The following is a 56,518-nucleotide window of genomic DNA, read 5'->3' on the forward strand; positions in this document are numbered from 1 at the left end:
CGTTGAGCCGGGCGTGATGGGCTCTTACATCGTGATGCGGGCTGCCCGCGGCTCGACTCGGGGCGACTCATGCTCGGGGGCCTTCGGCCGCCTCGCAGGAGTCGCCTTCGTCGTGCCTGCCGGGGGGAGTCCCCCCGACCCCCCCGAGGTGACCCCCTGGGGCGGGGGTCGCGGGGATCGTTGAGCCGGGCGTGATGGGCTCTTACATCGTGATGCGGGCTGCCCGCGGCTCGACTCGGGGCGACTCATGCTCGGGGGCCTTCGGCCGCCTCGCAGGAGTCGCCTTCGTCGTGCCTGCCGGGGGGAGACCCCCCGAACCCCCCGAGGTGACCCCCTGGGGCGGGGGTCGCGGGGATCGTTGAGCCGGGCGTGATGGGCTCTTACATCGTGATGCGGGCTGCGCCCGCGGGTTGGTCCGGTGGCCGCGTTGCTGGAACCCTTGTCGGGCGACTCCTGCGGAGTCGCCTTTTTTCATGGGGGTGGTGCGGGCCGTGCCGCTGGAATCCCGGGCGTTGTGTTCATCGGCTGCGCTGTTGGTTTTTCAGGGCGACTCCTGATGGAGCCGCCCTTCGGGTTTTTGTTATGGGTGGACCCCGTCTTACGGCGGGGTCTTTTTGTGGCTTGGTCGGCGAGGGTGAGGAGGAGACCGACGTGGGCGTCGGTGTCGGCTAAGGCTGGTGCCCTCCGGTGTCCGTTGGGCATGATGGGGGTTCGCGCCCTGGCCCTGCGTTCGGCTAGGGGGAAAGGGCGTGGGGATGCGGACTCGGCGGGGGTTTCTGGTCGGGGGTGCCGTCGCGGCTGTGGCCGTGGGGGGTGGGGCCGTGGTGTGGCGGGGGTCGAGGAGTCCGCGGGAGCGGCTGGCGGCGCTGGTGCCGGAGGGGCCCGAGGTCAGCGTGGTGGCGGCGGACGGCGGTGAGCCGCTGGTGGCCGTGGGGATGGACACCGTGCGGGACGTGGGCTCGGTGAGCAAGCAGTTCACCGCGGCCGGGGTGCTGCGGCTGGAGATGGACGGGGAGCTGTCCGTCGAGGACCGGGTGGGGGATTTCCTGCCCGGGGCGGTCGGGCGGCTGGGGGACGTCAGCCTGCACCGGCTGTTGACGCACACGGGTGGGCTGGTCGAGTCGGTGGGGGACGACTACGAGCCGCTGGGGCGGGAGGAGCTCATCGCGGCGGCGGTGGCCGCGGAGCCGGTGGAGGGCTACCTGTACTCGAACGTCGGCTACGCGCTGCTGGCCGCCGTCATCGAGGTGGTGGCCGGGGCCTACGAGGGGTTCCTGGCGGAGACGCTGTTCGGGCCCGCCGGGATGACGCGGACCGGGTACGTGCTGCCGGAGTGGGACGACGCCGAGGTCGCGGTGGAGTACGACGCTCAGGGCGTCTCGGTGGGGCGGCCGTACGAGCATCCGTGGGCGGACGACGGGCCGTACTGGAACCTGCGGGGCAACGGCGGGATCCTGTCGACCGCGCGGGACATGCTGGCCTGGCACCGGGCCCTGGACGGGGGAGAGGTGCTGTCGGAGCGGGCCCTGGAACAGATGTTCACGCCGCACGTGGCCGAGGACGCCGAGGGGTCGTCGCACTACGGGTACGGGTGGGTGGTCCTGGAGGTGGAGGGCCGGACGGTGGCCTGGCACAACGGGGGGAACGGCACGGCGTACGCGGAGATGCTGCACGTGCCGGGCGGGCCGATGGTGTTCTGGGCGACCGGGGCGGTGGTCCGGGACGGGGAGTGGGACCTGGAGGAGTCCGACGTGGCGTCGCGTATGGGGGAGATCCTGCTGAGGATGTGAGTCGGTTCGGCGACCTAGGTTGTATTCCTAACTAGGTAGGGCTATCGTCTAGATAGTCCGACCTAGGAGGTTGTCGTGTTCTCCGTGTGGGGTCTGGGGCTCGTCGCCCTGATCGTCCTGTACCTGGTGGCCGTGGAGCCGTGGTGGGGCAAGCGCGCCTACGCGGAGCTGGAGCGGGTGCGGGACGAGGATCCGCGGGCGCTCACGCGGATGTTCGGGCAGGGCATCGCCGCCTGGTGGGCCCTCACCGGGGTCGCCCTGCTGGCGGTGCTGGTCTCGCCCGGGGTAGGCCTGGCCGAGCTGGGGCTGGTCCCGATGAACGGGGAGTGGGACACGCTTGCCGGGGCCGTCGTGGGGATGGCCGTCGCGATGGTCGCGGTCACCCTGGTCGGCCGGAAGGCCCCCGGGTTCCTGATGCCCGGGCAGAAGGCGGTCGCCGCGCTGCTGCCGCGCACCGCGCGGGAGCGGTGGTGGGGCGCGGGCGCCTCGGTCACCGCCGGAATCTGCGAGGAGCTGGTCTTCCGCGGCCTGCTGATCGCCGTCGGGGTGGGGCTGGGCCTGGACCCCGTGGTCGCCGCCGGGATCAGCCTGGGGATCTTCGTCCTGGGGCACCTGTACCAGGGGCCGGTGGGACTGGTCTTCGTCACCTTGGTCGGCTTCGTGCTGACCAACGTCTACTTGAGTACCGGGAGCCTGTTCGTGCCGATCGTGCTGCACATCTTGTTGGACCTGCGCTCCCTGGCGTTCGCTCCCCGGCATGGGGAGGTGGCCGCCCGATGAGGGCCGATCGCCGGTCGAGCTGGCTCAAAGGCGTGCTGGACCTGCTGGTGCTGGCCGGCCTGACCGAGGGCGAGAGCTACGGGTACGCGATCGCCAAGCGGCTCGACGAGGCCGGGCTGGGGACCATCAAGGGCGGCACGCTCTACCCGGTGCTCAACCGGCTGGAGGAGGCCGGGCTGGTCGAGGCCGAGTTCCGGGCCGCCGACAGGGGGCCGGGCCGGCGGTACTACCGGCTGACCGAGGCCGGGCGCACCGTCCTGGCCGAACAGACCGCGGCCTGGCGTGAGTTCGAGACCGCCGTCCGCACCGTGCTGGAGGACCGATGACCTACTTCGAAGAGCTGGCCGAGCGGCTCGCCGCGCGCGGCGTCGACGCCGAGAGGTCGCGGGCGCTGCTGGAGGAGCTGTCCGCGCACGTGGCGGACGGGGGCGCCGACCCGGAGGAGGAGTTCGGGCCGGTGGGGGAGTTCGCCGACTCGCTCGTCCCCGAGGAGGAGGGGGAGGTCGGCGAGGAGGAGCTGTTGTGGACCGCCGACTCCTTCGAGGCGCCCGCGCGGCTCAACGGGTTCGGCGCCCAGGGCTGGGAGGTGGAGCGGATCGACCGGCTGGGCCGGTTCGTCGGCCGCCGGGACCTGGAGGACCCGCAGACCTGGGAGTACCGCCAGGAGGTCTGCACCGGCCGCGCCGACCGGGAGCGGTTGGCCGAGCGGCTGGCCCCCGACGGCTGGGAGCCGTGCGGGCACTGGTCGGTGATCGCCTACTTCAAGCGCCCCGGGGCGGCCACCGCCGGGCCGGAGGCCGAACTCGACGACCTGCCCGCGCCCGGTCCCCGGCGGGCCTTCTTCGGGGCCAGGGGGATCGCGGTCATCGCGGCGTCGCTGGTGGTCGTGGCGGTCTCGCTGGGCTCGATCGTGTACCGGGCGGCCACCGGGCGGCTGGCCGCCGAGGGGCCCGAGGAGCTGGCCGGACTCGTGGTGGGGGCGCTCGTCGGCGCGGGACTGGTCGTGGGCGTGATGTGGGCCGGGGCGCGGGTGATCCGGCTGGTCCGCGACCGGCACTGAGGCGAGATCGGAAACGGACACCCCCTGTCGTTCGCACGGGAGGGTGGGTAGCCTCTCACCCTCCATCCCCGTTCGATGGGAGACCACGATGTCCTCCGCCCCCCTGAACCGCAACCGGGCCTCCCTCCTGCACAAGGTCCGCTACGCCCTGCGCAACCCGGGGAAGGTCGGGCCCTACCTGCGCCGTTCCGCCCGGGACCTGGGGCTGCGGCTGCGCCACCGCGACCATGTCTCCTACTACCGGGCGGTGATGGCCGCCGATACGGCCCGCGACCCCAGGGCCGCGGTGGGCAGCCGCAACGAGGAACGCTGGCTGGAGCTCGGCCGGATGCAGTTCGACTACCTGGTCGGCCACGGGCTGCTGCCCGGGCACCGGCTGCTGGAGATCGGCTGCGGCAACCTGCGCGCCGGGTGGCGGTTCATCGACCACCTGGACATCGGCGGGTACTACGGGATCGACATCTCCCCGGACATCCTCATCTCCGCCAAGGAGACGCTGGCCGCGCGGGGGCTCCAGGACAAGCTGCCGCACCTGACACTGGTCCGGGACCTGACCTTCGACTTCCTGCCCGACGGGTACTTCGACGTGGTGCACGCGCACAGCGTGTTCTCCCACTCGCCGCCGGAGGTCATCGACGAGTGCCTGGCGAACGTGGGGCGGGTGCTCGCCCCGGGCGGGTTCTTCGACTTCACCTTCGACCGCACCGAGGGGGCCGAGCACCACGTGCTGCGGGAGGACTTCTACTACCGCACCGAGACGCTCGTCGCCCTGGCGGAGAAGCACGGGCTGCGCGCCCGGTTCATGAAGGACTGGGAGGAGCTGCCGCACGGGCAGTCCAAGATCCGCGTCACCGCCGCAGAGCCGGGCTGAGCCGCTTCCCCGGTGCGCAAACGGATCAGAACCTTGATGCCAGGACCTCTGCGCCATGACCACCTTACTAGGGACAAGTCTCTCTGGTACGGTAAAGCCGTACGAGTCAAGAGGAGGATCATGTCGATCAGCGCGAACGAGGCCAGAGCGAACCTCTACCCCTTGATCAAGAAGGTCCATGAGGATCACGACGTCATCCACATCACTTCTCGCCAGCACGGTAACGCGGTCCTGATGAGCGAGGAGGACTGGAACGGCTGGATGGAGACCGTTTACCTGTTGCGTTCCCCTGCCAACGCCTCACGCTTGCTGGCGGCGATCGCCCGCGACCAGGCCGGCGGCGAAGAGGTCGACGTCACTCTGGACGAACTTTCCGACATGGCGGAGGACCGGTGAGGGAGGTCCGGTTCGATCCGGTGGCTTGGGAGGACTTCCGCTACTGGCTGGAGGCGGGCAAGAAGATCGCTCGCAGGATCGTCGGACTGATCGAGGAGATACGACGGATGCCGTTCGAGGGCATCGGCAAGCCGGAGCCCCTCAAAGGAGACCTGTCCGGTTACTGGTCGCGCCGCATCACGGATGAACACCGCATCATCTACCGGGTGACCCAGGACGAAGTGAGGATCGTTCAGGCGCGCTACCACTACGGGTGACGGTTCGCGCACCCGGTCCGGCAGGGGGACCGGGTGTCCCAGGTCGTCGAACGGGGTGCCCATCACCCGATCATGTCCCCGCCGTACGACGTCTCGGGGATGATGTCCCCCATGGACGAGTCGGAATCGGACGGCCGGCGGGAGACCGCCTACCTGCTGCGTTCTCCCGCCAATGCCTCCCGGCTGCCGGCGGCGGTCGCCCGAGACCGGGCCGGAGGCGAAACGGTCGACGCCACCCCGGACGGGTCGTCCGAGGCGGCGGAACCGTGAGGGCCCTCAGTGGCCGGCGATGGGGCGGGGGGTGTAGTGGCGCTCCAGGGCGGCGGCCTCGTCGTCGGTGAGCTCCAGGGAGAGGGCGGCGATCGCGTCCTCCAGGTGGTGGGGCTTGGTGGCGCCGACGATCGGCGAGGTCACCGCGGGGTTGCGCAGCAGCCAGGCCAGGGCGACCTGGGCCCGGGACACGCCGCGTTCCTTGGCGATCGCGCCGACGGCGTCCACGATCTCCCGGTCGCCGTCGCGGTAGAGGGTGCCGCCGAAGGCGTCGCCCCTGGTGCGCTCGGTCTCGGTGCCCCACTCCCGGGTGAGCAGGCCGCGCGCCAGCGGGCTCCACGGCAGGACGGCGATGCCCTCGTCCGCGCACAGCGGCAGCATCTCCCGCTCCTCCTCGCGGTAGAGCAGGTTGTAGTGGTTCTGCATGCTCGCGAACCGGGTCCAGCCGTTGAGCTCGGCGACCTTGAGGGCCTTGGCGAACTGCCAGGCGTACATGGACGAGGCGCCCACGTAGCGGGCCTTGCCGGCCTTGACGACGTCGTGCAGGGCCTCGACGGTCTCCTCGATCGGCGTGTTCGGGTCCCAGCGGTGGATCTGGTAGAGGTCGACGTAGTCGGTGCCCAGGCGGCGCAGGCTGTGGTCGATCTCGGTCATGATCGCCTTGCGGGAGAGCCCGCCCCCGTTGGGGCCGGGCCGCATCCGGCCGAACACCTTGGTGGCCAGGACGATCTCGTCCCGGTCGGCGTGCTCGTCGAGGAGGCGGCCGACGATCTCCTCGCTGGTGCCGTCGGAGTACACGTTGGCGGTGTCGAAGAAGTTGATCCCCGCCTCCAGGGCCCGGCGGATGAACGGCCGGGAGGCCTCCTCGTCCAGGCTCCAGGGGTGGGTGCCCCGGTCGGGCTCCCCGTAGCTCATGCACCCCAGGGTGATGGGGGAGACCTGTAGTCCGGTGCGGCCGAACGCGACGTGTTCCATGGGGCGCTCCCTCTCCTCGGCGTGGTGTCCGTGCGGAACCCTAGACCCCCGGCCGGGTACGGGAAAAGGGCCAATCAGGTGACCATTGGTGTCGAGTCGGGCATAGGGCGCAAAACGGAATCTACGTCGTAAGGGGCGGCCGGGGGCCAACCCCGCACGACGGCGGGGCGGTGCCGACCCGGCACCGCCCCGCCGTCGAGTGGTCAGGCCTTCGTCGCTCCCACCAGCCAGGCGACCTTGTGCGCCGTGACCCCGAGGCTGCCGCTGCTGCCCAGGTAGACGCCGAAGGAGGCGATGAAGGCGTAGTCGTACTCCCGGCGCTCACAGATCACGTCCTCGACCGCGTAGGTGGACGCCGGGTTGCTCACCCGCAGACAGGGGCCGTGGTCGTCCACCACGTCCGCGCGGACGTCGTAGCGGGACAGCTCATCGGCGAGTTTGTCCAGGTGCCCGTGCTCCTCCGAGGGTGCGCAGGTCCCCTCTTCCTGTCTGGATCGGGTCATGGCGGTGGATCCTTTCGCATCGTTGAACCGGGTCGGTGGTCCACCGCCATTGTTACTCAGCGTCGAATAACGACTACGAAACGTTGTGACGACACGCCGTCACTCCACCGGCTCGCCCCGATAGAGCACCTCGGCCACCGAGAGGTCGTCGGCCAGCACCAGCAGGTCGGCCGGCGCCCCGACCTCGATCCGGCCCGCGCCCGACAGCCCCAGCGCCGCCGCCGGGACCGAGGAGGCCGAGCGCACGGCGTCGGGGACGTCCACGCCCAGGCCCTCCACCGCGTTGCGCACCGCCTGGGGCAGCACGATCGTGCTGGAGGCGATCGCCCCGGTCTCCACCAGGCGCGCCTCGCCGTCGCTCACCCGCACCCGCAGGTCGCCCAGCGTGTACTCGCCGTCGCCCAGCCCGGTCGCCGACATCGCGTCGGTCACCAGCGCCACCCGCCCGGCGCCCGCCGCCGCGAACACCAGCCCGGCCGCACCCGGGTGGACGTGGACGTTGTCCATGATCAGCTCCACGGTCACCCGCTCGTCGCCCAGCAGCGCCGCGATCGGCCCCGGGTCGCGGTGGCCCAGCGGCCGCATCGCGTTGTAGATGTGGGTGGCCATCGTCGCCCCCGCGTCCACCGCCGCCAGCGTCGTCTCGTAGGACGCCTCGGTGTGCCCCACCGCGGCCACCACGCCGGAGGAGGCGGCCGCCCGGACGAGGTCCAGGGCGCCGGGCAGCTCCGGAGCCACCGTGATCATGCGGACGTGGCCGCGGCCCGCCTTCAGCCAGGCGTCGAACTCGGTGGTGTCCGGGTCGCGCAGCAGGTCCGGGTCGTGCGCGCCGCACTTGGACCGGGCGATGAACGGGCCCTCCAGGTAGATCCCCGCCAGCTCGCCCGCGTCGCACAGCTCGGCCAGCGCCGCCACCTGGCGGACCGTGTCCTCCGGGGTCGCCGCCACCAGGCCGCCCACCATCGAGGTCACCCCGCGGGAGCGGTTGAACCGGACCGTGGCCAGGGCGCCCTCGGGGTCGGCGTCGGGGAACGCGTGCCCCGCCCCGCCGTGGACGTGGACGTCGACCAGGCCCGGGGCCACCCAGGCCCCGCCCAGGTCGCGGACCCGCCCGGCGGGGGCGTCCGCGGAGTCGGGCTCCAGGGCGGCGATCCGGCCCCCCTCGATCCGGACGCGGCCCCGGTGGACACCGTCGGGGGTGACCACTCGCGCGCCGGTGAGCGTGACGGGGTCGTGCACCATGTTCGTGACTCTCTCTCGCGTCGAACCCCGTGCGCAGGGCATGTGTGTCGCACATTACATTTGTGTGACCGAACCTTCGGGAAGCGGGGCGTGCACCCCCGCCGCCGACCCGTACACCCCCTGCGGAGCTGGGAAATCCCGCTCTTCGGGACGCCTGTCCGAAAGGTGGACCGTCCGATCCGGGGCGGAACGGGTTCCAGGAGGGTCGCCGGTACGCATTGACGATAGCGGCCGCGTCGCCCCATGATGGAGGCATGTCCGCCGGTGAGCTGCTTGTCCAGCGCCTGCACGTCGATCTCAGACAGCAGGCGAGCGCGCTCTGTCGTAGCTAGCGCCCAGCGGGGCCCCGCGCCCCGCGCCACGGGTGTACCCCGTGGTCCGACCTTCGCAGACACCGGACGCTCATCTTCTCCCAGTTCTGGGTCCCAGGCCGTACACCGGCCTGAGGGAGCAGCCCCGCCAGACCCGACACACCACGTCCAGGACGACGAGGTCCGCGCACCGTGTCGGTAAGAGGAACGACGGTCCTCTCCGGTGTCACCGAACCGCAATCCCCACTGTCGGGGAATCAGGTCCCGATCACCGCCCCCGACGGTTCCTCCGGTCGATCCCGGCTCGCTCTGACCGAACCCAGGAGTTCTCGCATGACCCGCTTCACCGTGCTCGTCGCCGCCCCCCGTTCCCGCGCCTCCATCCGCTCCACCGCCCTGGCCGCCGCCGCCGAGATCGCCGCCCGCGCCGGCGTCACCGGGGCCCCCGAGGTCATCGACCTCGGCGACCTGGGCCCGGAGCTGCTCGCCGAATCCTCCGCCGCCGTCGACGGCGCCCTGGCCAGGGTGCGCGAGAGCGATGTCCTGCTGGTCGCCTCCCCGCAGGCGCACGGCACCTACACCGGACTGCTCAAGGTGTTCCTCGACCGCCTGCCCGAGCTGGGGCTGGGCCACACCGTCGCGGTGCCGCTGGCGGTCGTGGACGACCTGCGCAACAGCCACGGCATCGAGGAGGACCTGCGCATCCTCCTGGCCGACCTGGGCGCCTGGGTCGCCGAGCCCGGCCTGATCCTGGCCGAGGACGAGACCGAGCGCCCCGAGAACGTGCTGCGTGCCTGGGCCGACGTCGCGGCCCCCGGGCTGCGCCAGGCCGTTTCGGTCGCCGCCTGACATCAGCCGAGCGCCGGGGCCCCGACGGGGGTCCCGGCGGTGCCGTGTCAGCGCTGTGGTGTCGGTGTCGTGTCAGCTCCGTGTCAGTGCCGTCGGCGCCACGTCGGTGCCGTGTCAGTGTCGGTAGCGCGTCAGCGCCGTGTCAGCGCCCTGTCAGCTCTCGACCAGGGAGGCGGCGCGCTTGCGGCTGGTGTCGGCCTCGGCCCGGGCCACGTTGCCGCGGACCAGCACCACCACGACCAGGGTCAGGGCGAAGCCGCCAACCCGCAGGCCCAGCAGCACCGGGTCCTCGGGCAGGCTCTCGCCGAAGAGCAGGGTGCCCGCCACGACCATGAACACGTTCCCGACCACGTTCGACACCGGTGCGGTGATCGAGGCGCGGGCGCGCTGCATGGAGGTCTGGAACAGCACGATCCCCACCGCCCAGCCCAGGGCGTACAGGTAGGGGAACGGGGACAGGAGCGCGGGGACGATCGCGTTCCACAGGCCGTGGTCGCTGAGCAGCCCGCCCAGGCCCTTGCCCTGGAGTCCGGCGCTGCCCTGGGCGAGCCCGGCGGCGGCGCCCATGGCGGCGGCCGAGACGTACCGGCCGCGGCCGCCGACGAACGCCATCACGGCGACGCAGGCGATGACGGTGGTGACGCTGACGGCGACCAGCAGGGGGGTGTGCGCGGTGGTGCCGGTCTCGCCGCCGTCGGCGGTGGACAGGCCCAGCAGGCCCAGCGCCACGGGCATCAGGCCCAGGGCGACGTACTCGCCGCGGGTGATGCGCTCGCCCAGGACGAGGGTCATGACGAGCAGGCCGCAGGCCACCCCGGCGGCGAAGGCCGGCTGGACGATCGACACCGGGGCCAGGCCCAGGGAGACGATGAGGCCGACGCTGCCCAGCGCCGCGAACACGCAGCCGAGCACCCAGCGCGGGTTGCCCAGCAGGACGCGGGCCAGGTGCAGGGGGCGGTTGATGGAGATCGACTCCGAACCGTGCAGGGCCCGCTGCTCCACGGTGAGGCCTACGGTGTAGACCACGGCGGCCAGCAGGGCGACCACGAGTCCGATCACGTCGGGCGCCTTTCGGATCGGGGACGGCGGCGGGGTTCGGGAGGGGGTGTGTCGCGCCGGGTACGCGGTGCCGCTAACGTCATGCTCTGCGGCCCTGTCCCCTGCTCTCCCGGTGGCCCCGTTTCCTCGGGGTTCCCCGGAGAGAGGGCGTACTCGGGTTGACGGCTTCCATATAACCAGTTCTAGTCTGGTGTGGCCAGCTTTGTGCTGTGGCCGCCAGGCCTTGTCAGTTCTACCAGTGGCTTGGTAGTGCGACGGCGGCTGATCTAGAACACGTTCCGATGCCGCTGCGGCGGTCGGATTGGGGAACGGTGCGGGACCCGGGTGAGCCCGAGGAGGACGCCTCCGCATCCTCTGCGGCAGAGGACGGAGCCGAGCCGAGTGCTGTCCGGGCCCCGCTGCGGGAGGCTTTCACCCACGGGCGCGACGCCCTGCGCGCCGGGATCGGCGAACGCGTCGCGTACTGGCGCACCCTCACCTGGCAGGACGTCAGCTGGCGCACCCTCACCTGGCGCGGCCTGGCCGCCTGGCGCCACCGAGGCTCCGGCACCTCCCGTTTCGAACCCGGGCCCCTGGGCCTGCTCGGCATCATGCTGGCGGCGATGGCCGTCACCCTGCTCTTCATCCAGGCCGGGTCCTCCGGCCTGACCGGGGAGGGCGACCCGGCCGCCGACGGCCCGGTCCCCGTGCCCGGGCCGCCCCCGGGCGAGCTCAAGGTGATGGTGGTCGGCGGCTCCCTCACCCAGGGCAGCAGCGGCGACCGCACCTGGCGCTACCACCTGTGGCGGCACCTGACCGGGAACGGGGTCGAGGTCGACTTCGTCGGCCCCTACGACGACCTCTACGACCTGGACGGCGAGGAGTTCGGCGACGACTCCTACGCCGAGCCCGGGTTCGACCGCGACCACGCCGCCCGCTGGGGGTACTCGGCCGGCGAGCTCTCCGACGAGGTGTCCCGGCAGGCCGCCGAGTACGAGCCGCAGTACCTGCTGCTGCTCGCCGGGCTGGACGACATCCTGTCCGGCGGCAACGCCGACCACGCCCTGGAGGGGGTCGGCGAGACCATCTCGACCGTGCGCGTGGTCCAGGGGGAGACCCGGTTCGTCGTGGGCGAGCTGCCGCCGGTGGAGGGGACCGCGGACGACGCCCGGGCCAACTCCGAGATCACCCGCTTCAACATGGGCGTGGTCGCCCTGGCCGAACAGCTGACCTCCGCCGAGTCGCCGGTCGTCATCGCCCGGGTCGCCGACGGGTACTCGCCCGTCCGGGACAACTGGGACGAGGCGCACCCCAACGCGCGGGGGGAGCTGCGCATCGCCGCGGCGTTCGCCGACGCGCTCGCCGAGCCCCTGGGCGTGGGCCCGGCCTACACGCGGCCGCTGCCCGAGGTGGCGGTCGGGCCGTCGACCGCGCCCGAGCCCCGGCCCGAGGAGGGCGACGACGGGCTGGTGCTCAGCTGGGCGGCGGTGCCGGGGGCGACCGACTACCGGGTGACCCAGCGCCGGGTGAGCCCCGACCCCGACGACGAGACCGTGCTGCCGCTGGAGATCGACGAGGACGGCGGGGAGCGCTCGGCGCTGGTGGAGGGGCTGTTCAGCGGGGCCCGGTACGAGTTCACCGTGATCCCGTTCAAGGGGCGCGACGCCGGTGAGGCCTCCGAGCCCATTCAGCTGGTGTGGCGCAAGGACCCGCCGCCGGGCCCGGCCTGGATCCGCCTCCAGGACGGCGGTGCCACCCTGGTGTGGGAGCGGGTGGAGGACGCCACCCACTACGAGGTGTGGGTGCGGCCGCTGAGCTGCACCTTCGCCGACGACCGGCGGGCACCGGCCGACCCCGACGGCGGGGCGCGCGGGCCCGACGACGGGCCGGACGAGCCGCCGCCGGGCGGCGGCGACCCCAGCCCCGCACCGCCCGACCCGCAGCCGACCCCGACGCCCCGGCCCGACCCCCGGCCGGACCCGGAACCGCCGGTGGCGCCGCCCCCGCCCGGGGAGCCCCGCTGCGAGCGGCGCGACGACCTGGGCCCCGACCACGGCGAGGGGTGGCGCACCCTGGGGTCGACGGGCCGGGACCCGCGGTGGGCGGTGACGGTGTCGGGCGACTACGAGATCGTCGTGCGAACCTACCGTGATTACGTCGAGGGACGGTTCTCCGACTCGATCCTGACGGCCCGGTCCTAGCGGTGAAGGGGGCGCGCATGTCCCGCTGGCTGTCCTGGGCGGTGGGTCTGGTCTCGGCGGTGCTCGCGCTGGGCCCGGCGCTGGGACGCGGCTACGTGCTGCGCTACGACATGGTGTTCGTGCCCGACCTGTCGCTGCCGACGGTGCTGCGCGGGGCCGACGGGTTCCCCCGGGCGATCCCCAGCGACGCCGTGGTGGCGGCGCTGTCCCGGGCGCTGCCGGGGGACGTGGTGCAGTCGCTGGCGCTGGCGGCGGTCTTCGTCGTGGGCGCGGCGGGCGCTGCCCGGCTGATGTCGGACGCCCTGGGGCCGCCGCGGGCCGGAACGCTGATCGCCGCCTCCGCCGCGGGCCTGGCGTACGTGTGGAACCCGTTCGTGGCCGAACGCCTGCTGCTGGGCCAGTGGGCGGTGCTGCTGGGCTACGCGGGGCTGCCCTGGGCGGTGGGGGCCGCGCGCGGGCCACTGCCGGGCGTGGTGCGCGCGCTGATCCCGGCGGCGGTGGGCGGGTTCTCCTCGGTCGTCCTGACCGCGCTCACCGCCGGGCCGGTGGCCCTGTGGGGCCGCGGCGGCCCGCGCCGCGGCGCGCTGCTGGCCGCGGCGCTGGCCGTGGTCTCGCTGCCCTGGCTGGTCCCCGCGCTGGCGGCGGGCGCCTCTGGCGCGACGACCGACCCGGCCGGTGTGGAGGCCTTCGCACCGCGGGCCGACACCCCGCTGGGAACGGTGGGGTCGCTGTTCCTGCTGGGCGGGATATGGAACGCGAACGCCGTGCCGGTGCACCACGGCGACCCGGGCCTGACCGCTCTGCGGCTGGCCCTGTGCCTGGCCGCCGTGGCGGGCTGGGCCTGGTGGCTGTACCGCGAACGCCCGGCCTTCGGCCCGGGGCTGACCGCCGCGGCACTACTGGGGTTCGGGATCGCCCTGCTGGGCGTCACCGCCCCGGGCCGGGAGTTCACGGCGGCGCTCATCGACCTGTGGCCGGGCTTCGGCCCGCTGCGCGACGGCCAGCTCTACGTCGCCCCCCTCGCCCTCCTCCAGGCCCTCGGCCTGGGCGCCGTCGCCCACTGGCTCACCCTGCCCCCCACCGCCGATGGGACACCCGGTGCGCCGGTGGCCTCCGGTACCGGTGACACCGCCGCCGGGCCCGCGGTCGGTCCGGGCGCCGCTGGGCCCGCCGGGACGGCCGAGCACACCGGGACGCCTGATACGCCGGTGGCCACTGGGATCGGCGGGACCCCTGGCGCGCCGGGCGCCTGCGGGGCCGATGGGACGGTCGAGGGCGGCATGACGCCCGGTGTGCCGGTGGCCTCCGGTACCGGTGGCACCGCCGCCGGGCCCGCGCTCCCTTCGGGGGCCTCCGGAGCTGAAGGGGCGGTCGAGGGCGGCGAGGCGTCTGGTGCGCCGGGAGCCTCTGAGGCGGGCGGTGCCGCGGGGGAGCGGGGAGCGGCCGGGCGGATCGTGGGGCTGGGCGCGGGGGCGGCGCTGGCGGGGTTGCCGGTGGTGCTGTCGTTCGGGCTGTGGTGGGGGGCGCAGGGGGCGCTGACGCCCGTGGAGTATCCCCAGGAGTGGCGGGAGGCGCAGGCGGCGGTGGCCGCCGACGGGCGGCCCGGGGCGGTGCTGGTGCTGCCCTGGAGCGCCTACCGGGGAATCGGCTGGTCGGGGGAGCCCGTGGTGGTGCTGGACCCGGCGACCAGGCTGTTCGACCGCCGCACGGTCTGGAACGACGACCTGGTGGTGGGCACCCCCGACGGCGGGACCGTGGTGGTGCGGGGGGAGGACGCCCGGGCGCGGGAGGCGGCCCGGGTGCTGGGCATCGACCCCGGGACCGGGCTGCCCGAGTCCCTGGACGCGGCGGCGCTGGCCGGGCTGGGTGTTCGGTACGTGGCGGTGTCCGCCCCGGTCGATAACCGGTTCTGGTCTGAGGCGGACGGGTTCTCGGTGGTGGTCGAGGGGTCCGGTTTCACCCTGCTTGAGGTGCTCGAAGGGCCGATCAAGGCGGAAGAAGCCGACATTTCGGGGTTGGAAGTTACCTGCGGGTTAGTTACAGTTGGGGCAATCATCTGGTCTGTAGCTAGATCAGGTTCTAGTCTCGGGTTCCAGCGCACCGGCGTCGAACGGCGTCCGGGCGCGCGGAAGGAGATCCCCTAGTGATCAAGGTAATCGCCGCCTGCGTGATCGGTGCGGCTCTGGCTGGCGGGTCGGCCTACGTGGTCACCAACGTCGCCACCGAGTCCACCGCCACCGCGGAACCGGTGAACGAAACCCTCTACAACTACGGCGACCGCTAGTCCGCCCGAGTTCAACGAGGTCCTTCGGGCGCCTCGCCCCCAGCGGGGCGCCCATCCGTTCCCTCGTCCCTGCGGTCGCCCGTCCCGACCGCCCCCGTCCCCACAGACGTCCGGCCGATGGGCCTGTTCGGCGTGCGCACCGTTCTTCCCGTGCGCCATCGCTCTCCGTGTTCATTTGAATGCGAAGAGTGTCGAACGCGCCGCCTCCCGGACACCCCGCGGAAGGAGAGCGCGTGGTCTTCTCGAAGGTCCACCACCGAGGCCTGCCCACGGTCACCGCGAACCCCGCCCCGGTCCCGGCGGTCGCCGAGGAGGCACCCATCGACCTCGGCCCCCGGCTCGACGGTGTCCGCCTGGTCATGGTCAACTGGCGCGACCCCTGGCAGAGCGCCGCCGGCGGCGCCGAGGAGTACGCCTGGCGGATCAGCCGCCACCTGGCCGAACGCGGCGCCATCGTCACCTTCCTCACCAGCCGCGAGCCCCACCAGGCCCGCGTGGAGACCAAGGACGGGATCGTCATCCGCCGTATGGGCGGCCGCTTCACCGTCTACCCGCGCGTGATGGCCTGGCTCGCCCTGTGGCGCCGCGAGTACCAGCTCGCCTTCGACTGCATGAACGGCATCCCCTTCCTGTCCCGCCTGGTGCTGCGCCGCCGCACCAGGGTGGTCAGCGTCGTCCACCACGTCCACGACCTCCAGTTCAACGCCTACTTCTCGGCGCCGCTGGCGTGGTTCGGCCGGTTCATCGAGTCCACCGTCGCCTCGTGGGTCTACCGCGACTGCACCACCGTCACCGTCTCGGAGTCCTCCCGCCGCGCCCTGCGCGAGAAGCTGGGCTGGCGCGCCCCCATCGAGATCATCCACAACGGCGGCGTGCAGGGCCCCCTCAAACCGCTGGACGACGCCCCCGACGACATGGGCGACCCGGCGATCGTCAGCCTGGGCCGCCTCGTGGTGCAGAAGCGCGTCTCCGAGGTCGCCGACCTGGCCCGCACCCTGGAGGGCGAGCACCCCCGGCTGCGTGTCCACATCGTCGGCCGCGGCCCCGAGGGCGAGCACCTGGCCGAGCAGATCTCCCGGGACGGCACCGCCGACCGGGTCCGCCTCCACGGGTTCCTGCCGGAGGAGGACAAGAACAGCGTCCTGACCTCCAGCCACCTGCACGTCACCGCCTCCGAGTTCGAGGGGTGGGGCCTGACCGTCATCGAGGCGGCCCGCCTGGGCGTGCCCACCGTGGCCTACGATGTGGACGGATTGCGCGATTCGGTCCGGGACGGAGAAACCGGATGGCTGGTGCGCGAAGGTGAGGAACTGGCCGACGTCGTCTCCCGGGCGCTGAAGGAGCTCTCCGACCCCCACCGCAGAGCCGCCGTCCGCCGGGCCTGCCGGGCCTGGGCCGACCGCTTCACCTGGGAGGCCAGCGGCGCGGAGATGACCCGCCTGGTCGCCCGCGAACTCGATCTCCCCGGTGGCGCGGACGCCCCCGACACCACGTCAGGCAGGAAAGCAGAGAAGTGACTTCGACGGAATCCACCGCCAGGCGCGAACCGGAGGATTCCAGGACACCGCCCCCCGTCCCCGGGGGAGTGGACGAGAGGCTGCTGCGGCGGCTCAAGGTCCTCGCGGTGTGCCTTCTCCTGGGCGCGCTGGCGGCCAGCATCGACCCCGGTCGGATCGTCAGCGACACCAAGCTCGACCTGACGGCCAACCCCCTGGGGTTCATGGAGCGCGCCCTGCACCTGTGGGACGCCTCCTACTTCGGGCAGATCCAGAACCAGGCCTACGGGTACTTCTTCCCGAACGCCCCCTTCCACCTGGCGCTGGAGTGGCTCGGCATGCCCGAGTGGCTGGTCCAGCGCTCGTGGATGGCGGTGCTGCTGATCGCCGCGTTCCTGGGCGTGTACAAGGTCGCCGAGGCGCTGGACATCGGCACCGTCAACACCCGCATCCTGGCCGGCGTCGCCTACGCGCTGGCCCCCCGGGTGCTGACGCTGCTGTCGTACAACTCCGCCGAGCTCCAGCCGATGCTGCTCATGCCGTGGGTGCTGCTGCCGCTCATCCTGGGCGCCCGGCACGGGTACCCGCCGGCCCGGATGGCGCTGCTGTCGGGGGCGGCGTTCCTGCTGTGCGGCGGCACCAACGCCGCCTCGGAGCTGGCCGTCCTCATCGTCCCGGGCCTGTACCTGCTCACCCGCGCCCGCGGCCCGCGCAAGCGGCGGATGATCCTCTGGTGGTCGGTGGCGCTGGTCCTGGCCACGTTCTGGTACATCGCGCCGCTGCTGCTCATGTCGCGGTTCGTGTACTCGTTCATGCCCTACACCGAGGACGCCGCCGTCACCACCGGCATCACCTCGCTGCTCAACGCCCTGCGCGGCACCTCCAACTGGATGGGCTTCCTGCCCGACCAGGGCAACACGGCGCTGCCCTCGGGCGCGGCCCTGTCCCTCACCCCCTGGCTGATCGCGGTGACCGCGCTGGTCGCCGGGCTGGGCCTGGCCGGGCTCATCAACCGGCGCACCCCCGAACGCCTCTTCCTGGTCACCACCCTGCTCACCGGCACGGCGATCGTCGTCGCGGGCTTCACCGGCGACCTCACCGGCCCGTTCGCGGGGACCATGCGCGAGCTCCTCGACGGCGTCCTCGCCCCGTTCCGCAACGTCCACAAGTTCGACGCGCTCATCCGGCTGCCGCTGGTGCTGGGCCTGGCCCACCTGCCCGTGGTGGTCGCCCGCGACCGGGCCGACCGGCGCGGCGAACCCGTCTCCGGGCGGGTGCGGCGCACCGTGGCCGCCGTGTGCGCGACCGCGTTCCTGGTCACCCTCATCCCCATCGCCACCGTCGGCGTGGCCCCGGCGGGCGGGTTCGTCGCCATCCCCGGGTACTGGCGCGAGGCCGTGGACTGGCTCAACGACCGCTCCGACGAACGCGGCATGACCATGGCGCTGCCCGGCTCCGGCCGCGGCGAGTACGAGTGGGGCCGCCCCCTGGACGAGCCGCTGCAACCCCTCCTCGACGGCGCCTGGACCAACCACCAGATCATCCCGTGGGGTTCGGCGGGCGTCTCCCGGCTCACCCACGAGATCGACCAGCGGGTGTCCTCCGGGCGCGGCTCGGAGGGGCTCTCCGCCACCCTGGCCCGCATGGGCGTCACCCACCTGCTGGTCCGCAACGACATCCAGCGCGTGGACAACCACGGCGGCTGGCCGGCCCGCGTCCACCAGGCGCTGAACTCCTCGCCCGGCATCAGGCCGGTCGCCGAGTTCGGGTCGCTCATCGGCTCCCTGGACCACCAGTCCGCCTCGCAGTGGTTCGACCAGCCCTACCCGGCGCTGACGATCTACGAGGTGGAGGACGCCGCCCCGACGGTGGGCGTGGTGCCCGCCGACGAGGCCGTCCGCGTCACCGGCGGCCCCGAATCGCTGCTGTACCTGGCCGAGCAAGGGCTGATCACCGACGACCGGCCGGTGCTGCTGGGCGACGACCCCGGCACCGAGCAGGTGTCCGCGGAGAACACCATCGTCACCGACACCGCCCGCCGCCGCGAGGTCGTCTACCCCGACGTGCGCCGCAACGTGTCGGCCACCCTCACCGAGGACGAGGAACTCGAACGCGACGTGCCCGCCCCCGACATCGTCGACCCCGCCTGGGAGGGCTACACCGCCCACGCCGAGGACATCGGGATCGCGTCGGTGCGCGCCTCCTCCTCCGAGGCGGGCGCGGGCGCCCGCGCCGCCGACCGCGACCCCGGGCACGGCCCGCAGGCCGCGCTCGACGACGACCTCACCACCTCGTGGCGCTCCAGCGCGTTCACCGGCGCCCTGGGCGAGTGGATCGAGGTGGAGTTCGCCGAACCCCAGGACCTCACCGGGCTGACGGTCGCGTTCGAGCAGTTCGCCAACGACCCGCCGCCCTCCCGCATCAGCGTCGTCACCGACACCGGCGAGGTGGACGCGCCCGTCGCCCAGACCGGCGACCCCCAGGAGGTCATGGTCCCGCCCGGGGCCACCACCACCCTGCGGCTGCGGGTGGAGGAACTGGCCTGGGAGCCCGAGTACCGGTTCGGCACCCGGGTGGGCATCACCTCCATCTCCGTGCCCGGCCTGGAACCCGCCCGCACCCTGCGCGTGCCCGGCCCGGCCGACGCCGGCACCCTGCTCTTCACCGGGTCCACCGGCACCGCCCCCGGGTGCATGGAGGGCTCCCACGTGTGGGTGTGCAACAGCGGCCTCCAAGTGCAGGGCGAGGACGCCCGCCGCCTGGACCGCACCTTCGAGCTGTCCTCGGCCGCGGCCGCCGCCCCGCACTCGGTGTCCGGCGAGGTCGTCCTCACCGACCCGCGCGAGGCCGAGAACGCGGCCAACCGCGCCGGGACGCACCCCTACGTCACCGCCTCCTCCACCGCCGTGCAGCACCCGGCGGCGATGGGCCGCGGCGCCCTGGACGACGACGAGAGCACCGTCTGGTACCCCGACCCCGAGGAGAAGCACCCCTGGCTCGACATCGAGCTGGGCGAGGCGGTCGAACTGGGCCACCTCGCGGTGGACTTCCCGCGCGCCGACAGCGTGCTGCGCCCCATCAAGGTCACCGTCGAGGGCGGCGGCACCGTCCGCGAGGGGTGGCTGGACGGCAGCGGCCGGGTCGACTTCGCCCCGTTCACCGCCGACGAGGTGCGCATCACGTTCGAACGCCCCGAGGGCCAGGCCCTGGAGATCGGCACCATCGCCCTGCCCGGCGTGGCCCCGGTCGACCCGGTCCCCGACGCCGACGCCTCCACCGCCTGCGGCCTGGGCCCCACCCTGCGGGTCAACGGCCAGCGGGTGGAGACGCGGATCAGCGAGGGCACCCTCGCCGACCAGCTCACCGGGCGGCCGCTGCGCTACGAGAGCTGCACCGCGCTGGACCTGGTGGCGGGCGAGAACCGCGTCGTCGTCGACCCCGGCAACCGGTACGAGGTCCGCTCCGCCGTGGTGGGGTCGGGCGAGTCGTTCGCCGAGCGGCCCGAGGTCTCCCTGACCGCCCCCGCGACCGTGCACGAATGGGGCCCCGGGGAGCGCCGCTTCGACATCGGGGCCGTCGGCACCGACTCCTTCCTCGTCGTCAACGAGAACCACAACGAGGGCTGGCAGGCCCGCCTGGAGGGCGGGGAGGTCCTGGAGCCGATCCGCCTGGAGGGCTGGAAGCAGGGCTGGCTGCTGCCCGCGGGCAGCGCGGGCACGGTCACCCTGACCTACACCCCCGACGCGGCCTACCACCGGGCGCTCATCGCGGGCGGCGTCCTGGCCGCCCTGCTGGTGGTCGCCGCCCTGTGGCCGCGCCGCCTGCTGCCGGGCGGCCGCGCCCTGGCCGCCGGGGCCGTGCGCGGCTCGCGCGCCCTGCCCGCGGCCGGGGCGGCCTGGCCCTCGCGCTGGTTCGTGCTGCCGCTGGGCCTGGCGTACGGGGTGTGGGTCGCCGGGGCGGTCGGCGCCGCGATGGTCGGCGTCATCCTGCTGTGCATGTGGTGGCTGGGCCGCCGCGCGCCCACCCGGCTCCGGCACGCCAAGCCCGGCAGCCCGTCCATGGGCGGGCGGCTCCTGCCCGCGCTGGCCGGGCCGTGGCCGGTGGCGCTGTCGCTGGGCCTGGCCGGGCTGGCGATGGCGACGGGCACCCACCTGGCGATCCACATGCCGTTCCACGACGTCACCGACCTGGTGGGCCAGCCCCTGCGCGGCTGGGTCGCGCAGCTGCTGTGCCTGCCCGCGCTGGCCCGCCTGGTGCTGGCCCTGGGGCAGCGCCCCGACCCGGTCCGCGCCGACGCCCACCCGCGGCGGGCCGCCGGGCACCGGGACGCTCCCGGGCCGGCGGTCGCGGAGCGGGCGGCCGCTCCGGTCCCGGCCGTGCCGGGCGGCGGCGGCAACGGAAGCGGTGGTAACGGCGACGGCGGCAACGGTGCCGGACCCGACCCGGTGACCGGCGACGGCGGCCGGGAGAGCGACCACGAGGAGGCCCGCACATGAGCGCGGACGACACCCCGGGGCGGCGCCCCCTGCCCCGGGGCACGCTCCTGGCCGCGGTCGGCGCCTTCCTGCTGACGCTGGCCGCGATGCTGCCCCTGTACGTGTACGACCGGGTGGCGGTGCTGCCCGCCCAGGGCCGGTTCGAGGTCACGATGGTCGCCGACGGCGCCGGGTACCTGGACACCTCCCACTGGGTGTGGGTGGACGGGGTGCGGATCGTCCGCAACACGTCCGTCAGCGCCCAGGCCCACGGCCCGGACTGGTCGGCCTGGGAGATGTCGGTGGACACCGTCGCCGAGGGCGCGATGATCGACCACTGGAGCCGCCGCGCCATCGTCGACCGCGACACCGGACGCGCCGTCAACTGCTGCGGCGAGCACGTCAACGGCGACCGGGCGGTCCGCCAGGCCGGGCTGGTGTTCTCCTGGCCCCCCGGGGTGGGGGAGGCCGACCACCCCTTCTACGACGCCGAGGTGCGGGCCGCGCCCGTCATGGAGTTCCAGGGGAACGACGAGGTCGCCGGGCTCACCGTGCGCCGCTACACGCAGGAGATCTCCGCGACCCAGGTGCCCGAATCCGCCCGCGAGGTCCCCGCGTGGCTGTTCACCCCCGGCGCCGAGGGCACGGTGACCGCCGGGCGCTGGGTGCAGGTGATGCGCACCTACTGGGTGGAACCGGTGTCGGGCACGGTCATCAACGCCCACGAGGCGCGGCTGGAGACGCTGCGCCCGCAGAACGCGCCCGGCGAGGTGCGGCTGCTCTACGCCGAGCTGGGCCTGCAGGAGAAGCAGATCGCGGGCCGCGCCGAGCAGGCCCGGGTGCGTTCGCTGCTGCTGCGTTCGCTGGACTCGTGGGCCCCCTGGGCCCTGGGCCCGGCCGGCGGCCTGCTGCTGGTCGCCGGGGGTGTGCTCGCGCTGCGCGACCGCTCCCGGGGCGGTGGCCGGGGCGCTCCCGACGAGGTGCGGGAGAACTCGGAAGAGGCGCGAACGCCTGCGGATTCGGATGTCACGGGTGGGGAGCCGGTGCCGTCGGCGTAGGATCGGACGCATGTGCGGTCGTTATGCCCAGTCCAGGAACGTGCAGCAGCTCAGGCTCGACTTCGGCCTCCCGGAGGAGTCCCTGCCCGGCGAGGACGTGGACACCCGCGCCTGGCCGCCGCTGGAGGAGCTGGAGCCGGATTACAACATCTCGCCCGGCCGCCCGGTGTACGCCGTGCTCGGCCCGCCCCCGCAGGGCGGGGACACGGTGGCGTCCGGGCCGAGCTCCCTGCACACCCTGCGCTGGGGGCTCATCCCCTCCTGGGCCAAGGACCGCAACATCGGCTACCGGATGATCAACGCGCGCAGCGAGACCGTGGCCGACAAGCCCGCGTTCCGCACCGCGTTCCGGCGCCGCCGCTGCCTGCTGCCCGCCGACGCCTACTACGAGTGGCAGCTCATCGGCAGGGACGGCACCGTCCAGGCCAGCACCTCGCCCGCCACCGACCCCGACCACAAGAAGCGCAAGGCCAAGGCGGACAAGAAGCCCTACTCCATCCACTACCCGGGCGGGGAGGAGCCGCTGGCGATGGCCGGGATCTTCGAGCGCTGGCGCGACCCCGAGGCCCCCGAGGAGGACCCGGCGGGCTGGGTGTGGAGCTGCGCCGTCATCACCACCGAGGCCGCCCCCGCGCTCGCGCACATCCACGAGCGGATGCCCGTCATCGTGCCCCGGCAGGACTGGGACGCGTGGCTGGACCCGGGCACCGGGCCCGACGAGCTGATGCACATCATGGCCGACACCCCGGCGGACCGGTTCGCCGTGGACGAGGTGTCCACCGACGTCAACACCATCAAGAACAACCGCCCCGACCTGCTCACACCGCTGCCGGCGGGCGGCGGCCCGGAGGCGGAGCCCGACACACTTTTCTGACGGCGGCTCCGGAGGTTTTCGGCCCCGGCCCCCTGGACGGGACCGGGGTGCCTCTGTGTACAGTGTCCGAGGCCGCCCGCCCATCGCGGGCGCGCCCGGGCACGACCGTGCCCCGACAACCACATAACGCAACGCGGGAGCTCGCGCCATGGCGGGCTGAGAGGGCGACTCAACGGTGTCGCCGACCGCAGAACCTGTTCGGGTAATTCCGACGTAGGGAGGCATGCCATGACGGCTTCGCAGAGCCGTGACACCGGTCCCACCACCGGGGAGCACCGGGTGACCACCGGTCCCATCATGGGATCATCCAAGGTCTACCGGGACATCGAGACCCCAGAGGGCTTCACCCTCCGCATCCCCGGGCGCCGGGTGGGACTCACCGACGGCGGCCACTTCGACCTGTACGACACCTCCGGCCCCTACACCGACGACACCGCGCACATCGACGTCCGCGCCGGGCTGCCCGCCCTGCGCGAGGAGTGGATCCGCTCCCGCACCCCCGTGAACGGGGCCGACACCCAGCTCGCCCACGCCAAGGCCGGGACCGTCACCCCCGAGATGAGGTTCGTCGCCGAACGCGAGGGCCTGGACCCCGAGTTCGTCCGCGCCGAGGTGGCCGTGGGCCGGGCGGTCATCCCCGCCAACCGCCGCCACCCCGAGTCCGAGCCGATGATCATCGGCAAGAACTTCCTGGTCAAGATCAACGCCAACATCGGCAACTCGGCCGTCACCTCCTCCGTGGAGGAGGAGGTCGAGAAGATGGTGTGGGCCACCCGCTGGGGGGCCGACACGATCATGGACCTGTCCACCGGCAAGCGCATCCACGAGACCCGCGAGCGCATCCTGCGCAACTCGCCCGTCCCCGTCGGCACCGTCCCCATCTACCAGGCGCTGGAGAAGGTCAACGGGGACCCCGCCGAGCTGTCCTGGGAGATCTACCGCGACACGGTGATCGAACAGTGCGAGCAGGGCGTGGACTACATGACCGTGCACGCGGGCGTGCTGCTGCGGTACGTGCCGCTCACCGCCCGCCGGGTCACCGGCATCGTCTCGCGCGGCGGCTCCATCATGGCCGCCTGGTGCCTGGCCCACCACCGGGAGAGCTTCCTGTACACCCACTTCGAGGAGCTGTGCGAGATCCTCCGGGAGTACGACGTCACGTTCTCGCTCGGCGACGGGCTGCGGCCCGGCTCCATCGCCGACGCCAACGACGAGGCCCAGTTCGCGGAGCTGCGCACCCTGGGCGAGCTCACCCACATCGCCCGCGCCCACGACGTGCAGGTGATGATCGAGGGGCCCGGGCACGTGCCCATGCACAAGATCGCGGAGAACGTGCGCCTGGAGGAGGAGCTGTGCGGCGAGGCGCCGTTCTACACGCTCGGCCCCCTGGCCACCGACATCGCCCCGGGCTACGACCACATCACCTCGGCGATCGGCGCCGCCCAGATCGGGTGGCACGGCACCGCGATGCTCTGCTACGTCACCCCCAAGGAGCACCTGGGGCTGCCGGACCGCGACGACGTCAAGACCGGCGTCATCACCTACAAGCTGGCCGCCCACGCCGCCGACCTGGCCAAGGGGCACCCGCGGGCGCAGGAGTGGGACGACGAGCTGTCCAGGGCCCGGTTCGAGTTCCGGTGGAAGGACCAGTTCCACCTGTCCCTGGACCCGGAGACGGCGACGGCGTACCACGACGAGACGCTGCCCGCCGAACCCGCCAAGACCGCGCACTTCTGCTCCATGTGCGGGCCCAAGTTCTGCTCGATGAAGATCACGCAGGACGTGCGCCGCTACGCCGCGGAGAACGGGCTGGACACGGTCGAGGCCATCCAGCGGGGGATGGCGGCCAAGTCCGCCGAGTTCGGGGAGCAGGGCGGGCGGGTGTACCTCCCCCTCGCCGAACGCTCCTAGCCTCTAGGGCCCGCCCCGCCACGGGAGACTGTTCCTCTGAGGATTGGCCGTGGCGGGCCGGGCCCGCGCTGTGGAAGGCTGGCCGGGCAGACACCCCCCGAACAGTGAGGCCCCATGGACATCCTCTTCCGCGACGCCACCATGACCACGGCGATCCTCGGTTTCTTCGCCGCCGCCTGGTTCGGGTGGGCCCAGGAACGGCCCCCCGCGGGGCGGGCCAAGTGGTGGCTGGGCGCCGGATCGGCGGTGGGCATGATCCTGGCGGTCGCCGGGGGAGTGCTGTCCTGGCTGTACTGGGACTCGGGGTCGGTGCTGGACGAGGGCTCGGAGATGACCCTGTACCTGATCATCCTCGGCGTCGAGTTCGGCGTGGCCCTGCTCGGCGTGCTGGTGCTGCTGGCGATGGGCCGCCGCGAGTACTTCGCGCCGTGGATCTGCCTGGTGGTCGGCGTGCACTTCTTCCCGATGGCACCGGTCCTGGACAACGTCCTGCTGTACCCGCTGGCGGTGTGGCTGACCCTGTGGCCCTTCCTCGCAGTCCGCTGGGCGAACCGCCGCGACCTCGCCTACAGCTTCACCACCGGCGTCGGCGCCGGCCCGGCCCTCCTCCTGGCTGTCCTCCCGGCCTTCCTCCTGGCCGCCCAGATGGCCCTGGCCGCCGTCCTCTTCACCATCTGACCTGTGCCCGGGGCAGCCGCCGGTGCCAGAGCACCAGCACCGGCGGCGCCACCATCTCCAGCGCGAGCAGCCCGAACATGAACGGCGCCGGGACCCCCGCGGCGAAGACCGAGACCACCCGGGCCAGACCGCCCAGGAACACCGCACCGCTGATCGCGTACACCAGCGCGGCGTGCTCGTTCACCCGCGGCAGGATCACGAACATGGTGATCCCCAGCCCCAGCCACACCCCGGCGAAGAACCGGTAGTTGTTGTCGACCTCCCTGCCCACCGCCGTGTCCCCGGGCAGCGTGGCGGTGCCGAACACCACGTCCATCGCCCCGGTCCCCACCACGACCAGCGCGAGCACCCCGAACAGCACCTGGAAGCCCCGCAGCGAACCCATCGCCTCACACCCCTCTCCCCTCCACGCTAGACCGGCCGCGTGCGGGTGCCCCATCCCCCTCGGGGTAAGGGGCGCGTGCGGGACGCTAGGCGGGTTTGCGGGCCGCGGCGACGAGGTGGACGCCGACGTAGTCGTCGGACTCGGTGGCGCGCAGCTCCATCTCGACCAGCCGGTGCATCGAACGCGGGTCGCGGGCGAGCATCATCTCCACCGTGGACGCCGACAGCACCGTGCGGGGTTTGATCCACTCCAGCTCCAGCCCCGCCCCGGTGAGGGTGTCGGTGAGCTGCTCGGCGGTGAAGCACCGGGTGATGGACCCGTCCGGCCAGGGCACCAGCAGCACGTCGGCGCTGGGCGCGTGGCTCAGCTCGGGCCAGCAGTCCTGCTCGGCGAGCAGCGCCATGCCCAGCACCACCGAGTCGACGCACAGCAGGACCCGGCCGCCGGGCCGCAGCACCCGGGCGATCTCGGCCACCGACTCCTCGGTGGCCAGCTGCCGGGACAGCACCCGGTTGTCGGCGATCACCCCGTCGAAGCTCTCGGCGGTCAGGAAGCGCAGGAACGCCGCGTCCCCCACGATCTGGCGCAGCCGCCCGCGCCGGGCCGGCCGGGGCACCTCGGCGCGCCTGTTGACCAGCCGCAGCGGACGGTGCACCGCCGAGTCCGTGGAGGGCAGCAGGGTGACCACGTCGTGGCCCGCGGCGACGGCGCGCGGCGTGCCCTGGTAGTCCGGGCTGGACAGGTCCAGCAGCCGGGAGGGGGCCTCCGGGAGCCAGCGGGCGATCTGCGCCTCGGCGACGGCCCAGTAGAACCGCCAGTAGTCGGAGAGCCGGTCGGGGGTGGCGAACTGGGCCGCCGGTGACCGGGGGCGGTCGGAGGCCGGAGTCGAGGACGGTCGCACGTGCACTCCTCTCCCATCCTTCAAAGGTCTTACCCGCACTCTGCCATGCCTCACCTCCTATGACGCGTCCGATCGGTGAAGTTCCGACGGAGAAGGGACCTTCGGCCCACGGCCGGTCCGGAATCAGCGGGGGGCGGCCGTTGTTGTGACCGAACACCGTGACCGGGGAGGGCCCCGGTCCCACCGCCACCAGGGATTTTCCCGAGGAGGACCGCCAGACCATGCCGATCGCCGGTGCGTGCCTCGAACGCGAGGAGGCGTTGACCGCGCCACGTGGTGCCGATGCACGGCTCCGTGCCGGGGAACCGTATCTTGGAGGTACGGATTTCCCAGCCGGGACCAGTGCGAGGAGGCCGACGGGCTTGGATCAGGGCCAGGAGACAGCGGAGGAGCGGGAAGAGCGCTTCGAGAGGGATGTGCTTCCCTTCCTCGACCAGCTCTACTCCGCGGCGCTGCGCATGACCCGCAACCCCGCCGACGCGGAGGATCTCGTCCAGGAGACCTTCGCCAAGGCGTTCGGTTCGTTCCACCAGTTCAAGGAGGGGACGAACCTCAAGGCGTGGCTGTACCGCATCCTCACCAACACCTTCATCAACTCCTACCGCAAGAAGCAGCGCGAGCCGAAGCAGGCCGGTACCGAGGACGTCGAGGACTGGCAGCTGGCGCAGGCCGCCTCGCACACGGCGGCGGGTCTGAAGTCCGCCGAGGCCGAGGCGCTGGAGCACCTCCCCGACAGTGACGTCAAGCGGGCGCTCCAGGAGCTGCCCGAGGACTTCCGGATCGCGGTCTACCTCGCCGACGTCGAGGGCTTCGCCTACAAGGAGGTGGCCGAGATCATGGGGACGCCGATCGGAACGGTCATGTCCCGGTTGCACCGGGGGCGTCGCCAGCTCCGGTCCCTCTTGGAGGAGTACGCGGTCGACCGCGGTTTCCTCCCCGCGGTGCGCGCCACGGCCGGCGCCGCCGCCTCTGGATCGTCCGCGGGCGGGCGGGGTCAGGACGGGTCGGATCGAGGAGATCGGCAATGAGCGGCCAGGGTCGTGACGGGGACACCCCGTGCAGTGAGGTGCTCGACAAGCTCTACACGTACATCGACGGCGAGCTCGAAGAGAACAACTGCGAGCAGATCAGGCAGCACCTGGACGGGTGCGGTCCCTGCCTGGAGGAGTACGGGCTGGACGAGGCGGTGAAGAAGCTCGTCGCCAAGCACTGCGGGTGCGACCCGGTGCCGCTGGACCTGCGGGACAAGGTGCTGGGCCGGCTCGCGCGGGCCCGCGGCGAGCAGGCGGCCCGCGAGGCGGCGGGGCCCGGAACGCCCGTCTGACGCACGGACGCGGTCCCCACACGGACCCGGTTCTTTTTTGGGAAGGCCGGAACGTCCCGAGGCGGAAGCTGGAATTCCAGCTTCCGCCTTTTTCGTCGTCTTGTAGGGTTTTCTGGGTTCTTGTCATATGCTGAGGCCTTGGTGGGGATTTGCGGTATTTCTTGGGAATGGCTCCGTGGATTCCCCTATGGAGTGGGGGTTTTTGGTCATCGGACTTTCCGGGTGACGCCTTCGTCCACTCCTGCGACACGCCCGACCCCCTTCGTCCGCCGCGGGCCGTGATCGACTCGGAATGATTTTTCCTGCGGGGGCTGGGAGCGCCCATGTGCAGTCACTTTGTGTAGTCGGCCCTGATGGCCTTCACGGTGGGCTTCCAGGCAGGGCGGCTCCGGCGTCGGACTTCCGTGGTCACATCCCCGAAGAAGTCGGTCACTCAGAGTAGTCATTCGGGATTGCTAATTGAATTAGTAATTCCATACTCCGGAACTTCGCATCCCCTTCGGAGCCCGCAGTGCCGATGGTTCGGGTTGTGGGGAATCCGGGTGCCTTCGAGGCCCGTTAAACTGGACGCCATATCCAACGAATGGGGTAATTTACGCGGCGTGCCCGGGGAAAACAAGGCATGCCGCTCAGGGGAGAGGGGACGACGATGTTCATGGCTCTGCTTCACACCGCTGTCGCGGCGATCCTGGCCGCTTCCTCCTTCACCGGATGGTCCTGGTGGTAGAACAGAACCGGTGAAACCATGACAGTCCGGTCGTCGCTGGTGGGGGGTGAACGAGGGTGCGGGCTCTTCCCGGGGGCGCGCGTGTCTACGTCGGGATCATCGTTGTCAGTGCTGTCACCATCCTGCTCATCGGGCCCTATACGGGCATGGATCCGGCGACGCTGATCCTCGTGGCACTGCTGTTCGTGGTCGCCGAGTCGATCAGTACGAGTGTCGGATCGGGCGGCAGGGCAGGGATGTCGCCGAGTTCGGCGGTCTCGCTGGCGGCGGTCGTCCTGGTCGGCCCGGTCGGGGCGGCGGTGGTCGGTTTCGCCTCCTGCCTCGCGGTCCGCAGGCAGGCCGTGGTCAAGCGGGCCTTCAACGGGGCACAGTTCGCACTGGCGGCGTACGCGGCCGGACATGTCTATCTGCTGTGCGGCGGCGTGGTCGGAGAACTCGGCCGGGAGGACTTCCCGGCCGTGGTCCTCCCCTACGTCGCCGCGGTCCTGACCCACTCCGTCCTCAACTCGCTGCTGGTCGCGATCCTGTTCTGGACGCTCGGCCAGGCCCGCCCGCGCGGGCGCGGCAGGTTCAACTGGCGGCCGCTGGTGGCGGTCGAGCTGTCCTCGATGGGCTACCAGATGCTCGGCCTGGCCATCGCGGCCGTCTGGGGCGGCGTGGGGATCGTCGCCCCGCTCCTGGTCCTGCTGCCGCTGTTCATCGCCCGCTGGGCCTTCGCCCAGCAGGCCGACGAGGCCCGGGCGCACGAGGCCACCCTGGCCACGCTCTGCCAGGCGGTGGAGACCAAGGACTACTACACGCGCGGCCACTGCATGCGCGTCGCCGAGGGCTCGGCCATGATCGCCCGCGAACTGGGCATGTCGGCCGAGCGGGTGCAGAAGATCCGCTACGCGGGGATGCTGCACGACATCGGCAAGCTCGGGGTGCCCACCAAGGTGCTGCAGAAGACCGGCAAGCTCACCGACGAGGAGTACGCCGCCATCAAGCTGCACCCCACCCGGGGCTACGAGATCGTCCGGGAGATCGGCTTCCTGGACGAGGCCCTGGCCGGGATCCGGCACCACCACGAGCGCCTCGACGGCCGCGGCTACCCGATGGGGCTGGTGGGGATGGAGATCCCCGAGTCCGCCCGCATCATCAGTGTCGCCGACGTCTTCGACTGCCTCACCTCCACCCGCTCCTACCGCAAGGCGTGGTCGGTGGAGGACGCGATCGTCGAACTGCGCGCCTGCGCGGGCACCCAGTTCGACCCGCGCATGGTTGAGGCCCTGGTCCGCGCCGTGGAGCGCGAGGGCTGGGAGACGCCCGACATCGCCGAGGCGCCGGGCGGCTGCTACGGCTCGGCCGCCGCGGAGGCCGCGGCCTCCCCGGAGGGTGGGGCGGCGACCGCCGAGACGGCCGCGGACACCGGGTCGTCCACCGGGGCGCCCACCGTGCCGTCCACCGTGCCGTCCGAAACCCCGGCCGCGCCCGCCGCCGAGGAGGCGGTGCCGGCGGCCGCCGACACCGCCGCCCCGACGACGGCGCTGTCCACGGGGCCCGCGACGGGCGGTCGGGACCGGTGATGACACAGCGGCAGACGGAAGAGCCGTCCCCGCGGCGGCCGATGGGCCCCGAGGGCGGCGCACTCAGCCACCAGCGCCGGACCGGGCCGATCTGGCGGACCCCGCGCCCGGTGCGCGCCGTGCTGGTGGCGGTGGTGGGCGCGGTCTCGCTGGCCTCGCTGGTGTGGACGTCGGCCACCGGGTTCGTCGAACCCTACGTGGCCCTGTGCTTCTGCCTGGTCATCGCGGTCGGCGAGCTGGTGCGGATCACCCTGCCCGGCCACCGCGAGGTCGCGCCGATCGCCTCCTCCGGGGCGGTCGGGTACGCCTTCCTGCTGAGCCTGGGGGAGGGGCCCCTGGCCCACTCTCCCTGGCAGGTGGTGGCGGTGGTCGCCTGCGGCGTGGCACTGGGCGAGCTGCCGCACATCGCGGTGGGCCGCGCCCCCCGGGTGGAGGACGTCGCCCGCCGGGTGCTCTCCGCCGGGCTGCTGGCCATCGCGTTCCGCCCCCTCGCCGAACAGCTGGAGCTGTCGGGGCCGTCGGTGACGGCGAGCCTGCTCATGTTCACCCTGGTGCTCACCGTGTGGACCGTCGACGCCCTGCTGGCCGCGGTGCTGCGCGCCGAGCGGCTGCACACCCGGCTGCGGGTGGCGGCCGCCGACGAGATGCGCGCCCAGTTCGCCTCGGGCATGGCCATCGGCTCCAGCGGTGTGCTCATCGCGCTGTCCTGCACGGTCACCGGCCTGGCCGGGCTGCTGGTGTTCAGCGCCCCGCTGCTGGTGGCGCAGGTGGCGTTCCGCAGGCACGCCGAGGTACGCCGCACCTACCTGGAGACGGTCCGCGCGCTGTCCCGGGTCACCGAGGTGGGCGGGTACGTGGAGAACGGGCACTCGCGCCGGGTCAGCCACCTCTCCCACCTGATCGCCTGCGAACTGGGCCTGGCCGAGGCCGACCTGCTGGAGCTGGAGTACGCGGCGCTGATGCACGACATCGGCCAGCTGTCGCTGCGCGAGCCCATCGCGGGCGGGGCGACCGTGCTGGCCTCGCCCCGCGAACAGCGGCGCATCGCCGAACTGGGCGCGGGGATCATCCGGGAGACCGGGGTGCTGGATCCGGTCGCCGAGATGGTGCGCCGCCAGTGCGAGCCGGTCAACGGCGACGGCGACGAGGGCGTGCCGCCGCTGGGCAGCCGGATCATCAAGGTGGCCAACGCCTTCGACGACCTGGTGGGCGAGAACGGCGACGCCGAGCGCCGCCAGGCCGTGCTGGACCGGCTGCGCATGGACGCGGGCACCGAGTACGACCCGCGGGTGGTGGACGCCCTGGCCACCGTCCTGGGCCGCGAGTAGCCGCGGGGGTGTGAGGGCCGGTGCGGGCCCCGGGCGCGGTCCCGGGGCCCGCACGGCGCGTTCGTCCGCGGAGAGGGCGTTCGGGGGAGTGGTCCGTCAGGGGGGACGGCCGGGCCGCCGCCGGTCGGAGGGAGCGGTCGCCCGCCGGCGGCCGCTAGTCCGTGGGGGGACGCAGGCGGGTGACGAACTTGTAGCGGTCGCCGCGGTACAGCGAGCGCACCCACTCCACCGGGTGCCCGTCCCGGTCGAAGCTGTGCTGGCAGTGCAGCACCAGCGGCAGCCCCACGTCCACACCGAGCAGCCGGGCCTCGTTCGGGGTCGCCAGCACGGTCTCGATGGACGCCTCCGCCTCGGCCAGCGAGACGTCGTAGGCGCTCGCCAGCGCCTCGTACAGCGAGGCGTAGCGGTCCAGCTGGCGGCGCAGGCCCGGGAAGCGACGGGCGGCCAGATGGGCGGTCTCCACGGCCATCGGCTCGCCGTTGGCCAGCCGCAGCCGCTCGATGCGCAGCACCCGCCCGCCGGAGCGGATCGCCAGCAGCTCGGCGAGCTGGTCGTCGGCGTTGATGTAGCTCACGTCGAGGATGCGGGTGGCCGGGTGCAGGCCGTGCGAGCGCATCTCCTGGGTGTAGCTGGTGAGCTGGAGCACCTGGGCGACCTTGGGCTTGGCCACGAACGTGCCCTTGCCCTGGATGCGCAGCAGCCGCCCCTCCACGACCATCTCGGTGAGCGCCTGGCGCACCGTGGTGCGCGAGGTCCCGAACTGGGTGGCCAGGGCCCGCTCCGGGGGCACCGGGTTGCCCGCCGGCATCGCCTCGATCAGCTCCAGGAGCTGCTTTTTCACCTGGTAGTACTTCGGCACCCGGGGGTTGCCGTCCAGCGTGCCCTGACCGGTCATCACTCTCCTCCGCGTTCGACCGCGCCCGAATTGGTGTGGACCACTGGTCGAGCGCGTACCTCTTGAGTATGCACTCCTTCATGGGATGATTTGTGAGTGCCTCACCTCAGTGATCTCATCAGGCGACACACGTCCCTCAAGCAGGCCGACCTGGAGTGGATCCACTCCCTCGTCTCCGATTGGCAGCTGCTGGCCGACCTCTCCTTCGCAGACCTGGTGCTGTGGGTGCGGTTGCGCGACGACGAGGGCTGGGTGGCCATCGCCCAGATGCGCCCCACCACCGGTCCCACCGCGTTCCAGGACGATCTGGTCGAGACCGTTCTCTACGACGATATGACGGACGTCACATCGCGTACCGCGCCCCGGGTCGTGGGCCGGCGGGCGCTCATCGACCGCGCCTGGCAGGAGGGCCGGATCTGCCGCGACGGCGACCCGGACTGGTCGGGCGGGGTCCCGGTGCGCGAGGAGACCATTCCGGTGCGCCGGGAGGGCAACCTCATCGCGGTCATCCAGCGCAGCACCAACCTCAGCTCCGCCCGCACGCCCAGCCGCCTGGAGCTCACCTACCTCCAGAGCGCCGGCGACCTGGCGCAGATGATCGCCGAGGGCGTGTTCCCGTTCATCGACCAGGGCCCGCTCATGGTGCGCTCGCCCCGCGTCGGCGACGGCCTGCTGCGCCTGGACCAGAACGGCGAGGTCGTCTACGCCAGCCCCAACGCCCTGTCCGCCTACCGGCGGCTGGGGCTCACCGCCGACCTGGTGGGCGCCCGCCTGGACCGCGTCACGCTGGAGCTGGCGGCGCCGGGGGAGGCGCGCGACGAGAACCTCACCTACACGGCGGGCGGCCGGGCGCCGCAGGAGGCGGAGGTGGACGCGCGCGGGGTCACCGTGCAGCTGCGCGCGATCCCGCTCATCATCGACAAGGTGCGCATCGGCGCCCTGGTGATGGTCCGCGACGTCACCGACCTGCGCCGCCGCGAGCGCGAGCTGATGACCAAGGACGCCACCATCCGGGAGATCCACCACCGGGTCAAGAACAACCTCCAGACGGTGGCGGCGCTGCTGCGGCTCCAGGCGCGGCGGCTGGACGTGCCCGAGGCGCGGGCGGCGCTGGACGAGGCGGTGGGCCGGGTCGGCTCCATCGCGATCGTCCACGAGATGCTGTCGCACACCCCCGACGAGGTCGTGGACTTCGACGACATCGCCGACCGGGTCATCCAGATGGCGGCGGAGGTCTCCTCCACGTCGTCGGGCAACACGGTGGTGCCGCGCCGGGTGGGCGGGTTCGGCTCGCTCAACGCGCTGGTGGCGACCCCGCTGTCGATGGTGCTGGCGGAGCTGGTGCAGAACGCCGTGGAGCACGGCCTGGGCCAGGGGCCGGGGTCGATCGAGGTGCGGGTGCGCCGGTTCGAGGCCGGCCCGTCGTATCCGGGGGCGGGGAGTCTGGAGCTGGCCGTGTCCGACGACGGCGGGGGGCTGCCGGAGGACTTCGACCTGGAGGGCACCACGAGCCTGGGGTTGCAGATCGTACGGACCCTCATCGTGGGCGAGCTCGGGGGGACCCTGGCCATCAAGCCCAAGGAGAGCGGCGGGACCGAGGTGGCGATCACCCTGCCGCTGGATCGGGAGGAGGCGTCACTGCCCTAGCGGGCGGGAGCCGAAGGTGTGAGGGCGTCCCCGCTGCGCCGGGCGGGGACCCTCAGAAGGCGCTTCCGGTCGTTGACCGGGGGCGGTGCGGGTGCGCCGGGTCAGCTGCGTACCATCGAACGGTGGGGGATGCCCCGCCGCTTCTTGATCAGGCGGCGCTCGTCCTCGCTGGTGCCTCCCCAGACACCGCCGTCCTGGCCGCTCTCCAGTGCCCAGTTCAGGCAGGCGGAGCTGACGGGACAGCGCTGGCACACGGCCTTGGCCTCTTCGATCTGCATCAGGGCCGGGCCGAAATTGCCGATGGGGAAGAAGAGTTCGGGGTCTTCGTCACGGCAGGCTGCGTCATGGCGCCAGTCCATGCGGTCCACTCCTCATGTCGAGGTCCGGGGGTTTGTGAAGATTTTCACGAACACTGCACGGCGGGCGCCCGATGGATGGGTCCCACCGGTGGTGTCCGGCCACGGGTTCATCCCGCGGCCACATGGGAAACGCCCAAATTAACTCGCCCGTAACTCGCGGCGATATCTTGAGCGTGGCAGGCCCGCTCCCGGCGTGCAAGAGCTCTCGGGGTCAAAGGTCCCGTATGGCATGTCGCATGCGTCACAGTGCCGTTGAATGGCGACAGCGCCCACAATTAACAGACGATTCGTAATGCCTTCGGTACGGAATGGAAGTTGACCTCTTCCCGCTCCCCCAGGTACTCCCCGTCGATTTGGAACGCCCGCGGATGGGACGAAGTGATCCGCAGGGAGTCCTGATCGTGCCAGGTCAGGTAGCCGTCGCCCCGCGCGGGGAGCCCTTTGGGGAAGAACATCTGCGAAAGGATCCACCCCGTGAGGGGGTGCCCCGCCTGGGTGAGCGCGAAAGCGTCCAGCCCCAGCTCGAAACGGGAGGAGGGCGTGGGCTGGAGCGGCAGCGCACCCGCGTAAGTCCACGGCGTGGTGTTGGTGACGAGAGCGAAATACACGTCGTTCACCCCGCCGCCGCGGGTCTGCACACCCAGTGAGGGATCGCGGATATCGCCGCCGAAGAACAGCTTGACCGCGACCTCCGCGTACAGCGCCGGGGTCGCCTTGCGCCCGTTCGCGCGCTCGTGCTCCACTCGCTGGACCACGTCCGCGTCCCAGCCGAACCCGGCGCAGAAGGTGAAGTAGCGGTCGTCCCGGTCGCTGGTGATCCGGCCCAGGTTGATCTCGCGCTCGCGGCCCGCCCGCAGCGCCTCCAGGATCGTCCCGGTGGCCTCCACGGGGTCGCCGGACACCCCCAGGGCGCGGATGAAGACGTTGGCGCTGCCGCCGGGGATGACCGCGTAGCGCGGCCGCCTCAGCTCCGGCGGCGTGGCCAGCAGGCCGTTGACGACCTCGTTGACGGTGCCGTCGCCGCCCAGGCTCACCACCAGGTCGTACCCGTCGGCGGCCGCCTTGCGGGCCAGCTCGACCGCGTGGTCGCGGTACTCGGTCTCGGCGACGGTGACGTCCAGCTCCGACGCCAGGGCGCCCAGGATCACCTCGCGGGTCCGCGACGTGGTCGTGGTCGCCTGGGGGTTCACGATGAAAAGGGCGCGCACACGGCCAGTCTAGGGGCATGCGGAGCGCTCCCGGCGGTGCGGAGCCCGGGGCGTACCGGGCGCGGCCGCCCCGGAGAACACGCGCGCGGGGGCGGGGATAACCTCAAGGGGTGTCTTCCGAGGTAACTTCCCGCCCGTTCACCGTCGTCGTCGCCGCAGCGCTGGAGGCGCTGATCGGGGCGGCCGCCGGCATCGGCGGGATCTACAGCATGTTCACCGCGGTCACCGGCCGCACCGGTGAACTCGACAGCGCGCTGCCGCTCACCGTCATCGGGCTGGGCGTGGCGGCGCTGCTGATCTTCGTCGCCCAGGGCCTGTGGCGGCTCAAGGACTGGGCGCGCACGCCGGTCTTCATCACGCAGGTGTTCCTCGGCGTGGTGGCGTACTACATGTTCACCAGCGGCCAGTACCTGATCGGCGGCGTGCTGGTGGCCGTGGCGGTGGCGGCCTCGGCGGCGGTGCTCTCGCCTCCGACGACCGCGGCCCTGTTCCCCGGTGAGTGGGGAGAGAAGAAGGATCGGTGAGCCGCGGCCGTCGGCGCGTGTCAGTCGTCGGTGGTCAGGGCCTGCCGCAGCTGGGCCAGTGTGCGCGCCAGCAGGCGCGACACGTGCATCTGCGAGATGCCGAGTTCCTGGGCGATCTGCGACTGGGTCATGTTGCCGAAGAACCGCAGCAGCAGGATCCGCTTCTCCCGGGGCGGCAGCTGCTCCAGGAGGGGCTTGAGCGACTCCCGGTACTCCACACCCTCCAGGGATTCGTCCACGATCCCCAGCGAGTCGGCCACCGCGGGCGCGTCCTCGTCGCCGCTGTCCGGGGCGTCCAGAGACACCGTCGAGTAGGCGTTGGCGGACTCCAGGCCCTCCAGCACCTCCTCCTCGGTCATCTGTAGGTGCACCGCCAGCTCGGCGACCGTCGGCGAGCGCCCCTCGCGCTGCGACAGGTCGCTGACCGCCTTGGTCAGTGAGAGCTTCAGCTCCTGGAGGCGCCGGGGGACCCGGACGGCCCACCCCTTGTCCCGGAAGTGACGCTTGATCTCACCGACGATGGTCGGCGTGGCGTAGGTGGAGAACTCCACCCCCCGCTCCAGGTCGAAGCGGTCGATCGACTTGATCAGCCCGATCGTGGCGACCTGGGTGAGGTCGTCCAGCCATTCCCCTCTGTTGCGGAACCGGCGGGCCAGGTACTCCACCAGTGGCAGGTGGAGCTCCACGAGCTCGTCACGGATCCTGCGCCGCTCCTCGGAGTCGGCGTCGAGTTCGTTGAGGCGTTCGAACAGCGCTCTCGCGCGCGCCCGGTCGGGCACCGCGTGCTCGGTCTTCGCGGTCAGAGCGGGCCCCCTTTCGCTCACGCCGGCTCCAAGGTGCCACGGCGTTTGTACAGGACGATGGAGACACGATCATCGGGTCCGACCTCGGCGTCGACCTCTCCGGCCAGGGCGGACAGCACCGTCCAGGCGAAGGTGTCGCGTGCGGGAAGCCGGCCGTCGGCGGTGATCACCGAGACGGAGATGCGCATCCCGTCCGCGGCGAGCTCGAACTCGGTGGTCAGTTCCGTGCCGGGCAGCGCCTGGGAGAGGAGCATCGCGCAGGCCTCGTCGACACCGATCCTCAGGTCCTCGATCTCGTCGAGGGTGAAGTCGAGCCGGGCGGCCAGGCCCGCCGTCGCCGTGCGCAGGACGGACAGATATGCGCTGTCCGCGGGCATGTTGACGGTGACAGCGTCGCGTACACCGGTGGCGTCGGCCATGGGCACAGCGGTTTCTTCGGTCACGTCCCTCCTTCGGGGGGCGAGGTTGCCGCTTGAATGCAATGTATCTCGTTTCACCCTGCCACTGACGCAGGGAGAAAGGATCGTGTCCGCGCGATCGATTCCAACGCGAGACGAACGGTCGTGATCAGGGGCCCTGGGAGCCCAGAGCGGTCAGGGCCTCGCCGTCCAGGCGGCGGACCGTCCACTCGCTCATGGGGCGCGACCCGAGGGCCTCGTAGAAGCGGATGGAGGGTTCGTTCCAGTCGAGCACGGACCACTCCAGCCGGGTGTAGTCCCGCTCCACGCAGATCCGCGCCAGGGTGCGCAGCAGGGCCAGGCCGTGCCCGCCGCCGCGCGCGTCCTGGCGCACGTAGAGGTCCTCCAGGTAGATGCCGTGCCTGCCGGTCCAGGTGGAGTAGTTGAGGAACCACACCGAGAAGCCGACGGTGACGGGGACCCCGTCCGGCCCCGGTGCCTCGGCGATGTGCGAGAACACCTTGGGCTCGGGGCCGAAGAGCGCCGCGCGCAGGTCGTCCTCGGTGGCGACCGCCGCGTCCGGCTCCTTCTCGTACTCGGCCAGCTCCCGGATCATCGCGACGATCTCCGGGACGTCGTCGGGCACGGCGGGACGGATCATCGGATCACCTCGGTCGTGGAAGGAGACAGGTCCTCTTCCAGCCTACGTGCACACCGGTGTGCGTCAGGGCCGGTGGGCGACCATGCGTTCGACCGTCCCGAAGAACAGCCGGTCGTGGTGGCCGACCCGGAAACCCGCCTCGGCGGCCACCTCGCGCGGCGCCCGTCTGGGGTTCTCGCGGCGGCGCTCCCACAGGCGGGCGGGGAAGCGGGTGTGGCCGATCCGCTCCGCGGCCAGCAGCCGCCCGCCCGGGACCAGCACCCGGTACATCTCCCGCAGCGCCTGCTCCTGGCCGTCGATGGCGCTCAGGGCCATCGTGCACACCACGGTCTCGAAGCTCTCGTCGGGGAAGTCCAGCGACCGGGCGTCGCCCTCGGCGAAGCGGGCGACCAGCCCCAGCTCCTCGGCGCGCTTGCGGGCTGCGGCCAGCGCCGCCGAGTCCGGGTCGATCGCGGTCAGCCGCACCTGGGGCGGGTAGTAGCGCAGGTTGGCGCCGGTGCCCACGCCGATCTCCAGGGTGCGCTCGCGCGCCCCGGCGCACAGGATCTCCCGGGTGCGCCGCAGCGCGGGGCCCTCCCAGGGCTCCGCGCGACCCGTCCACGACCGCCGTACGTTCATGTCCTCGCCCGCTGTGCTCATCACCCCGACTCTGTGTCCCCCGCGGCCCCGGGTCAAGGGGTGGCGGCGCGTTTCTCCTGAAAAGCGGGTGGCCCGCCCCCCGTGCGGGGAGCGGGCCGTCCGGAGGGCGGTGGTCCGAGGCGCCTCTCAGAGCACCTTGGAGAGGAAGGCGCGGGTGCGATCGTGCTGCGGGTTGCCCAGCACCTCGGCCGGGTCGCCAGCCTCCACGACCACGCCGTCGTCCATGAACACCAGGGAGTCGCCGACCTCGCGGGCGAACCCCATCTCGTGCGTGACGACCATCATCGTCATGCCCTGCCGGGCCAGGTCCCGCATCACGTCCAGGACCTCGCCGACCAGCTCCGGGTCCAGGGCGCTGGTGGGCTCGTCGAACAGCATCAGCGACGGCTCCATCGCCAGCGCGCGGGCGATCGCCACGCGCTGCTGCTGGCCGCCGGAGAGCTGGTCGGGGTAGGCGTCGGCCTTGTCCGGCAGGCCCACGCGCTCCAGCAGGTCCCTGGCCTTGGCCGTGGCCTGGGCCCTGGGCACGCGCTTGACCTGCGTCGGCGCCTCGATGATGTTGCCCAGCACGCTCAGGTGCGGGAACAGGTTGAAGCGCTGGAACACCATGCCGATGTCGCTGCGCTGGGCGGCGACCTCGGTCTCGCGCAGCTCGTGGAGCCTGCCGCGCCTCTGCCGGTACCCCATCAGCTCGCCGTTGACCCACAGGCGTCCGGCGGTGAGCTTCTCCAGGTGGTTGACGCACCGCAGGAAGGTCGACTTGCCCGACCCCGAGGGGCCGACGATGCACATGACCTCGCCCCGCTTGACCTGGAGGTCGATGCCCTTGAGCACCTCCAGGCGGCCGAAGCTCTTGTGGACGTTCTCGGCGACCACGAGGGCGTCGGCGGGGAGCTCCGCGCCTTCGGGGGTCTCGATGACCGACTCGGTCTGCTCGCTCATCAGTGCGCCCCTCCGACGATGCGGTTGCGGATGCCGCCGTACTGGCCGGGGTTGAAGCGGCGTTCGATGAAGTACTGGCCGACCATCAGGACACTGGTGATGGCCAGGTACCACAGGCACGCCGTCACCAGCATCGGGAAGATCTGGTAGGTCCGGGCGCCGATGGCCTGGAGCTGGTAGAACAGCTCGATCGTCACCGGGACGTACGCCAGCAGCGCGGTGTCCTTGAGCATCGCGATGGTCTCGTTGCCGGTGGGCGGGATGACCACCCGCATCGCCTGCGGCAGGGTGATGCGCCGCAGGACCTTGGACCGGCTCATGCCCAGGGCCTGGGCGGCCTCGGTCTGCCCCTTGTCGACCGACTGCAGGCCCGCCCGGATGATCTCGGCCATGTAGGCGCCCTCGGAGAGCGACAGCGCCATCAGGCCGGCGACGTAGCCGCTCAGCAGGGTGCGGGTGTCGATCGCGAAGAAGCGGGCGTCGCCCTCCAGGCCCAGCCAGGCCATCCAGTAGTTGTCGTACGGCAGGCCCAGCTCGATGGTCTGGTAGAGGATCGCCAGGTTGCCGAAGAGCACGGCCAGGACCAGGCGCGGCACACCCCGGAAGAACCAGGTGTAGATCCAGGAGACGGCGCTCAGCACCGGGTTCCCGGACAGCCGCATCACGGCCAGCAGGATGCCCAGGACGATGCCGATGATCATCGACAGCACGGTGGCGCTGATCGTGATCCACACGCCTCGCACCACGGGGGGCGAGAACATGTGCTCCATCATGAACGGCCAGTTGAAGGCGTCGTTCGTGAAGAGCATGTGCACGAACATCGATGCCAGGAGCAGGACGACTCCGGCGGCGACCCACCGTTCGGGATAGCGGACGGGGACGGCGGTGATGGGTTCGGCCGGTCGGCCCGGAGCCGGGGTCTTGCTCGGCTCCGGGCCGCCCACCGGTGCGCTCGGTGAGGACACGGGTCGGACTTTCGTTCGATGGCGTACGGGGGGAGGTCTTCCCTTGGGGGTGCTCCCCCTACTCCGCGGCGGGGTTCACCTCGGCGGACTCCAGGCCGCCGGCCTCGACGCCCCACTCGGCCAGGACCTGCTCGTAGGTGCCGTCCTCGATGATGGCGTTGAACGCGGCGGCGATGGCGTCGGCCAGGTCGGTCTGCTCCTTGTGGGTGAGGATGCCGTAGGGCGCGGCGTCGTACTGCTCGCCGATGAACTCCAGGACGCCCTCGCCGGTCTGCTCCAGGGCGTAGGCCGAGGTGGGCATGTCGGCCAGGGAGGCGTCGTTGACGCCGGACACCACGGTCTCGGTGGCCAGCGGCTGGTTCTCGAACTTCTGGATGGTGATGGGGTCCTCGCCGGCGTCCACGCAGGCCTGGCTGCGGGCCTCGATGTCCTCGTCGTGGGTGGTGTCGGACTGCACCGCGACGCGCATGCCGCAGGCGTTGTCGGGGTCGACGTTCTGCGGGTTGCCCGCCTGGGCGAACCACTGGGTGCCGGAGGAGAAGTAGGAGACCATGTTGATCTGCTCCATGCGCTCCGCCGTGACGGTGAAGGAGGAGGAGCCCAGGTCGTAGGTGCCGGTGTCGACGCCGATGATGATGGAGTCGAAGCTGGTGGGCTCCCAGTCGGCCTCCAGGCCGAGCTTGCCCAGGGCGGCCTCCAGCAGGTCGACGTTGAAGCCCAGGACGGTCTCGCCGTCGGGGTCCAGGTACTCGCCGGGCGGGTAGGACGCCTCCACGCCGATCCGCACGGTGCCGGCCTCGGCGATGTCGGCGGGGACCAGGGCGGCCAGCTCCTCGTCGACCTCCACCGCGGGCTTCTCGGGCGTCGCGCCCTCTTCGCCCGCCGGGTCGGAACCACCGCAGGCGCTCAGGGCGAGGACACCGGCCAGTGCGAGTGCGCCGGCGGAGAGAGGCGCGGACAGGGGCTTGTGCAGGGCCATCGTGAGTCTCCTTCTGGAGCACGAAGTGCCTGGTCGGAGTCGGGTTCGCGGCCCCTCCACCCGAACCAAAGCGACATACGGTGCGATATGTGGCAAATCTGGATACGTCGGTGACGTCCTATCGTGCCGACCCTGCGATTTTCCTGCGGTCACCGTTGTGAGAGGATTGCGTAACGGGTCATCCCCGTAGTGAGGCGTACGCGCAGAACTCGCATAAGAGTCAGGCGAAGCACGACCTCTCCGGCGACACCACCGGTCATGGCCGACCGGCGCTGGAGAGGGCTCCCCTAGCACGGCACACCGGCTTCGCGCGCGGTACGCACCGACACGACACCACACGCCACGTCATGGCCGACGGCGGCGGAAGTAAGACCTTGAAGGGTTTTCGATGACCAGCGATTCTTCTTCGCGTACCCGGAATCCGAACCTGGACGACGATCCCGCCTTCGCTCTGCACCGCGGCGGCAAGCTCCAGGTCGTCTCCACCGTCGACGTGCACGACCAGGAGGGCCTCTCCCTGGCCTACACCCCGGGCGTCGCACGCGTCTGCAACGGTATCGCCGACTCCCCCGAACTGGTGGAGGACTACACCTGGCGCAGCAACCTGGTCGCCGTCGTCACCGACGGCACCGCGGTCCTGGGCCTGGGCGACATCGGCCCCGAGGCCTCCCTGCCCGTCATGGAGGGCAAGTCGCTGCTGTTCAAGCAGTTCGCCGGCGTCGACTCCGTCCCCATCGCACTGGCCTGCACCGACGTCGACGAGATCGTCGAGACCGTCGTGCGCATGGCCCCGTCCTTCGGCGGCATCAACCTGGAGGACATCTCCGCGCCCCGCTGCTTCGAGATCGAGAAGCGGCTGCGCGAGCGGCTGGACATCCCCGTCTTCCACGACGACCAGCACGGCACCGCGATCGTCACCGTCGCCGCCCTGCACAACGCCGCCCGCCTGACCGGGCGCACCCTGGGCGACCTGCGCGCGGTGGTCTCGGGCGCGGGCGCGGCCGGGGTCGCCGTCACCAAGATGCTCATCGACGGCGGCATCGGCGACATCGCCGTGGCCGACTCCAAGGGCATGATCTACGACGGCCGCGAGGGCCTGACCCCGGTCAAGCAGGAGCTGGCCGCGATCAGCAACAGGGCCGGCCTGCGCGGCTCCATCGAGAGCGCCCTGGCCGGGGCCGACGTGTTCATCGGCCTGTCCGCGGGCGAGGTCCCCGAGAACGTCGTCGCGACCATGGCCCGGGACGCGATCGTGTTCGCGATGGCCAACCCCAACCCGGAGATCCACCCGGACGTCGCCCGCAAGTACGCCGCGGTGGTCGCCACCGGGCGCAGCGACTTCCCCAACCAGATCAACAACGTCCTGGCCTTCCCGGGCGTCTTCAAGGGCGCCTTCGAGGCCCGGGCCACCGACATCACCGAGAACATGAAGCTGGCCGCCGCCACCGCGCTGGCCGGACTCGTCGGTGACGACCTGTCGGCGGACTACATCATCCCGAGTCCCTTCGACGAGCGGGTGGGCGCGGCGGTCTCGGCCGCCGTCGCCGCCCAGGCCCGCCAGGACGGCGTCGCCCGCCGCTGACCGCACAGGGCGAGGGCCCGGAAGGCGCGCCCCCGCGGCGCCTTTCCGGGCCCTTGCCCTTTGTGTACGGCTACTTGTCGGTGTCGGTGCCCGGGTCGTCGACCACCTGGCTCCAGGGGTCGCCGCCGGCGGCGGGCGGCATGGGCCGCGCGGCCTTGGGCTCCTCGGGCTTCTCAGCCTCGGGCTCCTCCGCCTTGGGCGCCTCTTCCGGCTTCGGGGCCTCGGGCTCGTCGGCGGCGGGGGCCTCGGGGCCCTCGGCCTTGCCGGCCCCCTCGGCATCCGGCTTCGCGGAGTCCTTCGCGGGCGGGCCCCAGGTGCGCGCGTCCCGGCGGATCACCTCGACGGTGTCGTCGAGGATGCGGCGCAGGTCGTGCAGGGCGGCCTCGCCGACCGTGCCCGCCTCCCTGGCCACGTCGCGGACCCGCTCGCTGAAGTCGCGCAGGGCGTGGTCCAGGTCCGGGGCGCGGCCGGAGCCGCCCTTGCCCCAGACCGCGCCGAAGGCGCCGAACCCCTGGGTGAACCTCTCCCACTCGCGCGACCAGCGCTGGCCGTCGTCGCAGGAGTGGTCGGCCTTCTCGCGGTCCCGTTCCCGGGAGGCGTGGTGGTCCTCGGTCCCGGGAGCCTCCTCGGCGGCGGGCTCCTCCTGCTTCGGCGCTTCCTGCCCTGGGCCCTCCTGTTTCGGGGCCTCCTCGGCGGGGCGGCGGGCGCCGCCCGCGGCGAACTTCAGCTCCTCGCGCAGCGAGCTGATGGTCTCCCGCACGTCCTGCTTGACCGCCCGGGCGATGTCGCGCACCGAGTCGGTGATCTCCCGCTCCAGGTCGTCCAGGTCGTTCTCGCGCGCCCGCAGCTCCTCACGCCCCTTGTCGGTGAGGCTGTAGACCTTGCGGCCGCCCTCCTCGGTGTGGGTGACCAGGCCCTCCTCCTCCAGGCGGGCCAGCCGCGGGTAGATGGTGCCGGGGGAGGGGGAGTACACGCCCAGGAACCGGTCCCGGAGCAGGCTGATGATCTCGTATCCGTGCCTGGGGCTCTCGTCCAGCAGCTTGAGCAGGTAGAGCCGGAGTCTGCCGTGGCCGAAGAAAGTGCTCATTCATGCCCCCTCGGGGATCGCGGCCGGAGTCTCGGGCGCGCGCCGCAGCAGCGCGGTCCGGTTGGACGCGGAGTTGATGGTGATGGTCGCCGGGTCCACCCCGCTGCCGATGCGCCCGCTCAGGACGGTGCGGGCGCGTCCGCCGCTCCGGTCCAGGCCGAAGTCGGAGTCCACCGACGAGCTCGCGTTGCGGATCTCCACCGAGGCGGAGGTGTCCGCGGGCACCCGCAGGGCGACCTCGCCGGAGACGGTGTTGATCCGGACCCGGGCGGCCGGGGCCACGTCGGTGTCGGCCAGCACGGAGCCGGAGACGGTCTTGGCCCGCAGGGAGGAGACGCGCCCGCCCGCCACGGCCAGCTGCCCGCTGACGCTGTTGAAGGCCAGGCCCCCGGACACGTCCCGCAGGGAGGCGTTGCCGGAGACGGTGCCGATGTCGGTCTCGCCGGTCGCCCCGTCCAGGGTGACCTCGCCCGAGGCGGTCTTGAGCTTGGTGCGCGACCCCACGCCCGCGACCACGATCGGCGCGCTCATGGTGGTGACGTCGACCGGGCAGTCCCGGGGGACGCGCAGGTTGACGGTGGCGCTGCGCCGCTGCACCTGCTTGTAGCCGCCCAGCTGGACCGGGCGCAGCCGCTCCAGCAGCCCGGACCCGGTGAGGTCCTCGTAGTGGATGGTGAGGATGCCCGCTTCCTGGACGGCCAGGAGGGGCTCGCCGACGATGTCGGTCACCTCGAAGGTGACCGGGTCGTCGGTGGGAAGAATGTTGACCTGGCCGCCGAGGATCCGTACCCGCAAGGCCACGATGCCGTCGAGGGTCTGGGTCGTCGGCCTGTCGATGGTCCATCGTGCCATCGTGTGCACCCCTTCGCTCGCTCCGATGTCTTCACGATATGTCGCGAGTCGGGCGAACTCAAGATATGTCGCGGATTCCCGGGGGTGTCTCCGGGAGAACCCCGGCGCATCCCCGGGAACACGGCACCCCCGGCACGGCGAAGGGGGCCCGGGATCTCTCCCGGGCCCCCTTTCACGGGTGCGCCCTACTCGTCGTCCTCGTCGTCCAGCCGGGCCAGCCAGGTGGCCAGCCGGTCGACCGGGGTCTCGAACTCGGGGTGGACGTCGGTGAACGTCCGCAGCTGCTCGGCGAGCCAGGCGAAGCTGACCTCCTCCTCGCCGCGGCGCTTCTCCAGCTCCTCGATTCCGCGATCCGTGTAGTACACGCGCGCTCCCGCTAGTCCGCCGGCGGGAAGACCGTGTCCACCAGGGCTCGCTGCTCCGCCTCGTGCCGCTTGGCTGAGCCGGCCGCGGGCGAGGAGGAGGCCGGACGCGAGATCCGGGTGAACGGGCGGTCCAGCTGCTCGGAGAAGACCAGCGCGACGAACGGCCACGGGCCCATGTTCGCCGGCTCCTCCTGGACCCACAGGACCTCGCCCGCGTTCGGGTAGGCCCGGAGCTGCTCCCGGATCTCCTCGATCGGCAGCGGGTAGAGCCGCTCCGCCCGGATGATCGCGGTGTGCTTGTCACCGCTCTTGCGGCGCGCCGCGTCCAGGTCGTAGTAGATCTTGCCCGAGCACAGCACCACGCGGCGCACCTTCTCCGGAGCGATCGAGTCGTCCGTGATGAGCGGCCGGAAGTGCCCCGAGGTGAAGTCGGCGGCGGCGGAGGTCGCGGCCTTCAGGCGCAGCAGCGACTTGGGCGTGAAGATGACCAGCGGCCGCTCGATCGGCGACTTCGCCTGCCAGCGCAGCAGGTGGAAGTAGCTCGCCGGGGTGGTCGGCATCGCGACGGTCATGTTCTCCTGCGCGCACATCTGCAGGAACCGCTCGATCCGGGCCGAGGAGTGGTCCGGGCCCTGGCCCTCGTAGCCGTGCGGCAGCAGCAGGGTGACGCTGGAGCGCTGGCCCCACTTCTGCTCGCCCGAGCTGATGTACTCGTCGATGACGGTCTGCGCGCCGTTGACGAAGTCGCCGAACTGCGCCTCCCACATCACCAGCGCCTCGGGGCGGGTGAGCGAGTAGCCGTACTCGAAGCCCAGCGCCGCGTACTCGCTCAGCAGCGAGTCGTGGACGTGGAACTTCACGGTGCCGTTGTCGAACTGCTTGAGCGGCGTGTAGGTCTCGCCGGTGTCGCGGTCCATCAGCGCGGCGTGGCGCTGGCCGAAGGTGCCGCGGCGGCTGTCCTGGCCGATCAGGCGGACCGGGTGCTCGTCCAGCAGCAGCGACCCGAAGGCCAGTAGCTCGCCGGTCGCCCAGTCCACCGCGTCGGTCTCCACCATGGTGGCGCGGCGGGCCAGCTGCGGGGCCAGGCGCGGGTGTGCGGTGAACTTCTCCGGCAGGTTGACCTGGGTGTCGATGACCCGCTTGACCGTCTCGGTGCTGATCGCGGTCTCGACGGTCGAGTGGTCCAGGCGGCCCTCGGTGAACACCTCGGGCTTGACCACGGCACCCGGCTCGATCGGCTTCCGGTCGGCCTCACGGGTCTCCGTGAACGCGCGCTCCAGCTCGGTCTGGTAGTCGCGCAGGGCCGACTCGGCCTCCTCCACCGTGATGTCGCCGCGGCCGATGAGGGCCTCGGTGTACAGCTTGCGGGTGGAGCGCTTGGCGTCGATGACGTCGTACATCAGCGGCTGCGTGAACGCCGGGTTGTCGCCCTCGTTGTGACCGCGGCGGCGGTAGCAGACGAGGTCGATCACGACGTCCTTGTTGAACGCCTGGCGGTAGGCGAAGGCCAGGTGCGCGACCCGGACCACGGCCTCGGGGTCGTCCCCGTTGACGTGGAAGATCGGCGCCTGCACCATCCGCGCCACGTCGGTGGCGTACACGCTGGAGCGGCTGTCCGACGGCGAGGTGGTGAAGCCCACCTGGTTGTTCACGATGATGTGAACGGTGCCGCCGGTGCGGTAGCCGCGCAGCTGGGACAGGTTGAGGGTCTCGGCGACCACGCCCTGTCCGGCGAACGCGGCGTCGCCGTGGATGAGGATCGGCAGCACGGTGAAGCCGTGCGGGCCCTTGTCCAGCAGGTCCTGCTTGGCGCGGACGATGCCCTCCAGGACCGGGTCGACGGTCTCCAGGTGGGACGGGTTCGCCGCCAGCGAGATGGCGATCTTCTCACCGTCGTGGGTCTCGAAGACGCCCTCGGTGCCCAGGTGGTACTTGACGTCACCGGAGCCGTGCGCGCTGCGCGGGTCGAGGTTGCCCTCGAACTCGCCGAAGATCTGCCCGTAGGACTTGCCGCAGATGTTGGCCAGCACGTTGAGGCGGCCGCGGTGGGCCATGCCGATCACGGCCTCGTCCAGCCCGGACCGGGCGGCCTTGGAGATCACGCCGTCGAGCAGCGGGATCAGGGACTCGCCGCCCTCCAGGGAGAAGCGCTTCTGACCCACGTACTTGGTCTGGAGGAAGGTCTCGAACGCCTCGGCGCTGTTGAGCCGGTGCAGGATGTGGAGCTGCTCGTCACGGTCGAGCTTCTCGTGCTCGCGCTCGACGTGCGCCTGGATCCACTCCCGCTCCTCCGGGCTCTGGATGTGCATGTACTCGATACCCACCGTGCGGCAGTAGGTGTCGCGCAGCACGCCCAGGATGTTGCGCAGCTTCATGACCTGCTTGCCGCCGAAGCCCCCGGTCGGGAACTCGCGGTCCAGGTCCCACAGGGTCAGGCCGTGCTGGAGCACGTCCAGGTCCGGGTGCTTGCGCTGCTCGTGGTCGAGCGGGTTGGTGTCGGCCATGAGGTGGCCGCGCACGCGGTAGGCGTGGATCAGCTCCTGGACCCGGGTGGTCTTGTCGAGCTGGGTGGCCTTGTTGACGTGGATGTCCTGCACCCAGCGCACCGGCTCGTAGGGGATGCGCAGGGAGTTGAAGATCTCGTCGTAGAAGCCGTTCTCGCCCAGCAGCAGCTGGTGGATCCGGCGCAGGAACTCACCCGACTGCGCACCCTGGATGATGCGGTGGTCGTAGGTGGAGGTCAGCGTCATGACCTTGCTGATGCCCAGGTCGGCCAGCGTGTCCGCGGAGGCGCCCTGGAACTCGGCCGGGTACTCCATCGCGCCGACGCCCAGGATGGTGCCCTGGCCCGGCATGAGGCGCGGGACCGAGTGCACGGTGCCGATGCCGCCGGGGTTGGTGAGGCTGATGGTGGTGCCCTGGAAGTCCGGCACGCCCAGCTTGTTGGTGCGGGCCTTGCGGACCAGGTCCTCGTAGCCGCCCCAGAACTCCATGAAGTCCATCTCGTCGGACTTCTTGATGGAGGGCACGACGAGCTGGCGCGAGCCGTCGGGCTTCTGGAGGTCGATCGCCAGGCCGAAGTTCACATGCTTGGGCTTGGCGACACCGGGCTTGCCGTCGATCTCCGTGTAGGAGTGGTTCATCTCCGGCATCGACTCAAGGGCCTTGACCATGGCGAAGCCGATGAGGTGGGTGAAGGAGACCTTCCCACCGCGGCCGCGCCGGAGATGGTTGTTGATGACGATCCGGTTGTCGAAGAGGAGCTTGACCGGCACCGCGCGCACACTGGTCGCGGTCGGCATGGTCAGGCTCGACTCCATGTTGGTCGCGGTGCGCGCGGGTGCGCCGCGCAGCCGCTCCTCGTCGACCTGGAGGGCCTCGTCCGCGCTCGGGGCCGCCGCCTTGGCGGGGGCCGGCGCGGCGGGCTTCTTGGGTGCGGCGGTGGCGGCGGGGGGCGTGGCCGGCGCCTTGACGGCGGTGGTCCCCCCGCTCTTCGCACCGGCCGACTCCGCGGGCTTATAGTCCGCGAAGAAGTTCCACCAGGCCTTGTCGACCGAGTTCGGGTCGTTCAAGTACTTCTGATAAAGCTCCTCGACCAACCACTCGTTGGGGCCAAAGTCTGTCAGGGGTTGAGACGCCTCAGACGACACGGCGGAGATCGCCCACTTCCGCAGCTCGCTCGTGAATGTGTAGGAAGACGGGTGGCTGCCGGCTCGGCGGGCTCAAGGAAGAACAGGGGTCGACCGCGTGGCGGAAGACCGGTCTGACCAGGCCGGCACTCGTCGGTTACCAGGCTACTTGTACCGGCATCCCATCGGGGAACACGGGCCGTGTTGAAACTAGGAGATAGCTAACATTTTTTCACAATCGCGTTGGCGCTACGCGTCGGTAACCAAGCGTAGCGTGCCTGTGATGCCTGGTTTGTGGGTTTTTGCGGGGATTTCGTGATGTGAAGTCCGTGGCCGCTACCGGCCGCCGCCGATGTGTCCCGTACCACTCTCGATGTCGAGATTCCGGGGGAACCCGATCCCACCCGGCCCCGTCGGAGTAGGTGCAAGCGGCCGGGCGGGACGGCCGGGTCCCACCGCCGACGTTCCCAGCGGGAGCGGTGGGACCCGGGCCCGGTCGTCGCGCGTTTCCCCTCCCTGACAGCCCTCCGAACTCGTGAAACGCCGGTGAACGGCGGTGAAGGTGTGCATATCTGTGCGCTCTTCGGAGTTCTCCCGCGCCGCCGCGCCCCGCGTGCCAAGATCGCGATACGCGCACACCGGACACGCGGGGGTGGGGAGACACCGATGAGGGGCCTGGGGGAACTGGAAGCCGCCATCATGGACGCGCTGTGGCGCTCCGAGGAGCCGCTGCCCGTGCGGCTCGTCCACGAGACGATGGTCTACGACCGGGACATCGCCTACACGACCGTCATGACGGTCGCCGGGATCCTCTACAACAAGGGCCTGCTCGACCGGGAGAAGCGCGGCCGCGCCTGGGTCTACTGGACGCTGGAGACCCGCGCCGAGTACACCGCCCGGGTCATGGACGAGTTCCTCGGCACCTGCCCCGAACCCCAGGCCACCCTGCGCAGCTTCGTCGAGCGCTTCAGCGACGAGGAGATGGCCTCCTTCCACCGGGTGCTCAGCCAGGTCCGCCTCGCCCGCGGCGTCGCCAGCTAGCCGCGCGCGGCCGGCGCGGCCGGGAGAGCGCGGTCAGGGCAGCCTGCGCAGGCGGCGCACGCCCGGCACCGCCAGGGCCGCCGCGGTGGCCGCCACCATCAGGGCGGCCAGCCCGAGCAGCGCGTTCTGCGGTCCGACCGCCGCCGCCACCGGGCCGATGGCGACCTGGCCGAGGGGGATCGCGGCGAACGACCCCAGGGCGTCGTAGGAGTACACCCGCGACAGCCGGTCGGCCGGGACGTTCTCCTGCACCGACACGTGCCAGGCCACCTCGAACTGCTCCACGGCCACCCCCGTCACGAACATGGCGGCGACCAGCACCAGGGGCGCCGCCGGCAGGGACAGCGCGTACAGCGGCACCGCCTGGACCGCGACCAGCGCCACCCCGAACCCCAGCGCCCGGCGCGGCTGCCACCGGGCGGCCAGGAACCCGCCCACCAGCATCCCGGCGCTCTGGGCCGCCACGACCAGCCCCCAGGCCGCCCGGCCGAAGGACTCGTCGGCGATCGCCGGGCCCAGCACCGCCACCGACGCCGACCAGGCGGCGTTGGTCACCATGAACTGCGCCACCACGACCCACACCCACGAGCGGGCGGTGAACTCGCGCCACCCCTCCACCAGGTCGCGCAGCACGCTCGCCCGCCCCGCGCCGGGTTCGGCGCCCGGCACCCGCAGCAGCACGAACGCCGCGCAGGCCAGCGCGTACAGTCCCGCGTCGGCGGCGATGGACCAGCCGGGTCCGACGAACGCGACCACGGCCCCGCCCAGGGACAGCCCGGCCACCATGGCGCTGTTCCCGGTCAGCCGGACCACCGCGTTGGCCTGGCGCAGCAGGGCGCGCGGCACCGTCTGGGGGAGCAGCGCGGCGGCCGCGGGCAGGTTCACCGCGGCCGCGGCCCCGTTGAGCACGCTCAGGACCACCATCAGCGGCAGCGACGCCGCCCCGGTCAGCAGGGCCGCGCCCAGCAGGCCCTGGGCCAGGGCGGCCAGCGCGCAGCCGCCGCGCAGCACCAGGGAGCGGGGGAGCCGGTCGGCGATCACCCCGCCGAGCAGCAGCAGGGCCACGTTCGCGACGGACCGCGCGCCCACGACCAGGCCCACCTGGACGAGGGAGCCGGTCACGTCCAGCACGGCGAACGCCAGCGCCACGTTCGCCAGCCCGTTGCCCAGGGACATCAGCAGCCGCCCGGCGGCCAGCGCCCGGAACGGGCCGTACCGCAGCGGCGCGCCCATCCCGGCCGTGCGCCCCGCGCCCTCGGTCGCCGTCACACCCCTACCCCCGCCCGGTCCTGTGGGACCCGGGGATCATTTCAGGGCCCCGGGCGGGCGGCCAAAGGGTTTACGACAGGATCCAGCTGCGGCCCTCCGCGGCCAGCTTCTCCACCAGGGTCGCGCTGTCGTGCTCCTTGGCGAACAGGTGCTCGGGACGGGTGACGGGCACGATCCACAGCCACCGCACCGGGTCGCCCTGGAAGGTCAGCCCGGCGGTGTCCGGCGGGGTGTGGCCCGCGGCGGCCACCAGCGGCGAGGGGTCCTCCAGCAGCAGCACCGCCCCCGCGCCCCGGCGCATCGCCCGGTCCTCGGGGTTGTCCAGCCACTTCACCGTGTGCCCGGTGCCGAACCAGGTCACCGCCCGCCACGGGAACGCCCCGATCCACCGGAAGATCCGCGCGGCGTGGTGCGCGGGCATGGTGGTGGCCAGCGCCAGCTCCACCCGCGCGTACCTGGAGGTGTCGGCCATGTACCGGTCCAGGGTGGGCATCCGCTGCCCGCACATGCCCACGGTCGACAGGATCGTGTAGGGCCGCTGCTCGGTGGGCGGGCGTTCCGACACCCGCAGCAGCGGCGGGTGCCCGTCGGACACGTCCCAGTAGTGGCCGGCCTCGCCCACCGTCCGGTTGAGGTGGCCCAGCACCGTGCGCTGCACGCTGCGCCAGGCGCCCGAGGCCCGCCGCCAGTCCCAGTAGGCCTCCGCGTGCACCACCCGCGGCCACAGCTGGCCCTTGACCGGGTCCAGCTCCCAGGCGTAGGCGCTGCGCCCGATCGCCTCGCGCGCGTACCCGGGCAGGCCGCTGTCGGCCTCCGCCCAGCCGGGGATGACCGCGAGCAGCCCCTCCTCGTCGACCAGCGCGACCCCGTCGCCCTCCTCGAACCACACCGCGCGCAGACAGGAGGGATCGAACCGGGGCCGCCCCTGCGGGTGCTTGGTGTGCCCCTCGGGCATCAGCGGCGCCCGGCCCTCGAAGGACCCGCCGGGCTCGGCGGTGCGGGGGGCGATCTCGTGGTTGGCCAGCCACACCGGGACGCGGATGCGCCCGCGCGCGTCCAGCAGGTAGGCGGCCGTGGTCCTGGAGTCGCACTCGACGACGACACGGCGGCTCTGGTACGGGCTGATCTCGTCGAGCAGGACCTCGATCCCTGACACCGGCCCTCCCACACTCGCCGATCCGCCGTCCTCCGCGGGCCCGAACCGACCCGTCCACACTGCACGTAGAATCGACGGTAGTGCCCTGACAGGCGGAGCCGTACCCGCAGCCGCGTATAGGTCGTATAACGACCCGCACCACTGCCGTCCCGCGCCGGGCCGAGACCATCGACTCCACCCCTTACGGACTCTCTATGCCCGCCGAGCTCACCTTTGTCGCACCGCGCCGCGCCAAGCCGCCCCGGCACCTGGCCGACCTCACCCCGCAGGAGCGGGCCGAGGTCGTCTCGGAGCTGGGGGAGAAGCCCTTCCGGGCCAAGCAGATCGCCAAGCACTACTTCGGCGGTCTGGAGTCGGACACCTCGGCCATGACCGACCTGCCCGCCTCCTCCCGGGAGAAGCTGGGCGAGGCCCTGCTGCCCCGCCTGCTCACCCCGGTCAAGCACATCACCTGCGACAACGGGATGACCCGCAAGACCCTGTGGAAGGCGTTCGACGGGGTGCTGTTCGAGTCGGTGCTGATGCGCTACCCGGACCGCGTCACCCTGTGCATCTCCTCACAGGCGGGTTGCGGCATGAACTGCCCGTTCTGCGCCACCGGGCAGGCGGGGCTCACCCGCAACCTGTCCACCGGCGAGATCGTGGAGCAGGTGGTCTCCAGCGCCCGCGACCTGGCCCGCGGCCAGGTGGCCGGGGGACCGGGGCGGATCAGCAACATCGTGTTCATGGGCATGGGCGAGCCCATGGCCAACTACAAGCGTGTCCTGGAGACGGTCCGCCGGATCACCGACCCGGTGCCCGACGGCCTGGGCATCTCCCAGCGCGGCGTCACCGTGTCCACGGTGGGCCTGGTCCCGGCGATCGACAAGCTCATCTCCGAGAAGATGCAGGTCCGCCTGGCCATCTCGCTGCACGCCCCCGACGACGAGCTGCGCGACGAGCTGGTGCCGATCAACACCCGCTGGAAGGTCGCCGAGGTGCTCGACGCCGCCTGGCGCTACGCGGGCACGACCGGCCGCCGGGTCTCGATCGAGTACGCGCTCATCAAGGACATCAACGACCAGGCCTGGCGGGCCGACCTGCTGGGCGAGCTCCTCAAGGGCCACCTGGTGCACGTCAACCTGATCCCGCTCAACCCCACCCCGGGGTCGAAGTGGACGGCGTCGCGCCCCGAGGACGAGCGCGAGTTCGTCCGGCGGCTCCAGGCCCACGGCGTCTCGGTGACCGTGCGCGACACCCGCGGCCAGGAGATCGACGGAGCCTGCGGCCAGCTCGCGGCCGCGGAGAGCTGACCTCCGGTGGTCGAGACCGGGCTGGCCTTCGTCGTCGCCCTCACGGCGGGACTCCTCCCGGTCATCAACATCGAGGTCTACCTGCTGGGCGCCGTCGCCCTGAACGGCGACGGCGCCCTGGTGGCCATGGCGGTCGCCGCCGGCCTGGGGCAGACCCTGGGCAAGCTGCCCTACTACTACGCGGGCAAGGGGACGCTCTCCGCCCCCTGGCTGCGCAGGCGCACCGAGACGCCGGGCAAGTGGACCGAGCGGGCCGCCCGCTGGCGGCGCAGGGCCGAGGAGCGCCCCGCCTGGGGGGTGGGCCTGCTGGCGCTCAGCTCGTTCGCGAGCATCCCGCCGTTCGTGGTGGTCTCGGTCCTGGCGGGGGTGGTGCGGATGAACGTCGTGCTGTTCTCGGCCGTCACCTTCGTCACCCGCACCGTGCGCTTCCTCATCATCGTCCTGGCCCCGGCCTGGGCACTGGACTTCTTCTGACCCGGTTTCCCCGCCCGGACCCGGTCAGCCCAGGTCCTCGCGGGTCACCTCCAGGCCGCCGCCGACCGGCTCCAGCCCCCCGTCGCCGCCGACCAGGTACGCGCTCTGGTCGGGGTTGAGCAGGGAGGCCGGCACGTCGTCGTAGGTCGCCAGGAACAGCACGTAGGTGTCCCCTTCGCGCAGCTCCAGGTCGTCGGGGCCGCCGTTCTCGTGCTTGACCTCCAGCGCGCCCCCGGGGGCCTCGCCCTTGAACACCTCCGACACCGCCAGGGTGTACACGGTGTACTCCAGCGGCTCCAGGCCCTCTTCGGCCTCGCCGCCCTCGGAGATGTCGATCGGCTCGGTGCGGGAGCCCTCCACGGTTCCCTCGACCACCAGGTCGGCGGACTCGAACAGCTCCTCGGCCGAGGCGTAGGACGGGTAGTCGCCCGTCGCGCCCCCGGTGCTCGGGGAAGGGGACGAACAGGCCGACAGGGCCAGGGCCAGCACGGAGACCACCGCGATTCCTCCCGTGCTCCGGCTCCAGATCGTTCGCATCTCCGGTACTCCTCGGATGTGTGGGCCCCAGAACCGGGGCCGTATCTCCCTTCGACTCGTTCGGAGAAAAAGAGGTTCCCCGCCTCCCGGATTTTTTCTGTCCCCGGGAAACGGGGTCCGTGTTACTCCTGTGGTTTTTGTGAGAACCCGGAGACTAGTCGGAGAATTCCTCGATGACGTCCTCGCTGATCGGGACGTGGTTCTCCGCGTGGAGCGGCTCGAAACCGCCGTCGCTTTCCACGGAATAGGCGCCCTGGTGGGCATTGATGAGCGAGAAGGGGACGTCGTACACCCCGCTGAGGAACAGCAGGTGGGGCCGTCCGGCCTCCAGGGCGACGGCGCCCGGCTCGATGTACTCGACGCCGTCCAGGACGCTGCCGAGCTGCTTGATCTCGATGGTCTCGCCGACCTCCGCGTCCCCGGACACCACCGAGGTCACCTGCACCTCGTGGACGGTGAAGACGAGGAGCGCCTCCTCCTCGGGGTCCGGTACTCCGGACGCCGGGTCGGCGGCGGGGTCCAGGCCCTCCTCCGGCGGGAGCAGGATGTCGATCTCCCGGACGCTCGAAGAGGTGATGATCCCCTCCACGACCAGGTCGGCGGACGTGAGCAGATCCTCGGGGGTGTCGTAGACCGGGTAGTCGGGGTGGTAGACGACGACGTCGTCGGCGGCGGTCTCCGTGGCGTCGGGCGCGGCGCAGGCCGCGAGGGCCAGAACCAGGCCGGTCGCCGCGGTCAGGGTGATCGTTCTCATGGCTCTTCCCTCCTCAGTAGATGCGTCGGACTTCCGAGATGTCGTAGGCATAGGGCGTGATCCGGGTCCTGTTGCGGCTGTGCTTCATGACCGACAGCTGGGTCGTGTTCGGGTTGTCCGCCAGCGAGAGCGCGTGGCCCAGCTCATGCAGGGAGGTGCTGCGGCACCAGGCGGTCATGTTGCTCCCGGAGTCCTCGGACAGGCGCCGGGCGTTGATCCGGATGGTGAAGCTCCGGTTGGCCCGCGTGCCCGAGGGGGAGTAGAGGCCGTACCAGTTCTCGGTGTAGCGGCCGGCGGTCATCACCCGGTTCACCGAAGTACTGGTGGTGCGGGTGATGGAGATGTTGGTGTTGCTCGTGTTGTTCCAGTTGGTGCGGCCGGTGTTGAAGAACCCGATCCAGGTGTCGTTGACCGCCCCGTAGCGGACGGTGAAACGTGTGGTTCCCACACCGCCGGAGTAGTAGTCGGCGTGCGCGGGCACCGCGCCCAGGGCGATGACCAGGACGACGGTGCTGAAGGCGGCCAGCACCCGGGCCAGGGGGCGGCGGGGCAGGGGTGATCTCCGTGCGGTGGGGGACGTGGTGACGGGGCTCTTCGCCATGGACTTCTCCCAGAGGAGGAGGAGAGGGGAATCCGGTCTGAAGAACGGGGTGCACGGTTCGACTTCCGGCGTTTCCGATTCAACCGGAACACGGGCGCGGAAGAAAGGAGATGGCCTCTTGAGGACGGCGGTCCGGATTTTTTCCCCGAGTTTTTCCGGAGCGGCCTCCTGAGGTGGGGGAATGTGTTTTCCAGGTACCCCGTACCGATTTTCCGGTTCCGTTTTGGCGATCTGCCGAAAAAGGTGATCAAGTGTTATCATCGCCGGCCGTCGCGGCAGGGGCCGCGCCCCGGGGGCGGAGGGCCCCCGG

Annotated in this window: 53 protein-coding genes; 28 read left to right on the plus strand and 25 right to left on the minus strand. The window is 71.7% G+C overall.

All coding sequences use genetic code 11. From position 1 onward, the window contains the following. Positions 1–800 precede the first annotated feature (800 nt). The 8 genes from ACJOT3_RS01370 (at position 801) to ACJOT3_RS01405 (ending at position 5,424) form a co-directional block, all read left to right on the plus strand. Entirely contained in the window at positions 801–1,790 is a 990-nt protein-coding gene (locus tag ACJOT3_RS01370; protein ID WP_406967862.1) for a serine hydrolase domain-containing protein, read from the plus strand. Between the two features lie 75 nt (positions 1,791–1,865). Continuing rightward, on the plus strand, positions 1,866–2,570 hold the full coding sequence (locus ACJOT3_RS01375) for a CPBP family intramembrane glutamic endopeptidase (protein WP_406967864.1): 705 nt from the start codon (positions 1,866–1,868) through the stop codon (positions 2,568–2,570). Further along, positions 2,567–2,896 carry a PadR family transcriptional regulator gene (locus tag ACJOT3_RS01380; RefSeq protein ID WP_406967866.1) on the plus strand — a complete coding sequence of 110 codons (330 nt, stop codon included), beginning with the start codon at positions 2,567–2,569 and terminating at the stop codon, positions 2,894–2,896. The genes ACJOT3_RS01375 and ACJOT3_RS01380 overlap by 4 nt, the downstream gene beginning before the upstream one ends. Beyond that, entirely contained in the window at positions 2,893–3,630 is a 738-nt protein-coding gene (locus tag ACJOT3_RS01385; RefSeq protein WP_406967868.1) for a DUF2812 domain-containing protein, read from the plus strand. Before ACJOT3_RS01380 ends, ACJOT3_RS01385 begins: the two co-directional genes overlap by 4 nt. Positions 3,631–3,718: 88 nt before the next feature. Beyond that, the gene (locus ACJOT3_RS01390) at positions 3,719–4,501 is read left to right on the plus strand and encodes a class I SAM-dependent methyltransferase (protein WP_406967870.1); all 783 of its coding nucleotides are present in this window, start codon (positions 3,719–3,721) and stop codon (positions 4,499–4,501) included. Between the two features lie 120 nt (positions 4,502–4,621). Continuing rightward, complete coding sequence (locus tag ACJOT3_RS01395; RefSeq protein ID WP_406967872.1) at positions 4,622–4,897, plus strand: type II toxin-antitoxin system Phd/YefM family antitoxin; 276 nt, start codon at positions 4,622–4,624, stop codon at positions 4,895–4,897. Next, entirely contained in the window at positions 4,894–5,154 is a 261-nt protein-coding gene (locus tag ACJOT3_RS01400; RefSeq protein WP_406967874.1) for a Txe/YoeB family addiction module toxin, read from the plus strand. Before ACJOT3_RS01395 ends, ACJOT3_RS01400 begins: the two co-directional genes overlap by 4 nt. A 111-nt stretch (positions 5,155–5,265) precedes the next feature. After that, a complete protein-coding gene (locus tag ACJOT3_RS01405) occupies positions 5,266–5,424 on the plus strand; it encodes a type II toxin-antitoxin system Phd/YefM family antitoxin (RefSeq protein ID WP_406967876.1) in 159 nt (52 codons plus the stop codon). 6 nt (positions 5,425–5,430) lie between these two features. On the opposite strand, the gene ACJOT3_RS01410 is transcribed toward ACJOT3_RS01405, so the two are convergent. The 3 genes from ACJOT3_RS01410 to nagA all read right to left on the minus strand — a co-directional run bounded on the left by ACJOT3_RS01410 (position 5,431) and on the right by nagA (position 8,144). Beyond that, entirely contained in the window at positions 5,431–6,399 is a 969-nt protein-coding gene (locus ACJOT3_RS01410; protein WP_406967878.1) for an aldo/keto reductase, read from the minus strand. A gap of 203 nt (positions 6,400–6,602) precedes the next feature. After that, the gene (locus ACJOT3_RS01415; protein ID WP_406967880.1) at positions 6,603–6,902 is read right to left on the minus strand and encodes a hypothetical protein; all 300 of its coding nucleotides are present in this window, start codon (positions 6,900–6,902) and stop codon (positions 6,603–6,605) included. A gap of 99 nt (positions 6,903–7,001) precedes the next feature. Beyond that, a complete protein-coding gene (nagA, locus tag ACJOT3_RS01420; RefSeq protein ID WP_406967882.1) occupies positions 7,002–8,144 on the minus strand; it encodes an N-acetylglucosamine-6-phosphate deacetylase in 1,143 nt (380 codons plus the stop codon). Positions 8,145–8,788: 644 nt separating this feature from the next. On the opposite strand from nagA, the gene ACJOT3_RS01425 reads away from it, so the two are divergent. Beyond that, positions 8,789–9,304 (plus strand): NADPH-dependent FMN reductase, encoded by a 516-nt coding sequence (locus ACJOT3_RS01425; RefSeq protein ID WP_406967884.1) that lies wholly within the window; start codon positions 8,789–8,791, stop codon positions 9,302–9,304. A gap of 153 nt (positions 9,305–9,457) precedes the next feature. Here ACJOT3_RS01425 and ACJOT3_RS01430 read toward each other — a convergent pair whose 3' ends face one another. Next, positions 9,458–10,363: a hypothetical protein gene (locus ACJOT3_RS01430; protein ID WP_406967886.1), complete on the minus strand. Its 906-nt coding sequence runs from the start codon at positions 10,361–10,363 to the stop codon at positions 9,458–9,460. Between the two features lie 311 nt (positions 10,364–10,674). Between ACJOT3_RS01430 and ACJOT3_RS01435 the strand changes: the two genes are divergently transcribed. From ACJOT3_RS01435 to ACJOT3_RS01475, 9 genes are all read left to right on the plus strand, one after another. Further along, positions 10,675–12,543, plus strand: a complete 1,869-nt coding sequence (locus ACJOT3_RS01435) for an SGNH/GDSL hydrolase family protein (RefSeq protein ID WP_406967888.1) — start codon at positions 10,675–10,677, stop codon at positions 12,541–12,543. Positions 12,544–12,560: 17 nt separating this feature from the next. Next, positions 12,561–14,687, plus strand: a complete 2,127-nt coding sequence (locus tag ACJOT3_RS01440) for an MmpA family trehalose lipid delivery protein (protein ID WP_406967890.1) — start codon at positions 12,561–12,563, stop codon at positions 14,685–14,687. After that, the gene (locus ACJOT3_RS01445) at positions 14,687–14,827 is read left to right on the plus strand and encodes a hypothetical protein (RefSeq protein ID WP_406967892.1); all 141 of its coding nucleotides are present in this window, start codon (positions 14,687–14,689) and stop codon (positions 14,825–14,827) included. The genes ACJOT3_RS01440 and ACJOT3_RS01445 overlap by 1 nt, the downstream gene beginning before the upstream one ends. Positions 14,828–15,060: 233 nt before the next feature. Then, positions 15,061–16,344 (plus strand): glycosyltransferase family 4 protein, encoded by a 1,284-nt coding sequence (locus tag ACJOT3_RS01450; protein ID WP_406967894.1) that lies wholly within the window; start codon positions 15,061–15,063, stop codon positions 16,342–16,344. Then, positions 16,341–20,819 carry an alpha-(1->3)-arabinofuranosyltransferase gene (locus ACJOT3_RS01455; protein ID WP_406967896.1) on the plus strand — a complete coding sequence of 1,493 codons (4,479 nt, stop codon included), beginning with the start codon at positions 16,341–16,343 and terminating at the stop codon, positions 20,817–20,819. Before ACJOT3_RS01450 ends, ACJOT3_RS01455 begins: the two co-directional genes overlap by 4 nt. Then, complete coding sequence (gene pgfA / locus ACJOT3_RS01460) at positions 20,816–21,856, plus strand: cell envelope lipid trafficking protein PgfA (RefSeq protein ID WP_406967898.1); 1,041 nt, start codon at positions 20,816–20,818, stop codon at positions 21,854–21,856. The genes ACJOT3_RS01455 and pgfA overlap by 4 nt, the downstream gene beginning before the upstream one ends. Before the next feature lie 10 nt (positions 21,857–21,866). After that, a complete protein-coding gene (locus tag ACJOT3_RS01465) occupies positions 21,867–22,730 on the plus strand; it encodes an SOS response-associated peptidase (protein WP_406967900.1) in 864 nt (287 codons plus the stop codon). 228 nt (positions 22,731–22,958) lie between these two features. Further along, positions 22,959–24,641 (plus strand): phosphomethylpyrimidine synthase ThiC, encoded by a 1,683-nt coding sequence (gene thiC, locus ACJOT3_RS01470; protein ID WP_406967902.1) that lies wholly within the window; start codon positions 22,959–22,961, stop codon positions 24,639–24,641. A 114-nt stretch (positions 24,642–24,755) separates the two neighbouring features. Next, a complete protein-coding gene (locus ACJOT3_RS01475) occupies positions 24,756–25,319 on the plus strand; it encodes a hypothetical protein (RefSeq protein ID WP_406967904.1) in 564 nt (187 codons plus the stop codon). Here the strand turns inward: ACJOT3_RS01475 and ACJOT3_RS01480 are convergent. Together ACJOT3_RS01480 and ACJOT3_RS01485 are read right to left on the minus strand one after the other, a co-directional pair. Beyond that, positions 25,309–25,704, minus strand: coding sequence for a DUF4345 domain-containing protein (locus ACJOT3_RS01480; protein WP_406967906.1), 396 nt, complete (start codon positions 25,702–25,704; stop codon positions 25,309–25,311). The genes ACJOT3_RS01475 and ACJOT3_RS01480 overlap by 11 nt on opposite strands. 85 nt (positions 25,705–25,789) lie before the next feature. Then, on the minus strand, positions 25,790–26,611 hold the full coding sequence (locus ACJOT3_RS01485; protein WP_406967908.1) for a class I SAM-dependent methyltransferase: 822 nt from the start codon (positions 26,609–26,611) through the stop codon (positions 25,790–25,792). A gap of 356 nt (positions 26,612–26,967) precedes the next feature. Between ACJOT3_RS01485 and ACJOT3_RS01490 the strand changes: the two genes are divergently transcribed. From ACJOT3_RS01490 to ACJOT3_RS01505, 4 genes are all read left to right on the plus strand, one after another. Continuing rightward, a complete protein-coding gene (locus ACJOT3_RS01490) occupies positions 26,968–27,633 on the plus strand; it encodes a sigma-70 family RNA polymerase sigma factor (RefSeq protein WP_406967910.1) in 666 nt (221 codons plus the stop codon). After that, the gene (gene rsrA / locus ACJOT3_RS01495; RefSeq protein ID WP_406967912.1) at positions 27,630–27,929 is read left to right on the plus strand and encodes a mycothiol system anti-sigma-R factor; all 300 of its coding nucleotides are present in this window, start codon (positions 27,630–27,632) and stop codon (positions 27,927–27,929) included. Before ACJOT3_RS01490 ends, rsrA begins: the two co-directional genes overlap by 4 nt. Before the next feature lie 849 nt (positions 27,930–28,778). After that, positions 28,779–30,221, plus strand: coding sequence for an HD-GYP domain-containing protein (locus ACJOT3_RS01500; protein WP_406967960.1), 1,443 nt, complete (start codon positions 28,779–28,781; stop codon positions 30,219–30,221). Continuing rightward, positions 30,221–31,549: an HD-GYP domain-containing protein gene (locus tag ACJOT3_RS01505; protein ID WP_406967914.1), complete on the plus strand. Its 1,329-nt coding sequence runs from the start codon at positions 30,221–30,223 to the stop codon at positions 31,547–31,549. The genes ACJOT3_RS01500 and ACJOT3_RS01505 overlap by 1 nt, the downstream gene beginning before the upstream one ends. A 154-nt stretch (positions 31,550–31,703) precedes the next feature. On the opposite strand, the gene ACJOT3_RS01510 is transcribed toward ACJOT3_RS01505, so the two are convergent. Beyond that, positions 31,704–32,444, minus strand: a complete 741-nt coding sequence (locus ACJOT3_RS01510; protein ID WP_073378335.1) for a GntR family transcriptional regulator — start codon at positions 32,442–32,444, stop codon at positions 31,704–31,706. A 96-nt stretch (positions 32,445–32,540) separates the two neighbouring features. On the opposite strand from ACJOT3_RS01510, the gene ACJOT3_RS01515 reads away from it, so the two are divergent. Continuing rightward, positions 32,541–34,091 (plus strand): sensor histidine kinase, encoded by a 1,551-nt coding sequence (locus tag ACJOT3_RS01515; protein WP_406967916.1) that lies wholly within the window; start codon positions 32,541–32,543, stop codon positions 34,089–34,091. Positions 34,092–34,192: 101 nt separating this feature from the next. On the opposite strand, the gene ACJOT3_RS01520 is transcribed toward ACJOT3_RS01515, so the two are convergent. After that, entirely contained in the window at positions 34,193–34,450 is a 258-nt protein-coding gene (locus tag ACJOT3_RS01520) for a WhiB family transcriptional regulator (protein WP_406967918.1), read from the minus strand. Positions 34,451–34,725: 275 nt separating this feature from the next. Then, the gene (locus tag ACJOT3_RS01525) at positions 34,726–35,658 is read right to left on the minus strand and encodes a diacylglycerol/lipid kinase family protein (RefSeq protein WP_406967920.1); all 933 of its coding nucleotides are present in this window, start codon (positions 35,656–35,658) and stop codon (positions 34,726–34,728) included. A 110-nt stretch (positions 35,659–35,768) separates the two neighbouring features. On the opposite strand from ACJOT3_RS01525, the gene ACJOT3_RS01530 reads away from it, so the two are divergent. After that, positions 35,769–36,182: a hypothetical protein gene (locus ACJOT3_RS01530; RefSeq protein WP_406967922.1), complete on the plus strand. Its 414-nt coding sequence runs from the start codon at positions 35,769–35,771 to the stop codon at positions 36,180–36,182. A 20-nt stretch (positions 36,183–36,202) separates the two neighbouring features. Here ACJOT3_RS01530 and ACJOT3_RS01535 read toward each other — a convergent pair whose 3' ends face one another. From ACJOT3_RS01535 to ACJOT3_RS01565, 7 genes are all read right to left on the minus strand, one after another. Further along, positions 36,203–36,961, minus strand: a complete 759-nt coding sequence (locus tag ACJOT3_RS01535; protein ID WP_306366319.1) for an RNA polymerase sigma factor SigF — start codon at positions 36,959–36,961, stop codon at positions 36,203–36,205. 41 nt (positions 36,962–37,002) lie between these two features. Then, complete coding sequence (locus ACJOT3_RS01540) at positions 37,003–37,428, minus strand: ATP-binding protein (protein WP_073378345.1); 426 nt, start codon at positions 37,426–37,428, stop codon at positions 37,003–37,005. A gap of 124 nt (positions 37,429–37,552) precedes the next feature. After that, positions 37,553–38,044, minus strand: a complete 492-nt coding sequence (locus ACJOT3_RS01545; protein WP_406967924.1) for a GNAT family N-acetyltransferase — start codon at positions 38,042–38,044, stop codon at positions 37,553–37,555. A gap of 63 nt (positions 38,045–38,107) precedes the next feature. After that, positions 38,108–38,683, minus strand: coding sequence for a class I SAM-dependent methyltransferase (locus ACJOT3_RS01550; protein WP_406967926.1), 576 nt, complete (start codon positions 38,681–38,683; stop codon positions 38,108–38,110). Positions 38,684–38,809: 126 nt separating this feature from the next. Further along, positions 38,810–39,625, minus strand: coding sequence for an amino acid ABC transporter ATP-binding protein (locus ACJOT3_RS01555; RefSeq protein WP_406967928.1), 816 nt, complete (start codon positions 39,623–39,625; stop codon positions 38,810–38,812). Beyond that, positions 39,625–40,590: an amino acid ABC transporter permease gene (locus ACJOT3_RS01560; protein WP_406967930.1), complete on the minus strand. Its 966-nt coding sequence runs from the start codon at positions 40,588–40,590 to the stop codon at positions 39,625–39,627. The genes ACJOT3_RS01555 and ACJOT3_RS01560 overlap by 1 nt, the downstream gene beginning before the upstream one ends. A 58-nt stretch (positions 40,591–40,648) precedes the next feature. Next, entirely contained in the window at positions 40,649–41,569 is a 921-nt protein-coding gene (locus tag ACJOT3_RS01565; protein ID WP_406967932.1) for an ABC transporter substrate-binding protein, read from the minus strand. A gap of 388 nt (positions 41,570–41,957) precedes the next feature. Between ACJOT3_RS01565 and ACJOT3_RS01570 the strand changes: the two genes are divergently transcribed. Further along, on the plus strand, positions 41,958–43,151 hold the full coding sequence (locus ACJOT3_RS01570; protein ID WP_406967934.1) for an NAD(P)-dependent malic enzyme: 1,194 nt from the start codon (positions 41,958–41,960) through the stop codon (positions 43,149–43,151). A gap of 70 nt (positions 43,152–43,221) precedes the next feature. Here ACJOT3_RS01570 and ACJOT3_RS01575 read toward each other — a convergent pair whose 3' ends face one another. The 4 genes from ACJOT3_RS01575 to ACJOT3_RS01590 form a co-directional block, all read right to left on the minus strand. Continuing rightward, positions 43,222–44,238, minus strand: coding sequence for a PadR family transcriptional regulator (locus tag ACJOT3_RS01575; RefSeq protein WP_406967936.1), 1,017 nt, complete (start codon positions 44,236–44,238; stop codon positions 43,222–43,224). Further along, entirely contained in the window at positions 44,239–45,090 is an 852-nt protein-coding gene (locus tag ACJOT3_RS01580) for a DUF4097 family beta strand repeat-containing protein (RefSeq protein WP_406967938.1), read from the minus strand. Positions 45,091–45,275: 185 nt separating this feature from the next. Then, the gene (locus tag ACJOT3_RS01585; protein ID WP_406967940.1) at positions 45,276–45,455 is read right to left on the minus strand and encodes a DUF6104 family protein; all 180 of its coding nucleotides are present in this window, start codon (positions 45,453–45,455) and stop codon (positions 45,276–45,278) included. Between the two features lie 11 nt (positions 45,456–45,466). Further along, positions 45,467–49,105, minus strand: a complete 3,639-nt coding sequence (locus ACJOT3_RS01590; RefSeq protein ID WP_406967942.1) for a multifunctional oxoglutarate decarboxylase/oxoglutarate dehydrogenase thiamine pyrophosphate-binding subunit/dihydrolipoyllysine-residue succinyltransferase subunit — start codon at positions 49,103–49,105, stop codon at positions 45,467–45,469. Positions 49,106–49,750: 645 nt separating this feature from the next. Here ACJOT3_RS01590 and ACJOT3_RS01595 point away from each other — a divergent pair. Next, a complete protein-coding gene (locus ACJOT3_RS01595) occupies positions 49,751–50,125 on the plus strand; it encodes a BlaI/MecI/CopY family transcriptional regulator (protein ID WP_406967944.1) in 375 nt (124 codons plus the stop codon). A gap of 33 nt (positions 50,126–50,158) precedes the next feature. Here ACJOT3_RS01595 and ACJOT3_RS01600 read toward each other — a convergent pair whose 3' ends face one another. Then, positions 50,159–51,394, minus strand: coding sequence for an MFS transporter (locus ACJOT3_RS01600; protein WP_406967946.1), 1,236 nt, complete (start codon positions 51,392–51,394; stop codon positions 50,159–50,161). Between the two features lie 70 nt (positions 51,395–51,464). Then, the gene (locus ACJOT3_RS01605) at positions 51,465–52,550 is read right to left on the minus strand and encodes a suppressor of fused domain protein (protein WP_406967948.1); all 1,086 of its coding nucleotides are present in this window, start codon (positions 52,548–52,550) and stop codon (positions 51,465–51,467) included. 194 nt (positions 52,551–52,744) lie between these two features. Here ACJOT3_RS01605 and rlmN point away from each other — a divergent pair, with 194 nt between their 5' ends. Together rlmN and ACJOT3_RS01615 are read left to right on the plus strand one after the other, a co-directional pair. Next, a complete protein-coding gene (gene rlmN, locus ACJOT3_RS01610) occupies positions 52,745–53,842 on the plus strand; it encodes a dual-specificity RNA methyltransferase RlmN (RefSeq protein WP_406967950.1) in 1,098 nt (365 codons plus the stop codon). A gap of 6 nt (positions 53,843–53,848) precedes the next feature. Further along, positions 53,849–54,316 (plus strand): hypothetical protein, encoded by a 468-nt coding sequence (locus tag ACJOT3_RS01615; RefSeq protein ID WP_406967952.1) that lies wholly within the window; start codon positions 53,849–53,851, stop codon positions 54,314–54,316. A 24-nt stretch (positions 54,317–54,340) separates the two neighbouring features. Here ACJOT3_RS01615 and ACJOT3_RS01620 read toward each other — a convergent pair whose 3' ends face one another. The 3 genes from ACJOT3_RS01620 to ACJOT3_RS01630 form a co-directional block, all read right to left on the minus strand. Next, on the minus strand, positions 54,341–54,853 hold the full coding sequence (locus ACJOT3_RS01620; RefSeq protein ID WP_406967954.1) for a hypothetical protein: 513 nt from the start codon (positions 54,851–54,853) through the stop codon (positions 54,341–54,343). Between the two features lie 154 nt (positions 54,854–55,007). Then, positions 55,008–55,607, minus strand: a complete 600-nt coding sequence (locus ACJOT3_RS01625) for a hypothetical protein (RefSeq protein ID WP_406967956.1) — start codon at positions 55,605–55,607, stop codon at positions 55,008–55,010. Positions 55,608–55,620: 13 nt separating this feature from the next. Further along, the gene (locus tag ACJOT3_RS01630) at positions 55,621–56,208 is read right to left on the minus strand and encodes a hypothetical protein (protein WP_406967958.1); all 588 of its coding nucleotides are present in this window, start codon (positions 56,206–56,208) and stop codon (positions 55,621–55,623) included. Positions 56,209–56,518 lie beyond the last annotated feature (310 nt).

The sequence above is a fragment of the Nocardiopsis protaetiae genome (genome assembly GCF_045446735.1).
Classification (GTDB): Bacteria; Actinomycetota; Actinomycetes; order Streptosporangiales; family Streptosporangiaceae; genus Nocardiopsis; species Nocardiopsis protaetiae.

Coding starts and splice junctions, on each gene's coding strand:
- ACJOT3_RS01380 (WP_406967866.1), top strand. CDS start 2,567: ATGAGGGCCGATCGCCGGTCGAGCTGGCTCAAAGGCGTGCTGGACCTG.
- ACJOT3_RS01385 (WP_406967868.1), top strand. CDS start 2,893: ATGACCTACTTCGAAGAGCTGGCCGAGCGGCTCGCCGCGCGCGGCGTC.
- ACJOT3_RS01390 (WP_406967870.1), top strand. CDS start 3,719: ATGTCCTCCGCCCCCCTGAACCGCAACCGGGCCTCCCTCCTGCACAAG.
- ACJOT3_RS01395 (WP_406967872.1), top strand. CDS start 4,622: ATGTCGATCAGCGCGAACGAGGCCAGAGCGAACCTCTACCCCTTGATC.
- ACJOT3_RS01405 (WP_406967876.1), top strand. CDS start 5,266: ATGGACGAGTCGGAATCGGACGGCCGGCGGGAGACCGCCTACCTGCTG.
- ACJOT3_RS01410 (WP_406967878.1), bottom strand. CDS start 6,399: ATGGAACACGTCGCGTTCGGCCGCACCGGACTACAGGTCTCCCCCATC.
- ACJOT3_RS01415 (WP_406967880.1), bottom strand. CDS start 6,902: ATGACCCGATCCAGACAGGAAGAGGGGACCTGCGCACCCTCGGAGGAG.
- nagA (WP_406967882.1), bottom strand. CDS start 8,144: ATGGTGCACGACCCCGTCACGCTCACCGGCGCGCGAGTGGTCACCCCC.
- ACJOT3_RS01425 (WP_406967884.1), top strand. CDS start 8,789: ATGACCCGCTTCACCGTGCTCGTCGCCGCCCCCCGTTCCCGCGCCTCC.
- ACJOT3_RS01440 (WP_406967890.1), top strand. CDS start 12,561: ATGTCCCGCTGGCTGTCCTGGGCGGTGGGTCTGGTCTCGGCGGTGCTC.
- pgfA (WP_406967898.1), top strand. CDS start 20,816: ATGAGCGCGGACGACACCCCGGGGCGGCGCCCCCTGCCCCGGGGCACG.
- ACJOT3_RS01465 (WP_406967900.1), top strand. CDS start 21,867: ATGTGCGGTCGTTATGCCCAGTCCAGGAACGTGCAGCAGCTCAGGCTC.
- thiC (WP_406967902.1), top strand. CDS start 22,959: ATGACGGCTTCGCAGAGCCGTGACACCGGTCCCACCACCGGGGAGCAC.
- ACJOT3_RS01475 (WP_406967904.1), top strand. CDS start 24,756: ATGGACATCCTCTTCCGCGACGCCACCATGACCACGGCGATCCTCGGT.
- ACJOT3_RS01480 (WP_406967906.1), bottom strand. CDS start 25,704: ATGGGTTCGCTGCGGGGCTTCCAGGTGCTGTTCGGGGTGCTCGCGCTG.
- rsrA (WP_406967912.1), top strand. CDS start 27,630: ATGAGCGGCCAGGGTCGTGACGGGGACACCCCGTGCAGTGAGGTGCTC.
- ACJOT3_RS01505 (WP_406967914.1), top strand. CDS start 30,221: ATGACACAGCGGCAGACGGAAGAGCCGTCCCCGCGGCGGCCGATGGGC.
- ACJOT3_RS01510 (WP_073378335.1), bottom strand. CDS start 32,444: ATGACCGGTCAGGGCACGCTGGACGGCAACCCCCGGGTGCCGAAGTAC.
- ACJOT3_RS01520 (WP_406967918.1), bottom strand. CDS start 34,450: ATGGACTGGCGCCATGACGCAGCCTGCCGTGACGAAGACCCCGAACTC.
- ACJOT3_RS01545 (WP_406967924.1), bottom strand. CDS start 38,044: ATGATCCGTCCCGCCGTGCCCGACGACGTCCCGGAGATCGTCGCGATG.
- ACJOT3_RS01550 (WP_406967926.1), bottom strand. CDS start 38,683: ATGAGCACAGCGGGCGAGGACATGAACGTACGGCGGTCGTGGACGGGT.
- ACJOT3_RS01555 (WP_406967928.1), bottom strand. CDS start 39,625: ATGAGCGAGCAGACCGAGTCGGTCATCGAGACCCCCGAAGGCGCGGAG.
- ACJOT3_RS01565 (WP_406967932.1), bottom strand. CDS start 41,569: ATGGCCCTGCACAAGCCCCTGTCCGCGCCTCTCTCCGCCGGCGCACTC.
- ACJOT3_RS01570 (WP_406967934.1), top strand. CDS start 41,958: ATGACCAGCGATTCTTCTTCGCGTACCCGGAATCCGAACCTGGACGAC.
- ACJOT3_RS01575 (WP_406967936.1), bottom strand. CDS start 44,238: ATGAGCACTTTCTTCGGCCACGGCAGACTCCGGCTCTACCTGCTCAAG.
- ACJOT3_RS01580 (WP_406967938.1), bottom strand. CDS start 45,090: ATGGCACGATGGACCATCGACAGGCCGACGACCCAGACCCTCGACGGC.
- ACJOT3_RS01595 (WP_406967944.1), top strand. CDS start 49,751: ATGAGGGGCCTGGGGGAACTGGAAGCCGCCATCATGGACGCGCTGTGG.
- rlmN (WP_406967950.1), top strand. CDS start 52,745: ATGCCCGCCGAGCTCACCTTTGTCGCACCGCGCCGCGCCAAGCCGCCC.
- ACJOT3_RS01620 (WP_406967954.1), bottom strand. CDS start 54,853: ATGCGAACGATCTGGAGCCGGAGCACGGGAGGAATCGCGGTGGTCTCC.
- ACJOT3_RS01625 (WP_406967956.1), bottom strand. CDS start 55,607: ATGAGAACGATCACCCTGACCGCGGCGACCGGCCTGGTTCTGGCCCTC.
- ACJOT3_RS01630 (WP_406967958.1), bottom strand. CDS start 56,208: ATGGCGAAGAGCCCCGTCACCACGTCCCCCACCGCACGGAGATCACCC.